A 57,671-nucleotide genomic window follows, 5' to 3' on the forward strand; every position below is an offset into this window, starting at 1 on the left:
ACGGTAAAAACTATGTTACGACGAATTGTAATTTAGTTGGTATGGTAGAAAGAACTTCTACTTCCAATATGACTGGAACAGTTACAGCAAAAGTTTGGTTGGCTAATCCAGAATCAACTTATGTTGCAAGGAGGTATGAAATTACGCCAAGTACTAATCCAACTACTGCTACAGGAAAAGTGACTTTGTATTTTACTCAAGCGGAATTTGATGCTTACAATGCAACCAATTCTGTAAAACTTCCAACTTCGCCAAGTGATGCAGCCGGAAAAGCAAATGTTTTAATTGATAAGTTTGCTGGAACAAGTTCAGATAATTCTGGAAGCACTTCTTCATACAGCAACGGATTTGTAACCTTAACACCAAGCGTTGAAAACATTAAATGGAATGCTACTTACCAATATTGGGAAGTAACAATTGACACTGTTGGATTTAGTGGATTCTTTGTTAGAACAAGTTCTTCATCTCTTGCAAGCGCAAATGTGAAGCAGGATCAAGTTGCGATTTATCCAAATCCAGTTAAAGATGTTTTAAATATTGATCTTAAAACCAACCAGGGAGAAGTGAAAATTTTCGACTTATCTGGAAAGGTTATTAAAACGGCTTCTGTAAATAAGTCAGGTTCAGTTGATGTTTCTAAATTTTCAAAAGGTCTTTACATTGTAGAAATTACAATAAATGGAACTTCTAAAGTGACTAAAAAAATCATCAAAGAATAAATCCCTCATTTAACTTTATATGAAAGTGGCAGTCGAAAGATTGCCACTTTTTTTATCTTTGTTCAAAATATCACCTTGATGCTACCGAAAAAATTCCTTTTATTTTTTGTCACTACTTTACTGATTCTTACTTTAAGTTCATTTAAAAGTACGTCACCAGCTGATGTTCATCCCTATCATGTGGGTTCGGTAGAATTCAATTATAATTCGAAATCAAAAACCTTTGAAATTACAGGGAAATTTTTTCTGGATGATTTGGAAAACGCACTTAAAGAAAAATATGGTAAGCCAGTTCATTTTAATGATGCCAAATATAATGCTCAAATCGATGAGTTTCTAAAGCAGTATTGCAACGACTATTTAAAATTAAAAGCTGACAATAAAACTTTAAAAATCAATTATATTGGTTTTGAAGAAGACAGTGAATCGGTGAATATTTTCCTGGAATCGGAACCTGTTAATGCACCTAAAAAAGTAGAAACAGCGGTGAGTTTCCTGTATAATTTTTTTGATGATCAAATGAATATCATCCACATCATTGTTAATGGTAAACGCCAGAGCGAAAGATTAAATTATCCCAATCGATACTTGTATAAAGTATTTTAAAATCGGGAATTTACTATTTTTGAGTATTCTAAAAGTTCTGGAAAGAAAACATCAAAATGCTTTTGCAGTTGAGGTTTATTATTCATAAAAACTTCAAAAACAGGCAAATCCTTATCTAAATATTTGGCTTTATTCAAAACGTTTTGGATGGAATATTGAATTCCCCAGTCTTCCTTATAATTGTACAGCCAGTTATCTTTTTCCATTCCATTTACCATTCTTAAAAGTCTTTCAGGTAGAAAATCTTCATATTTCCGCAACACTTGATAAACTTTTTCAGCATGATCTTTCAATACCTTATCTGACAAAGAATTGGCCAGAAAATAATCCATTGAAACATCGACAAAAGCTCCCGAATACAATCTGACTAACGGACTGAATATTTTCTTAGCTTCCCTAAGCTCTGGATGAGCGTCGGTAAAAGTATCAATTTCCCGGTGCAAAGTAATTCCCTGCTGCATTCCTTCGGGATAAGAAAAGCGATCTCGGTTTGGAATGACATCTTCCAGAAACTGACCAACGATTTGTTCTTCAGAAAAAGCAAGAAAAGAATGGGCGAGATAATTCATAAACGAATATAGAAATTCTTAAATAAAGTAAGTTCATCAAATTAAGATTTAATCATTATTTAATCCAAAAGTAAAATCCTTCAAATAAGATAATTTGAAGGATTAATAGGTATTTATTACAAGTTATTTGACCAAGAACTTTTTAGTTCCGATCAAAACATTACCATTCCCGTAAACACTTAGAATATAGGAACCAGCTGACAAACCTTTAAGATTAATCACTTTTTGGTCACTTTTCAAAATTAATTGTCCGACGAGATTGGTAATTCTAAAACTATATTTCCCATCTTTTTTAATTTGAATTTTCAACTCCTCTTTTGCCGGAACAGGGAACAGAGAGAAATCTTCAATCTTAGCCAGTTTATTTTCTGTGGTAGCAAGAGTACTTGTTGGCATAAACTCTGAGACGACGCAGGCGAAACGTGCAAAACCAAAAGCCTCATCCGACGGGTTTGTTTCACCAATTGCAATTCCGGTCGGTTCTGTATTATAATCCAGATCTGGATTTGACCATCTGTTGATTCTTGTACAGCTGAAACCTTTCGAAGAACATTCATCATTATAAGCCATAATCGTTCTCCACCTTTGAGAAGCAGTGCTTGCCGCACCCAACGTGATCGCGGATTTATTAGTATAACCGTGTTGATGTTCACATGGATTCACATTTTGATTGACGTGCCAATCATGATTCAAACCCATATTATGTCCCATCTCGTGCGCTAAAGTATAATTTGAAACCACGCAATTGTATAACCCAACTGAATACGCAGCCGCGGCAGAATAATTGGTAGGATTAAGATTTAGATATCCAAGACCACAAGTGTTGGTAGGAGTACTGGTAACTAATGCACAAAGGTCAGCGCCATAAGAGGTTCTTAAGCCAGCGACCTCATCCAGAAAGGTGTCGTTTTCTGTCCGGAATCTGGAGAGATCTGTAGATATATTCCCTGATTCGACGTAAGGGATTTCTTCTGAATAAACCAGATTGATGGTTACATTTGAAACTCCAGAATTCTGAAGAGCCGTATTGAAATTAGTAATTGCAGTTGTTATAAACGATTTACTCTGGGCCACTCCGCCCCAAGCGGTTCTTGCCTGCGGCGTAAAAACAACCATCACATCAATAGTCGTAGCAGGACAAACAGCCGTACTCGCTAAACAAATATTATCGTTGACTTTCCCTGCGAGTGCAGATTTATTGATCAGCGCATCTTCTTGAGCATCTTTGTTGATTAGCGTTCCTTCATTCACTATTGAAATTGCAAAAGTCTGTGCATCGGTCTGGTGAAAAATTATTTTCTGTCCTTCACTGGACAGATACATTCCGGTGACAATACCATCAACTTTAGACAACACCAATTCTGCGTCGGGTTGATTTTGTATCTGATAAACAAATGACTCACTCTTATTGGCGTAAAGAAATTCTTTTTGAAATTTCGCTTCAATGACTTTTCCTTCGGGAAGTTCAATCTGGAGATCACCTTTCAAATTGAATGGAATCTGCTGATAATACTTCGTAGAAATATAAGTATCAGCGAGACCTTTACTTATTTTCTGCTTTGCTGTAAGCTTATTCTCACTGATGACATTTCGGAAAATTCGATCTTGCGCAAACAATAGGGTAGCACAAAATAATACTAAAAAAGTAAAATTAGTCTTCATGATGATATAAGTTTTTATGGTTAGTTGCTTACAAATGTAAAATATTAGCACCAATAAATATTGGGTTATTACACTGAAAATAAACTCATTAAAACTTTATATCTTTAAAACAAACATTCATGAAAATCCTCGATCTTACTTACTTCCACGATTACAATTCCGTATTTCTTCTTTGGAATTTTGTTGAGGTTCGACACAAATATTTTTTCGTATCCCAATTTCTCCGCTTCCGAAATTCTTTGCTCAATTTGCGGAATCGGACGAATTTCTCCACTCAGCCCAATTTCTCCCGCGAAACAGAAATGTTCAGAAATTGCAATATCCTCATTAGAAGAAAGAATGGAAGCTACAACGGCTAAATCTAAAGCTGGATCTCCAGTTTTTATTCCACCTGTAATATTTAAAAACACATCTTTCGCGCCTAATTGAAAGCCAGCTCTTTTTTCTAAAACTGCTAAAAGCATATTAAGTCTTTTCGAATCAAAACCGGTGCAGCTCCTTTGCGGTGTTCCATAAACTGCAGAACTTACCAGCGCTTGAATTTCGATCAACATCGGTCGATTTCCTTCTAAAGTTACGGCTACAGAATTCCCGGAAAGTTCTTCAAACTTCTTGGTGATCAGTATTTCTGAAGGATTTTTTATCTCTTTCAAGCCCTGAGAAACCATTTCGTAAATCCCGATTTCTGCGGTAGATCCAAAACGGTTTTTACTCGCTCTTAGTAATCGGAACAAATGATTTCGGTCACCGTCAAAATTCAAAACAACGTCGACCATGTGCTCCAAAACTTTCGGACCAGCGATCTGGCCGTCTTTTGTAATATGTCCAACTAAAAAAGTCGGTGTATTGGTTTCTTTAGAAAATTTAATGATCTCGTTCGAACATTCCCGAATTTGAGAAACCGTTCCCGGCGAACTTTCAATTGTTTGACTTTGAAGCGTTTGAATTGAGTCGATGATCATAAAATCGGGCTTCAGTTTTTTCGCTTCATGCAGGATTTTTTCTACTGAAGTTTCCGTAAAAAGAAAACAGTTTGGATTTTGAAGTTCCGTCAGTCGATCTGCCCGCATTTTGATCTGCGACGCACTTTCCTCGCCGGAAACATAAAGAATTTTCTTCTTCATCTTCAGCGCCAGTTGCAGCAATAAGGTCGATTTCCCAATTCCAGGTTCACCGCCAATTAAAGTGACAGAACCCAAAACAATTCCGCCACCGAGAACCCGGTTCAATTCTTCGGAAGGACTTATGATTCGAGGTTCTTCAAAAGTCTCCACTTCAATGATATTAATGATATGCTGTTTTGATCGATCCGTGAAATTTTTGGTCGTAGACTTCTCTACAATCTCTTCCACCAAAGTATTCCATTCGCCACAATTCTTACACTGCCCAAGCCATTGCGGATAGTTTGTGCCACAATTCTGACAGATATATGCTGTTTTCACTTTTGCCATGTTGCGAATTTAAAAACTTCCACTGAAATACAACGGAAGTTTTAAGTAATGATGAAGTAATTTTATTTTTGACTCAAATTTTGTTTAGATATCAACATGCTGGACAGAGATGCCACGATCAGTTTGTCTTGTGGACTTAGTGAATTTTTAATCCAAACCTTTCCGTTTCCAAGAACAGACACGGCGCCAATAGATTCGCCATTTCGGAACAGTTCATATCCGAAGGTTTTACTGTCGTCGGTGAAGAATTTATTTTCTGAAAGTTGCTTTGTGCCTTTTATTTCGATACTATTTCCCTGCTCATCCATGGCGATGCCATTGTCCGTTTCCGATTTTAGAGAACTATTTGAGTTGTCGTTTTCCACAAGAACCTCCCACGTGGCACTACCATCTTTAGGAATAATTACACCGAAGTAACCATTCCAGAAATTATTTGCATAATTTTCTAACCCTTTGAAGAGTTTAAACATATTGTTGTCGAAGTTACTGGACCCGACAATATCGGCTGAAGAAGCATTTAAACCAAATTGAGTAAATTCAATCGGCTGCTTCGCTTTTTCATGTCTAATTCCCAAGACGGTCAATTCTGTTCTATTAGTCCAGCCCCTTTTAATGGGCGATGTATAGAAATTACCAAAAGAAATCTTCTGATTAATTAAAGTCCGGCATTTCCTTTTACATCCATCACAGAAGAATTTTGCCGAAGATTTTCGGAAACTGCAATGTTGGAGGTTGAACAGGAAGTAATCGCAGCAAAAGCGAAGAAGAAAGTAATTGATTTGAGTTTCATATATAAGATGTTTTTTGCATTCGATTATTTTCTATTATTAAAGTTAAAAAAATTCTTAATATTTCTTAAAAACTTTAAAACCAACAAATTACCGAAGTGAAAAGTATTTTATAACACCGTTCAGAGTTGATCGTTTTGCGCTCTCACAGTCTACATTTCTTTTTGTAATGGAATCTTTGTTCTTTACCTCCTACAAATTATTACACCTTTATTTGCCCCGACTTTCAAAAGTAATTCCGGTATCCGTTACATCTTCTCTTTTATAAAAGAAAAGTCATAATTCCATTGTGGTTAAAATTAAAGGTCGTTTTTAGCATCCTTACTTTTAAAAAGAATTATTAGATTTGTTAAACTTCAATTATGAAAAAAATATACTCTTTTCTCTTCGCACTTCTTTTCATTTCAATTTCTGCTCAGGATTTACAGAAAATTGCCAAAGAAATCACAGACGAGGGAATCACTTTATATAGAAGTGAAATGGCATCTTGGTATGGGACAGATATTTTTCTTGAAAACTATGTTGAGAAAGAAAATATAGCCGGTTACTTTTCTTATATCGATGGTGGTGTACCAAAATGCGTGTTTTTCTCCAAAGAACATCAAATTATTGGAACGGTTGCGTTCCCAACCAATTACGAACTGAAAGATGCAAAATTAGATTTAACACAAAGGGCTTTTACAACAATCGAAAAAGATTATTTTGATCTTCGTCAAAAAACACTTGAAAGAGTACAGAGCGATCCAATTTTTAACCAATACGAAAATACCAACTTTAACATCATTCCGGTTATTACTCAGAAAGAGAAGAAAGTTTATATTATCACAGGCACCAACGTTAACAATTTGGTTCTTATTGGGAATGATTATTTATTAAATTTTAATAAAAAGAATGAAATTACTAAAGTTCAGCCACTACACAAGTCGCTAATTGCACAAAAAATTGTCGATGAAGAAGTTGGTAAAACAGTTTCTGCAATGCATTCTCACATCCTGGAAGATTGGCCGTTTATCACGCCAACTGACATTTGCACTTTAATGCTTTACCAAAAATTTACCGATTGGGAAAACTACACGGTAGTATCGAAGAAATACACCAGTTTGTGGAATACAAAAAGTAATTTCCTGGTAATTATGAAGACAGATGTGATAAGAAAAATCAATGAGGATCAAAAGAAAAGACACCCGTAACTATATCGACAAGAATCGACTGAATAAAAATCGTGCTCAACTTACTTACCGCAACTTCCTTTCATTCATCATATAACTCATAGCCTTTATTGCAACGACATCCCTCGTCTTAGGGACAAGAAAAGAAGATATAGTGAAAAGCATATCGTCTAAGGACGAGACTGTCTCCTAAAAAATTTTAGTTCTCCTTTATTTGCCTCGTCTTTCAAAATCCATTAACTTTGCACAAACCTAAACTAATGAGTAAAAAGAACACGAAATACATCTTCGTAACCGGTGGTGTAACTTCTTCTTTAGGCAAAGGAATTGTCTCAGCGTCACTTGGCTTACTGCTAAAATCGAGAGGATTCAATGTCACCATCCAAAAACTTGACCCTTATATCAATATCGACCCGGGAACGCTAAATCCTTATGAACACGGCGAATGCTATGTCACTGACGATGGTGCAGAAACCGATTTAGACCTGGGCCATTATGAAAGATTTCTGGATTCTAAAACTTCTCAAAATAATAACGTAACGACCGGTAAAATTTACCAAACCGTTATTGAAAAAGAAAGAAAAGGAGATTTCTTGGGAAAAACCGTTCAGGTTATTCCGCATATTACCAATGAAATTAAGCGTCGGATTAAAATGCTGGCGAAACAAAACTACGATATCATCATCACCGAAATTGGTGGAACCGTTGGCGATATTGAATCGCTTCCTTATATAGAGAGTGTTCGCCAGTTGAAATGGGAATTGGGTGAACATAATTCGATGGTGATTCACTTGACTTTGTTGCCGTATTTGGCTTCCAGTGGTGAATTAAAAACCAAACCTTCTCAACATTCCGTTCGTCAGTTGATGGAATCTGGTATTCAAGCTGATGTTTTGGTGTGTAGAACGGAACACATTATTCCGAAAGAACAACGCATGAAATTGGCTCAATTCTGTAATGTCGCTTTAGAAAACGTGATTGAATGTAAAGATTTGGAAACTATTTACGAAGTTCCGCTTTACTTACAAAAACAGGATTTTGATGATGTGGTTTTAAAAGAACTGAATCTGAAATCTGACAAACAAGCGGATTTAAAAGATTGGAAAACATTCCTTAAAAAATATAAGAATCCAAAAAAATCTGTTGAGATCGCTTTGGTTGGAAAATACGTTTCATTGCAGGATTCTTACAAATCAATCGTAGAATCATTTATTCACGCCGGAGCCGATTTAGAAACTGAAGTAAAAGTAAGATGGGTTTATAGCGGTGAACTCGAAGAAAGTAATATCGCAGAGACCTTTGAAGGAATCGACGGAATGCTGATCGCTCCAGGATTTGGAGACCGTGGAATTGAAGGTAAAATTGAAGCCGCAAAATATGCGCGTGAAAATAATATTCCGCTCTTAGGAATTTGTTTGGGAATGCAAATTATGACCATTGAATTTGCCAGAAACGTGCTTGGCTACAAGAAAGCCAACTCTATGGAATTCGACACTTCTACACCAGAACCTGTAATTTCTTTAATGGAAGATCAGAAAAATGTGGTTGAAAAAGGCGGAACCATGAGATTAGGTGCCTGGAAATGTTCTTTAAAAAACGGTTCGAAACTTCAGGAAATCTACGGAACTAAAAATATTTCAGAAAGACACCGTCACCGTTATGAATTTAATTCTGAATACAAAGATGAGTTCGAGAAAAACGGCTTAGTACCAACTGGATTTAATCCTGAAACTGAATTGGTAGAAACGTTGGAATTAAAAGACCACCCTTTTTATATCGGAGTTCAATATCATCCCGAATATAAGAGTACCGTTGCCTCGCCCCATCCTTTGTTTAAGGCTTTGATAAAAGCAGCAACCAAGAAATAAAAAGAAAGAGATAAAAGACAAAATGTTTTTTATCTCTTTTGTTTTTAAATGAGTACTCAAAAAATTCTTCATTGCCAAAAATTTCAGTATTTTTGCACCCAAAATTAAAAGGGAAAAGAATGCAGGATTTCGAACCTTCAATTTTAAATTTCAAATAAATTAAAATGCAGCAAAATAACGGTTTAGATAAAAATCAATTGATCATTTTCGCACTGTTTTCAATGATTATTATGGGAGCGATGTTTTATTTTCAAAATAAACAGCAGACCGAACAGCAATTAAAGGAAGCGCAAAATCCAACAAAGGTTACTCAAGCGGCACCAGTGACTAAACCGGCAATTGCAACCAATCTAAACGATAGCGTAAAAGCAACCTCAATTCAGCAAGTAGAATTAAAGAATAAAGAATTAACGGTAGCGATTTCCACTTTGGGTGGACAACTTTCTACGGTTGAATTAAACGAGTATAAAGCGTACAATAAAAAAAGCGACGTCAACGACAAGAAACTTTTGCTTTTTGACAAAAATAATTCATCCTACGGTTTCCAGTTTAAAGATAAAAGCGGGAAAACTTTCAACACGAAAGATTTAGTTTTTGCCCCAAGTCAAAGCGGCAATACGGTAACCATGCAAGCCAATGTAAATGGTGCGGTGATTCAGTTTATTTATACTTTACTAGATAAGTACACGGTTGACTTCAATGTAAAAACGCAAGGCTTAGGACAACTTGTTGCTGACTCTAAAGCAGATTTCATTTGGGATTTCAGTGCAAGACAAATGGAAAAAGGACGCTCTCAAGAACAAACTCATACGGAGTTCAATTATACGTTTGATAATTACAGCAGTTTTGATTACGATGGCAGAACAGAAATGGACGAGCCTGAAGAAACCCTCAACTGGTTAGCGATCAAACAGCAATTTTTCTCCATGGTGATTGAGCCACAACAAGGCTTCAAAAAATCTCACGGTTCACAGGACACGATCGATGAAGGAGAATTTGTGAAAAAATTCAATTTCAATGGGCAGGTTGATTTAGCGGGAGGAGAAATGAATCAAAACTTCAAATGGTATTTTATGCCATTAGATTTACCTTTATTGAAATCTTATGACAAGAACTTCGATGAATTACTTCCTTTAGGATGGTCGTTTATTGGAACTTTGAACAGATGGTTCTTTATCCCAATGTATAATTTAATTTCAGGTTGGGGAATCGCAGCAGGTTGGGTGATCTTCTTAATGACGATTATCGTAAAAATTATTTTATCGCCGGTGATGTTTAAGCAGCACAAATTAAGTGCGATGATGAAAGTGATCCGTCCGGAAATTGATGCTGTAAACGAGAAATACAAAAAAGCCGATGCCATGAAAAAACAGCAGGAAACGATGGCTGTTTATCGAAAGGCAGGCGTAAACCAGATGGCGGGTTGTTTACCCGGATTAATACAGGTCCCGATTTTCTACGCCTTGTTCCGCTTCTTCCCTAACATGATCGATCTTCGCGGAAAGAGCTTTTGGTTTGCGAAAGATCTAACTGCCTATGACGATGTAATCAAATTACCTTTCAGTATTCCATTATTAGGAGACCATTTGAGTATTTTCGCAATTGCGTGTACGGTAGTGATCTTGATCTATACGGTGATGACAGCCGGAAACATCCAGCAACCAACGCAAGAAGGAATGCCGAACATGAAAGTAATTATGTACATCTTTCCGATTACGTTCTTATTTTTCTTGAATACCTCCGCATCAGGTTTATCATGGTATTATTTCGTATCGAATGCGATTAACATTTTAATTATTCTGGTTATTAAATACTGGATATTGGATGAGAAGAAAATCCACGCTCAAATTCAGGAAAACAAAATCAAAGGACCAAAGCCTGAAGGTAAATTCCAAAAAAGAATGCGCGAAATGATGGAGAAAGCTCAGGAGCAACAAAAAGCACAGCAACAGCAAGGAGGTAAGAAAAAATAAATACTCCTTATTATATATAAAGAAAAACGGACGATCATCTCTTCCGTTTTTTTTATTGCTCATTTCTCACTGACCAATGGATACCTAATCATATTTGAGTCGAAAGGACTGTCGGTGGTGAATCGTGGGGCCATGTTTAATTAAAGCTTCACGATGCTGTTTCGTTGCGTAGCCCATATTTTTGTTCCATCCATATTCTGGGAATTCCTCATGCAATTCAATCATTAATTGATCGCGATAATTCTTGGCTAAAATAGAAGCACAAGCAATGGAAAGAATTTTAGAATCGCCTTTTACAATACACTGATGCGGAATAAATTCGTACGGGTGAAAACGGTTTCCATCTATTAAAAGCAGCTCTGGACGAATTTTTAGCTGATCCAATGACAAGTGCATGGCGTGAATACTTGCATTTAGGATGTTATTTTCGTCAATGAAGGAGGGTGAAAGTTCCGAAATTGCAAAATCTTTCACATTATCTTTGATATATTGATCTAGAGCCTGGCGCGTTTTAAATGTTAATTTTTTGGAGTCATTAACCAAATTTTGGTTAAAATTTTCGTCGATAATAACGGCTGCAGCTACCACGGGTCCACACAAACAACCTCTGCCAACCTCATCACAACCTGCTTCTATATATTTACCCGAGACGGTTTTAAGTAATTTCATTAATAACATCTAAACGTTAAAATTACAAAATTTTTAAGAATTATTTAACAAATTGTTTGGTTGTTTTACAAATTATTTGCACTTTTGTTGTAATGAAAAAATTTAATTTGATATGAAGAAACTAACAACAAGCGTTTTAGCGGTAGTTTTGACTGCGTCATTTGCGATGGTAAATGCACAGAAAAAAGACACTATTAAAACGCAAGATATCGAAGGCGTCGTAGTAACGGCTTTAGGTATCAAAAGAGAAAAAAAATCGCTAGGTTATGCTTCTCAGGAGGTTAAATCTGATGTATTATCAGAAGGAACCACTAACACAGGAAACATTGCATCTCAACTTTCTGGTAAAGTAGCCGGTCTTAGTGTTACTACTACCAGCAACTTTGGAGGTTCAGCGAGTATGGTTATTAGAGGGGTAAAAGGAATTGGTGGAAGTAGCCCATTAGTTGTAATTGACGGTACTCCTGTTGACAATGCAACCACTTATGGATTTGGAAAAGATTTCGGTAATGCATTAGCTGACATCAACCAAGAAGACATCGCTTCAATCAACGTACTGAAAGGTGCAGCTGCATCTGCATTGTATGGTGAAAGAGGTTTAAATGGTGTTGTTCTAATCACCACTAAAAACGGTAGAGGAACAGACGACGGTTCTTGGGGTGTAAGCTGGACATCAGGTGTTTCAGCAGGCTTCATTGACAAAAGTACTTTCTTAACTTACCAGGATAAGTATGGTGCTGGTTACGATCAGGATTTCTATACTGAAGCTCCAAACGCTGATGGTAATTACTATGCTAACTTTGCAGAAGATGCTTCTTGGGGTCCTAAGTTTGATCCAAGTTTATTAGTTTACCAATGGGATTCATTAGATCCAACTTCTCCTAACTACGGAAAAGCAACTCCATGGGTCGCAGCTAAAAATGGTCCAATCAAATTTTTCGAAACACCATTTACTTATAGTAATACGGTAACTTTAGAGAAAGGTAGCAAAGGTCAGAACATCATGTTCTCTTATGACAACATGACTTCAACTGGATTGATGCCGAACTCTAAAATGTCTAAAAACACTTTCACTTTGAAAGCGAATTATGACTTTACTCCGAAATTACACGGTTCATTCTTTACTACTTTAAATCTTCAGGATACTAAAGGTAGAGCGATTACTGGATACAGTGATAATATCGTAACCAACTTCAGACAGTGGTGGCAAACTAACGTAGATGTTCTTTCATTGAGAGACGCTTACATGAGAAATGCGGCTAATCCAACTGCGGCTAACAACTACGGTAACGTTACTTGGAATCCTTACGATTCTGGTAATCTTCGTCCAATCTTCTGGAATAACCCTTATTTCCAAGCATATGAGAGTTATCCAACGGATAAAAGAAACAGATCTTTCAGTATTGCGAGTTTGACTTATGACATTACTAAAAACATCAACGTGATGGGTAAAGTAAGTTATGACAGATCAAATTTAACTATTGGTGATAGATTGGCAGTAGGTTCACTAGCAGCAACTTTTGGTGCAGCAGGAAACGATACTGAATCAGGATACGGAAGACAAGATATCTCTAAATCAGAAACCAATTACGATGTACTTGCCAGTTACAAATTCGACATTACTGATAATGTAAACGTAAGTGGTGTTGTAGGAGGTACTGTGAGAAGAAATACTTACAACTCTCTTTATGCTACAACTGAAGGAGGATTAGTATTAAGAAATATTTATAGTTTATCAAACAGTGCTGCACCAGCTTTAGCACCAGCTGAAGTTGATTGGACTACTCAGACTAACTCCGGATATGCTTCAGCTTCATTCGATATCTACAAAATCTTATATATTGATGGAACGTATAGAGTTGATCAAAGTTCAACTTTACCTGCAGGAGACAATGTATACGGATACGGTTCTGTAACCGGTGCCTTAATTCTTTCTGAGTTGGTTAAAACGGACTGGTTAAAATTCTGGAAAGTAAGAGCGAATTATGCAGAAGTTGGAGGAACAGCTGATCCTTATCAAACCTCTTATGCTTATGGTGCTGCTGGTTTCTTTGGAAATGTGGGTTTATCATCTACTCAGACTCGTCAACCAAACGCAAATTTACTTCCACAAAGAGCAAAAGAAGTTGAAGTAGGTACAGAAGGTAGTTTATTCAACAACAGATTTACATTTGACGTTGCTTACTACAAAACTAAAACCTTTAATCAGTTAATTACATTGCCTATTTCATCTGGTTCTGGTTTAAGCTCTGCTTCAATCAACGCTGGTCAAATTGACAACTGGGGTTATGAAGTTCAATTAGGATTCGTACCGGTAAAAACAAGCAATTTTACTTGGAACTTAGATGCTAACTGGTCTCAAAATAGAAATGAGGTAGTTGAATTACTTCACAATGAAGTAACCGATGTATCAAACGTATTACTAGCTTCTTATCAAGGTGGTGTATCTCTTAATGCAAGAGAAGGACAAGCTTGGGGAACATTAGTAGGTTCTGATTACGTTTACTTAAACGGCGAAAAGGTTATTAATGCCAGTACAGGTTATTACTTACGTCAAGGAAACCAAGTGATCGGTAATGTTACACCAGACTGGTTAGCAGGTATTAGAAACAGTTTGAACTATAAAGGTTTATCAATGAGTTTCTTGATCGATATCAGACATGGTGGTGACGTATTCTCTACGGATATGTATTACGGTCTTGCTACAGGTTTACCTGAAGAAACTGCTGTTGGAGATATCAGAGAAGTTGGCGTTGTTTGGCCAGGGGTTAATCCTAATGGACAAGTAAATACTACGAACACTAGTAATCCTAGTGCATTTGGTTCATTAGATGGATATTCAAGAATGCCTAACAGTAGATTCGTTTATGACGGTTCTTATGTTAAATTAAGAGAGGCTTCTATCGGCTATAGTTTACCTCAGACTTTCTTAGCAGGAACTTTCATTAGAGACGCGAAAATCTCCTTAGTAGGAAGAAACTTGTGGATCATTAGCAAAAACTTACCGTACGCAGATCCAGAAAACATGGTCGGCGGTGGTAATAGAGCATATGGATGGTCTATTGGATCTCTACCAACAACAAGAGACATCGGATTAAATGTAACATTAAAATTCTAAGATTACAACAATGAAAAAAATACTTAATAAATTAATTATCGGTGCCTTGGCTGCAGTCAGTCTTACCTCTTGTCAGAGAGATTTGCTTTCTCTGAATGAGGATCCAAAGCACCCGACAGTATTGCCTTCATCTACGCTTTTAGCGATGGGGCAACAGCAATTCTTCTACTCTACTTTTACAGGAAGTGTAAATTTTAATAATTACAGATTCTTTGTTCAACAATGGGCAGAAACAACGTATACAGATGAGACAAATTATGATTTGGTTACCCGTAACCAACCTCGTAATCACTGGAACAGAATGTACGTCAACTCATTAAATAATTATGAGACCGCTAAAAAGAATCTTCCAGCTGAAGCAGTAGGTTCTGAAGCAGAAAGAAAAAATAAGAATGCTACATTAGAAATTTCTCAGATCGTAGTTTGGGAAAACCTAGTAGACACTTACGGAAACATTCCTTATTCTGAAGCTTTAAAAGCAGGTGAAGGTAGTTTTGCACCAAAATATGATGATGCAAAAGCGGTCTACACAAGTCTTTTATCAAGAATTACTGCCGTAGTTGCAGCAATTGATGAAGGTGCAGAAGGTTACGGTTCAGGTGACTTAGTGTACGGCGGAGATATGACAAAATGGAAACATTTAGCAAACTCTGTCAAACTAAGATTAGCACTTAACTTAGCAGATACCGATGCTGCAACTTCAAAAGCAGCAGCAGAAGCAGCTGTTGCGAGTGGTGTGATCATGTCTAACGACGAAGCTTACTCTTTGAAATTTGCAGGTGGAACTTATAATAACCCAATTTTTGACGATCTAGTAGCTTCAGGAAGAAATGACTTTGTTCCAACAGAATTGATCATTAACAAAATGAAAGCAAGCGCTGATCCAAGGATTGACGTATGGTTTACCAAAGTTGATGGCGAATATGTAGGTGGAGTTTTTGGAGCTTTAAATCCATTTAATGGAAAATCTCACATGAGTGATTTCTTCTTAGCTAATAATGCTCCAGCTAACTTACTAAGTTACGAGGAAGTATTATTTATGAAAGCTGAAGCTGCTGCAAGAGGTTATACCGTAGGTGGAACTGCTGCAACTTTCTATGCTGCTGCAATCAATGCTTCTATGGCGTTAAACAATGTTAGTCCTGCAGACGCTGCTACTTATTTAGCTGCTCGTCCATATGACGCTGCAAACTGGAAAAAATCAATTGGTGAAGAAGCATACATTGCTATGTTTAACAAACCATTTGCTGCTTGGTTATTCGCAAGAAGACTAGACAACCCAGTATTTGTTAACCCACCAAACTCTAAGCTTGATGGTGTACCAGTAAGAATGCCATATTCTGATCAAGAATACGTTCTTAATAAAGCTAATGTAACTGCTGCTGCAAGTGCAATCGGCGGAGACAAAGCAACTACTAAATTATTCTGGGACGTAAATTAATATTTATTCAACAGATTTCTTTAAACCACTCCTCGGAGTGGTTTTTTTATTTCCGTATATTTGTACTTCAAAATAAACCCATGAACATTAAAGAGATCATCCAAGATAAATTAGCAGAAATCATAAAGACTGTTTTTCAAGTTGACAATGTCAATGACAGAAATAACGTCACCTTAGATGTTCAGCAAAACAAAACTGAATATGAAGGTGATTTTACGATTGTCACTTTTCCACTTGTTAAATTATTGAAGAAAAGTCCGGATGCAATTGCGGTGGAATTAGGTGATGCTTTTTCAACTCAAGCTGATTTTGTTGAAAGCTATAATGTGGTAAAAGGATTTCTTAATTTAAAAATTAAAAATAATTTTTTCTTAGATAATTTCAATTCAGTCCAGGAAAACTTTGACAAGAAAGAAGACAAACACCAAACAGTAATGGTTGAATATTCTTCACCGAATACCAATAAGCCATTACACCTTGGCCATATCCGTAACAATCTTTTGGGATATTCTGTTGCGCAGATTTTAAAAGAAGATGGTTACAATGTGATTAAAACCCAGATCATCAACGATCGTGGAATCCACATCTGTAAATCGATGCTTGCCTGGGAAAAATCTGGAAAAAATGAAACTCCACAATCTACAAATCTAAAAGGTGACAAACTGGTTGGAAACTACTACGTTGCTTTCGACAAAGAGTACAAAAAAGAAATCGCAGAATTAGTTGAACAAGGATACGAAGAAGAAGTTGCAAAAAAACAGGCTCCTATTATTTTAGAAGCGCAAAAAATGTTGCTCGACTGGGAGAAAGGTGACGAAACAGTGAAAAGTCTTTGGGCAGAAATGAATTCGTGGGTTTATGCAGGATTTGATCAGACTTACAAAAGACTGGGTGTTGATTTCGATCAGGTTCAATATGAAAGTAATACTTATCTGCTAGGAAAAGATTTAATTCAGGAAGGCTTAACTAAAGGGGTCTTGTACAAGAAAGAAGACGGTTCTGTTTGGTGCGATCTTTCTGAGGAAGGCTTGGATCATAAACTATTGTTGCGTGGCGATGGAACTTCGGTTTATATGACGCAGGATCTAGGAACTGCCGTGGAACGTTTCAAAGAAACTTCGATTCAGAAATTAATTTATACTGTTGGAAACGAACAGGATTATCATTTCGATGTGTTATTCAAAATTCTTAAAAAGCTTGGTTATACCTGGGCTGAAAATCTCTTCCATCTTTCTTACGGAATGGTCGAACTCCCTGCTGGTAAAATGAAGTCCCGTGAAGGAACTGTTGTAGATGCCGATGATTTGATGCAGGAAATGTATGAAACTGCAAAAGAAAAAGCACAGGAATTGGGTAAACTAGAAACCCTTTCTGACGAAGACAAAGAAAAATCTTACGAAACAGTTGGTTTAGGCGCCTTGAAATATTTCATGCTCAAAGTTGATCCTAAGAAAAAAATGATGTTTAATCCAGCCGAAAGTATAGACTTTGCCGGAAATACGGGACCATTTATTCAATACACTTATGCCAGAATTCAGTCTTTGTTGGCGAAAGCGAATTACCAGAAAACAACGGTTTCAGATTACGAACTGAATATTTCAGAAAAAGAACTGGTGATGAACCTTTCCAATTTTAAAGAAGTGATTTCCAGAGCCGCCGAAACATTATCTCCAGCGCTCGTGGCCAATTATGTTTATGAAGTGGTCAAATCGTATAACTCCTTCTATCAGAACAATCCAATCCTTAATCAGGATAATGAAAACGCAAAGAACTTTCGTTTGGAATTATCAGAACTTACCGGGAAAACTATTAAAAAAGGCTTAGAACTTCTAGGAATCGGAACGGTAAATAGAATGTAATATTTGGGCGTGCCCCTTTGTACCACACCCTAAATCCCTCTCCCGTGGAGAGGGACTTTTCCATTCCATCTTCGGCATTCGGGTCTCAACTTTTTAAAATGATATTTCAAAATGATAATCGACTTTTCTACCGACCAACAACCAATTCCAACTACTGAATTTGAATTACGAGTTATTTCTTTCATGGAAGAATGGTTTGCTGATTCAAAAACGGTAAAAGTTCAAACTTCAGGCTCTACAGGAACACCTAAAGTTTTTGACATAGAAAAAGAAAGAATGCAATATTCCGCAAATAAGACGTGCGATATACTGCGATTGCAGGAAGGCGACTCTGCCCTACTCTGTCTTCCGGTTGATTATATCTCGGGAAAAATGATGGTCGTTCGCGCCATTGAAAGAAAGTTAAAATTAGTTGTAAACACTCCTTCAGCAAAACCACTATCAGATTTAAATGAAGAAATTGATTTTTGTGCAATGTCTCCACTTCAAGTTGAAAATTCTCTGGACAAAATTCATTTAATTAAAAATATTATTATTGGAGGTGCTGCAGTTTCAGAATCACTAAAGATAAAAATCTCACAAACACTCAGAAGCTCAGAAACTCAATCATCTATTTTTGAGACTTACGGAATGTCAGAAACCCTTTCTCACATCGCTTTGAAACAAATCTATCCTAGCTCGGAAGATTATTTTAAAGTTTTAAATGGAGTCGAGATCTCTTTAGATGACCGAGGTTGCTTACAAATTTTCGCTCCAAACTTGAATCCCGAACTTCTTAAAACGAACGATCTAGTTGAAATTAATGATAGTAGAGAATTTAGATTCCTAGGGAGAATTGACAATGTCATTAATTCTGCCGGGTTGAAAATTTATCCAGAACGGTTGGAAAGTCTGGTAAAAAAAGAAATACCGAATGAAGTCGTATTTGTAGGAGCTGCAGATGAAATATTAGGCCAGAGACTAGTTCTTGCAATCGAAGGTGAACAGAATAAAAAGATCACTCAGCAATTAGAAAAAATCATTTATCCATCAAAAAATCATCATCCAAAAGAAATTATTTTCATCGAAAAATTTCCCCGGATTCCCAATGGAAAGATTGATCGTCGAGAATTGACTCAAGTAGCTTTTAATACTTTAAAAAAATAGTTTAAACCTATATTACTCTTTCCGCTGAGCATATAGTTCATTGTCTTTATTCTTTTATCTTTGTTCTTTCCTCCTATATCATGAAAGACTTTACTAAAGAACTTACTTATAAAACTTCCCGCAGCAGTGGCGCTGGCGGACAAAACGTCAATAAGGTCGAAACATCAGTTACCGTAATGTGGAACGTTGCCGAAAGTGAATGTTTTTCCATTGAAGGAAAAGAGATGATATTTACGAAACTCAAAAACCGCATCAACGCTGAAGGAATTTTACAATTCACGGTTTCAGAAAGCCGAACGCAACTACAAAATAAAAAAATTGCGACGGATAAAATTTTAGAAATGGTTGAAAAATCGTTGTTCATCCCCAAATCCCGAAAAGCCACGAAGCCTTCCCGTTCCAAAATCGAAAAAAGAATCAAGGCCAAAAAGCAACTTTCTGAAAAAAAAGAAAACAGGAGAAATAAATTCTGATATATTTGTTAAAAAATTATATGAAGAACAAATTTCTACTCTTTGCCTTGGCAGCTTTGCCTCTAACTGTGTTCGCTCAAAAAAAGATCTCTATTATTCCAAGTGTTGGCTATGGATTTAGAACTGCAAGTTTACCTTCTAACATCACCCAACAGGAAGAATCTTATCTTAAAGGTTTAAAATCAGGTATTAACTTCGACATCGGTGCCTATTATCAACTCAATAATGTGATAGGTTTAGGAGTAAAATACAACATCTACTCCGCATATTCTTCCGGCAGTTTTAGTGGTTTTACCCCTGATGGCGATCCTGTATCCATTTCTCTTTCTACAGATGATACCATTACTTTTGTAGGACCTGCTTTTCTTTACTCTAATTTTAATGAGAATACAAAACACAAATTATATTATGATATGGCGATCGGAGTCATCAGTTATAAAAGTAAGACTGATAATGTTTTGTTTTCAGGGTCAAATCTTGGCTTAGCTGCAACGATTGGTTATATGTATGAAATATCTCCAAGTATTTTCATCGGCCCACAGGTGGGTTACACTGGCGGAACTTTGGTAAAAGCAAAACTAAACGGTCAACAGTTTGATTTGCCGGAAGACCAGAAAGAAGCGCTACACAGACTGACTGTAAGTGCAGGAGTCACCATTCGTTTGTAAAATTGATTATCTTTGCTAAAATCAAAAAATTATGAGTAAACCGATTACGGAATTTATCGAAAAATATTACCTGCATTTTAATTCTGCAGCTTTGGTAGATGCTTCAAAAGGATATGTTGCCCATTTAAAAGATGGCGGAAAAATGATGATTACCCTAGCTGGAGCAATGTCTACAGCGGAGATTGGGAAAATTTTAGCTGAAATGATTCGCGAAGATAAAGTGCATATTATTTCATGTACCGGAGCGAATTTGGAAGAGGATCTAATGAATTTAGTTGCGCATTCTCATTACAAACGTGTACCAAACTACCGTGATTTGACTCCACAAGAAGAGTGGGATTTAATGGAGAAAGGCTTGAATCGTGTTACTGACACGTGTATTCCAGAAGAGGAAGCGTTCCGCAGATTACAGGAACATATTGTGAAAATATGGAAAGATGCGGAAGCCGCTGGCGAACGATTTTTCCCGCATGAATATATGTACAAAATGATTCTATCAGGAGTTTTGGAGCAGTATTACGAGATTCCAAGAGAGAACTCGTGGATGATCGCCGCGGCTGAGAAAAACTTACCGATCGTGGTACCAGGTTGGGAAGATTCTACCATGGGAAATATCTTCTCAAGCTACTGTATGAAAGGAGAATTAAAACCTTCGACTGTAAAATCCGGGATTGAATATATGATGTATTTGGCAGATTGGTACCCGAAAAATTCAGGTGGAAAAGGTGTTGGTTTCTTCCAAGTTGGAGGTGGAATCGCTGGTGATTTCCCAATTTGCGTGGTTCCAATGTTGTACCAGGATATGGAAATGACGGATACGCCATTTTGGTCATATTTCTGTCAGATCTCGGATTCCACAACATCTTACGGATCTTATTCTGGAGCAGTTCCGAACGAGAAAATCACTTGGGGAAAACTGGACATTAATACACCGAAGTATATCGTTGAAAGTGATGCGACAATTTGTGCACCGTTGATGTTCTCTTATATCTTGGAGAATTCATAATTAGATAAGAGATAATAGAAAAAAGATAATAGACTTTAGAGTCTGATCAAACATAACCCTTTCGGTCTTTAAGATTGAAAGGGTTTTTTAATTTATAATAGGAAATTGTCTTGTCCCCAACCCTAAAGGGCGGAAAATTTCTTTCAAAAGTTCATCAAAAAACTCTCTTTAGGGTTGGGGAATTTTTTTTTGAATCAAAAAGTCATTTAAATTGATCACATAACTGTTTTTTTTTGAAGCGATCAATTCACCACCTAAAAAGACTAATTTTATCGCTTGCTAGAATTCACTACCATCTATTTTTTTAACGATACTTTACAATAAATACAAAATGAAATTATTTACACCGATTGCTCTATTTCTAACAATCATCACCTCTAATATTAAAGCACAAGATACGCGACCGGACAAACTTTACAGTTCTAGTGGGTTTGGTCTCTCCATACCTATTGGTAAAACATCTTACTATTTTGCGCCAAAGTTTTCAACAACTTTAGGCTTAAATATTGGATTGGGAAATGGCGGATTATTTCTGTACCCAAAATTAAGTTTACATGCTTATCAATTTAACCAAATTGTCGCCGATGAAGGTTATACTTACAAGGTGCAAAAAGGAAGATCGACAACTTATTTGTTAAACGTAGCATTAGGTTACCGTAAAATTGTAGATAAATGGGCTTTTTACGGCTTTGCTGGCGGTGGCGGTGGTTTTATTTTAACTCCACAAGCAAGCGTAAACGCTGCAACTTTAGAGGTGACCATGAAAAACAAAAGTAATGCTATGGCGATTGCAGAAGCAGGTGGCGGTATTGAATACAATCTTGGCGCTGTCAATTTATTTGCAGAAATAAGTTATATGCACGGCTTTAGAGATATTGAGAATGAGAAATTTAATTCGGTCCCGATTTCAGTTGGTATAAAACCAAATTTGAGTAAATTATTCAAAAAACGTTAGTCTCTATCATTGTCATTTTTTTAAATACAAGACCCTTTCAATAGAAGGGTCTTTTTTTTTGGAGCAACAAGGTTTTGAATTTTTTGGAAAAGTGGTCGCGCTGTCCGCTGTACCTGTCTGCCGACAGGCAGTTCTTTTTTGTTTTAGAAAATATAGTAAAGACAGAAAAGCAGGAAAAAACAAAAAAGGATGCCGCTTCCATCCCGGCTAGAATTACTTTTTAGTTTTTTTTAAATCTTTAGGAAAATAGGATTTCCTAATCCAAAGAATTGATCACCACATAATAGCGATAAGCCAATATTGCCTTTTGAAATTTATTCATTTTCAAAGGATCCTGTCCACCAAGTTTTGGAAAAACCTTTTTGTTGAATTTATTAAGAATGATAAAGAACTGCTTTTTCATATATTTTTATATTTGTAAATTCCGATTTACAAAATTAGCACTAAATTGACGAAGTGAACGAACTATTCAAAAAACAAGTCTTTGAAATCATCATTATGATTCCCGAAGGAAGAGTGACGAGTTATGGTGCGATTGCAAAAGCAGTTGGCTACCCGAATCATGCAAGACATGTTGGAAACGCCTTGCGAAATTATGATGAGGATTTCCCAGCACATCGGGTTTGTAATTCGTCAGGAAGAATTACGGCAAGTTGTCAACGTGATTTTGTGGGAAAATTAAAATTAGAAGGTGTAAAAGTGAAAGACGGAAAAATTCAGAATTTTAAAAATATATTTTGGAATCCTTTGGAAGAATTATGATGATCCCAGCCACGAAGTGGCACCTTAATAAAAAATCAGATGAAATCTTCTGAATCATATTCATTCAAAAAATTTAGAATTCACTACAAAAAAAAACCTTGTCAGGATTTGAAATCCTGACAAGGTTAGAGAATTAAGAAAGAATAAACTCTTTGTTCTTTTCTCTTCTAATTACTTACTCAACTGCTGGTAACTTCTCTGAATGAAATCAGTCAGATCTTTACCTTTCAACAAATTCTGAGACAATTTTGCTAAGTCTAAAGCATGTTTAATTTTTGAATTCTTATCTTCTGCATTTTCATCTTTTAAGATATCTGCAGCTAATTCGCTGTTTGAATTCACAACCAGATTATACATTTCCGGGAAACCGCTCATTCCAAACATTCCGCCTCCGCCGGTTGCCTGCATGTCTTTCATTCTGCGCATAAATTCCGGTTGAGTGATCATAAATGGAGCTTCAGAACTTTCCAGATCTTCTACCTGAACAGAGAATTTTTTGTCGTTTACGGCTTCTTCGATATTTTTCTTTAAAGATTCTTTTTCCTCTTCATTCAATTTAGAAATCGCCGTGTCTTCTTTTTTAATCAGGTTATTGACGTGATCGGCATCAACTCTGGCAAAAGAAACCTTGTCTTTCGACTGCTCTAATTTCTGAATCAAATGCGGCACAATTGGAGAATCTAAAAGTAGAACTTCATAACCTTTATCTTTCGCAGACTGAATGTAACTATGCTGTTCATCGGCATTTGTTGTATAAAGAATCACGAAATTTCCGTCTTTATCAGTTTGCATCGGTTTTACTTTCTCTTCCAATTCAGACCATAAATAATATTTTCCGTCGGTTGTTGGATATAATGCAAACTTGTCAGACTTATCAAAGAATTTATCTTCCGAAATCATTCCGTATTCGATAACGATTTTAATGTCGTTCCATTTTTGCTCGTAATCTTCCCGGTTTTCATTAAATAAAGCAACCATCTTATCGGCTACTTTTTTGGTGATGTATGAAGAGATTTTCTTCACCGCACCATCAGCTTGTAAATACGAACGCGAAACGTTCAATGGAATATCTGGAGAATCAATTACACCGCGCAACAGCATTAAAAAATCTGGCACAATTCCTTTTACCTCATCGGTTACATAAACCTGGTTTTGGTACAACTGAATTTTATCTTTCTCGATATTTAAACCGTTGGTCAACTTTGGAAAATAGAGAATTCCAGTCAAGTTAAACGGATAATCTACGTTCAGGTGAATATTAAACAAAGGTTCCTCAAATTGCATCGGATACAATTCATGGTAGAATTCTTTGTAATCTGAATCAGAAAGTTCGCTCGGAGCTTTGGTCCAAGCCGGAGTTGGATTATTGATGATATTATCTACTTCTACCGTTTCTGCTTTTGCGTCTTCTGCAGCATCTTCTGCTAAAGGCAAAGTTTCAGTTTTCATTCCAAATTTAATTGGAACAGGCATGAATTTATTGTACTTCAAAAGCAATTCACGAATTCTGGATTCTTCCAAAAACTCGGTAGAATCTTCTGCGATATGAAGAACAATCTCAGTTCCTCTGTCCGTTTTGTCAGTGGTTTCTTCCAAAGTATATTGTGGACTTCCATCACAAACCCAACGAACTGCCGGTTCATCTTTATAAGATTTTGTAACGATTTCTACTTTTTCAGCCACCATAAAGGCCGAGTAAAATCCAAGACCGAAATGACCGATGATCCCGGAATCTTTAGCCGAATCTTTGTATTTTTCTAAAAATTCTTCCGCTCCAGAAAAGGCAACCTGATTGATGTATTTTTCAACTTCTTGACCCGTCATCCCAATTCCCTGGTCGATGATGGTCAAAGTTTTTGCGTCTTTATCTACTTTAACTTCAATTTTCGGCTGTCCGTAATCCGTTTTAATTTCACCAATGCTCGTCAAATGCTTCAATTTCAAAGTTGCATCCGTTGCATTAGAAATCAGTTCACGTAAAAATATCTCGTGATCGCTGTACAAAAACTTTTTAATTAAGGGAAAAATATTTTCCACCGATACATTAATATTTCCTTTTGTCATGTTAATTGATTTTTAAATTATGCAGTTGAGTTCTCAAAAAAAACACCAATCTGAACAAAGTGACACATTGTCAATTTTTGGGCAATCCCCTCGCCGAAGCTTTCCCCACCGCTAGGGTCGGGCTATCCACTGCAACTCCTCAAGCCTTTGCAAATGCCAACGCTTTCTGCGGGGTTTCCGTTTCTATCCCTATTGCAGTGTGGGATTTTAAAATAAGAAAGGTTTTCAAAAGAAGATCAATTCATTTTCCAAAAAGAATCCCTTCTCCAACAAAACCCTAAAAGCAAACTTCATCTAAAAGAGCAGAACAAGTTTTGGCTAAAGCCAATACACAATCCCCTTAAAAGGCAGGCTAAAGTCCGCCCCTATTGATGGGAAGGATTTTGAAACAAACTCTCCCATTTTCCACACCTCAACTATTCACAAAAAAAGACAGCAAAAAATGCTGTCTTTAATTTTTAGAAAATTGGATCATAAAAATCTAACTTTAAGTCGGACATCTATGATTTGTCATCTGTAATAAACCAAACTAATTATCTTTTTTATTCTTAATCTCTTCTCTGATCTTCGCTTCCAGTTCGTCAGCAAGTTCAGGATTGTCTTTCAACATATCTCTAACTGCATCACGACCTTGACCCAATTTCGTTTCTGCATAACTGAACCAAGAACCACTTTTCTTAACGATTCCCATGTCCACAGCTGCATCCAGGATCTCACCGGTTTTAGAAATACCTTCACCGTACATAATATCGAATTCAGCAAGTTTAAACGGAGGTGCGACTTTATTTTTCACGATCTTCACTTTCACACGACTTCCTACCGCTTCGTCGCCTGTTTTAATCGGTGCACTTGCTTTTCTGATATCAATCCTTACGGAAGCGTAAAACTTTAAGGCATTCCCACCTGTAGTTGTTTCAGGGTTTCCGAACATTACTCCGATTTTCTCTCTTAACTGGTTAATGAAGATTACAGTACATTTCGTTTTAGAGATCGTTCCTGTTAATTTTCTTAATGCTTGCGACATCAATCTTGCATGAAGTCCCATTTTTGAATCACCCATTTCACCTTCGATCTCCGCTTTCGGAGTCAAAGCTGCAACGGAGTCAATCACAACGATATCCACTGCTCCAGAACGGATCAAATTATCTGCGATCTCTAACGCTTGCTCCCCATTATCCGGCTGAGAAATGATCAGATCATCTAAACTAATTCCTAATTTTCTGGCATAACCTCTATCAAATGCATGTTCAGCATCGATAAATGCTGCAATTCCACCCGCTTTTTGCGCTTCTGCAATGGCGTGCAAAGTTAAAGTCGTTTTTCCTGAAGATTCCGGGCCATAAATTTCAATAACTCTTCCTCTTGGGTAACCGCCAACTCCTAAAGCTAAATCTAATCCTAATGAACCCGACGGAATCACTTCAATAGAAGTATCCGCAGATGCATCTCCTAAAGTCATTACGGTTCCTTTCCCGTAGGTTTTATCTAGTTTCTCAAGCACCAAAGCCAGTGCTTTTTTCTTATCTTCGATACTACTCATTTGTAAATATTTATTTCCTCAAAAATACGGAAATTATATCAAAGGAAAAACACGAAAAAACAGCAAAAACACTTTTTTAAAATAATTTTTGCAAAATAATTGTTTGATAAGAAAAATTTTTCTAGATTTGCACCACCAAAATAAAGACAGACCCATGGTGTAATTGGTAACACACCGGTTTTTGGTACCGACATTCGGGGTTCGAGTCCCTGTGGGTCTACAAATTAAGGTTAAACGTGCTGATTATCAGTGCGTTTTTTTTATGCCTTGCCAACAACTTGCCAACATCTCAAATAATTTCATATTTGAACTCTTTCTAAGACGTAAAGTACAACACTATCAATTCAGTGTTAAACACTTGTTTAATGCAATCCCACGAAGATTTCAATACCTCATCACCATACCTAATCCCTGTTGGAATGGTCACAATTTCAGTTTGACAAAATTATCTATATATAAGGCACTGGCGATTTTTCTGTCAGAACCCTATATATGAATAACGACAATACAATTTTTGTTTTGAAAGTTAAGTAGCGTCGTCTGAAGAAATGTCTATCAAATCAATTTCCTTCATCAAACGATCGGTTTCAAAAAGCGCCACAATGATCTTTTGATAGTGCGAAATATCTTCGAATTCCAACGTTCTAGATTTGCGGTCTTTGAGCCATTTCTGTGCGGGTTGGTAACCTCCGATATAGAAGCTCCAAGCTATCTCCGGTACGTTGTCAAAATACTGGGTTTCATTGATGAATACTTTACCTTTTAGATACTTTGGCTTATCTACTACGTTATCGCCATCAATAGGATATTGGGTAATGTAATTTTCAACTTTCGGATTTTCTAATAAGTGAATGGTACGTATTTCACTCCCAAGTTTTACCAGTTTCCAAAACGTTGCTACATCAGTTGGATAGGGAACACGGGGAAAGTCTATCTTTAAAAATTCTTTAAATGTCTCCCGATAGGTTGGTGAATGTAAAACAGCATAAATGTAATCTAAAAGATCAATTGGAGCAAAAGTATCCTCTATGGTTTCTTTTTCATTAGTAAAATTTAAAGCCAATTTCTTTTCAATTTCTTTTACGATTTCTGAATTAAGGTTGGGTATTCTTTGTGTTTTTTGACTTAGGCTTAATTGACCGTTTTCTGGGTAGAGATAAAGTGGGAAAACATAAGTTTGTCCACTAAGATAATTTCTATCGGTTACTGAATTTGTGCAAAAACAGTGATGATAATCTTTGTCGGTAAAACGTTTTTTAAGAACTAATGATAAATTGCTTTTATTATTAAGGAAATTTGACATCACTTTATCTGAATGTCTTCTCAGTAATAATTTATCGTAATAAACATACCTGCTAAAGAAAGGCTTATGACTGTATTTTTCAAATTTATCATCGGCAACTTTATTGAATAATTTCTTAACAGACTCTAAATGAAATTTTGGCTGGTCTTGTAAATTGTATTTTAACCTTATCTCATCAATAGATATTTCTTCATTAATAAAATTATTAAGTCTCGTTTCTAACTCATTTTTTTCATCCGCAATTATAAAGTGATCTCTTCCTGTCTCAACACCTGAGTTGTTGATCATATATAAGTTGTCAAGAGAGAAACCGAAATTATATAATTCAGAATTATCAAAGTTTTTCTTTTCGAAAAAATAGTATTTTTTGTCGATTTCAAGTTCTTCCCAATCAACAGATTTTATATTATTTTCTGATAGATAATCATATTTAAAATCTCTTAATCCATTTAACTCTTTTACGAATAATCTTCCTAATTCATCCTTTTGTTTAGTATTGTTCTTTACTAAAAGCATAATTGAAGTACCTACACGAATATCAAATACATTTTCGTTGGGGCTTCCATCAATACATTTTTCGTACATTTTACCATGTAAATTTAAAATGTAAATCTTGTCAAAATATTCTAACAGTTTGATTCGCATTCCTTTGAATGCTGTAACGTTTAAATATGTATTTTTAGTAATTAGTCCAACTGTCCCGTATCCCGTCTGTTCAATTCTACTATGACAGTATCTTATAAATTTTGCATAATCATCACTTAATAATTGGATGTTTCTCTCGTCTTTTACATCTAATCTATACAGCTCCATTAGATTATCAATATATTTTGACTGATTATATGAAGATACTGAATATGGTGGATTTCCAATTACACACATCACAGGAGTATCCCTTTTAATATGATTAGCTTCGTTTGCTTCAGTACTGAGCCAACTCGCAAATAATGTTCCAGTATCAGGATGACTCTCTTCCAAACTGTTCGTAAGGTAAATACGTAGCCTTTCATTAGAATTTCCTCTAAATCCAGTTTCCTTTAGTAATAAATCCAGTTTCAAATGTGCCATTGCATAACTCGCCATCAGCAATTCAAAACCATTTAAACGAGGCAACAAATGAGTTTCTACATAATTACTCCAAACTCCTTGTTGTCCTTCAAATTTCTTGTATATATGTTTCACGGCTTCTGCAAGAAAAGTTCCTGTTCCCGTTGCAGGATCGAGAATCTGAACTTGATGAACTTCCTGTTCCACCTTCTTACCGAACAAATCTCTTTTGATTTTAATTTTACTCGTGTCCGCTAAACCTTGCGGTAAATTAAATTCTGTTTTAAGAATATCGTCTACGGCTCTAACAATGAAATTCACTACAGGTTGTGGCGTATACCAAACACCGGTCAAGTATAAGCGTAGTGCGGGTTTGCGAAGACGGGATTTTCATTTTATCTAAAATTTTATTACGTGATGAAATGTTCAATTTAGCAATAAATCCCGCATTACGCTTATACAATGTTACCCACTGGCTTTCTTCCTTTAATACGTCATCAAATACTGATTTTGTCATAATATTTTTTCTTTAACCAAAATGAAACTCGAACTAAAAAGATAAGAACTGGAACTTCAACTAATGGTCCAACTACACCCGCAAAAGCCTGTCCGGAATTTAGTCCAAATACTGCTATAGCAACAGCAATCGCCAATTCAAAGTTATTTCCTGCTGCCGTAAATGAGACGGCTGCATTTTCCTTATAGGAAGCTCCCAGTGCTTTAGTAAAGAAAAAACTGATGACAAACATTAAACTAAAATACAAAATTAAAGGAACTGCAATAATTAAAACGTCCATTGGAATTTCAACAATTAACTCTCCTTTGAGCGAGAACATAATGATAATGGTAAATAATAACGCAATTAGCGTTATTGGTGAAATGGCAGGTATAAACTTTTCTGTGTACCACTTATCTCCTTTTAACCTTACCAAAATCACTCTACTTAAAATTCCCATTAAAAAGGGTAGTCCCAAATAGATTGCTACACTTTCTGCCACCGTACCAATTGAGATATCGACAATAGCTCCTTCAAATCCGAAATATGGTGGAAGCACCGTTATAAAAATCCAAGCATAGAAACTATAGGCAAAAACTTGGAAAATACTATTTAAAGCGACCAAACCTGCTCCATATTCGCTATCTCCTTCAGCAAGGTCGTTCCAAACCAAAACCATTGCGATACAGCGAGCCAATCCAATTAAAATAACGCCTACCATATATTCTGGATAATCACGTAAAAAAGTAATTGCCAAAACAAACATTAAAACAGGGGCAATTATCCAATTTAGAAAAAGTGAAATGGAAAGAATTTTAGTGTTTCTAAAAACTTTTGGCAAAAGAGCATAATTCACTTTAGCCAAAGGTGGATACATCATTAAGATTAATCCTATGGCTATGGGAATGTTAGTAGTGCCTCGACTCATTGAATCAATAATGCTTGGAAAAGATGGGAAGAAATATCCGATTCCCACGCCTAATAGCATAGCAATGAAAATCCATAGCGTTAAATAATTATTGAGAAAACTTATTTTTTTCATATACTTCTTGTATTCAATTATTTAAAATGTCTTTTTGCTGCTCAATTACTCCGTTTATATTGCACGATAACTTTACCGTATTGTAGATTGTGCCAAATTTTTCAATATTCTTTTTTAGCAATGGGATATTTAAATTTTCATCAGAACTGTAAATAGTTAGTCTGTAATCTATGTTATCCATTTTCAAAGGTTTTTCCATTCGTTTAGCTGACACATTTACTGTGGCTTTTGAATAAGTAAACTTCATCATAGCAGAAAATCGCTCAATATTTTTTAGCATACACGAAGCAAAAGCTCCTAAAAAAAGCTCGGCAGGATTAGGTAAAGTTTCAGCAGATTTTGAAGTTGTTCCAAAAGCTATGTCATTTTGCTTTATTTGAATAGCAGCGTCTTTATTTGAAATTGATGATGCCCTAATTTGGTATTCCATAATTATATCTATTTTATATTAGTCGTTTTGAAAATAGTTAAGAAGCTTTTATCTGAGAGAAAACGTAAAACAGTTCTGTTGCAATTTGCAGACTTCTTTCATTATACTTTTCTGCCTGTTGTGGTGTATTGTCAAATGCTTTTGGGTCTTCAAAAGTTATAGGAATTCGTTTTTCTGCTCCGCTAACAAATGGACAGGCTTCGTTTGCTGAATCGCAAGTCATAATTGCAGCAAATTCAGATTTCGGGTTAAAATCATCATCCAATCTTTTTGAAAATCCGATTATTGGATGCTGGTTGTCCGCATATTTAATGTTGTAAACAGGGTTCTCGTTTTTTGAAATAGTTTTAATTTGAAAACCCGAATTTTGCAAAGTTTCTGCAACCATTGGGAAAAGTGCTGTAGCCTCTGTACCGCCAGAATAACAAAACACATTTTTGATATTGAAATGATAAGCCAAAGTTTGTGCCCAAACCTGTGATAAATGACTTCTTCGTGAATTGTGAGTACAGATAAAGTTGATTCTAATTTCTTGATGGCTTGAAACTTTAGACTGAATAAATTCCGTTAATGGTTGTAAAATTGCTTTACGTTCAGTTGAAATTGTTTGAGGATTTAAGGCCTTGATTACTTGTTCAATTTCTGAAAACATTGTTGATTTTGTTATTGACATTTTCTTAATGTTAAATTATTATTTTAGCAACAGCCACTGCCTGGTGTACAAGAAGAGACATTATTAAATTCAGATAATTTAACTTTTGGTTTTTCACTTGGTATGCCGCATTTATCTTTCGCCAAACAATCGGTTTGTTTATTAGTCAACAAAAAGTTTTTACCGTCAAAATCAAGTCCGAATTTCCCAATCGTATTACCTTGATATTCCACTTCGATATCTAAATCTTCAATTCCTAAAATGCGTTCGGATAATTCAATGATGCTTAATAGTTTTTCTGGATGCAATCTGTGATCATAGTCATTGGCGTTCCAAAGTTGGAAGTTCACTACCTTCTCGTTTCTCACAGTTCCGCCACAATCAATGAAGTGTTTTGTAACTTTTCCAACTTCTGTTACGTGAAAGTGGTTGGGTACTAATTCCCCATTTGGTAATTGGAAAGCGATCTTATCCAGTTTATTCAATTTGTTTTTAATTTCTGATAACTTCATTTCTCTATATTTATTTGTTTATTGCGATTTAACGATTGATATAATGAAAAAATAATTAGCAACAATCTGCTTTAGGAATGTCCTGATCTAAAAATTGATGCATTAACATTTTCATTTTAGTCCAGTTTTCACTGTCTATACAATAGCAGACTTTGACACCTTCGACTGTTCCTTTAATAAGGCCTAAATTCCTTAATTCTTTTAAATGTTGGGATATAGTAGGTTGAGCAAGACCAATTTCTTCGGATAAATCTCCGCAATAGCAAGCATCTATTTTAAACAACTGCTGTAAAATAGCGACTCTAGCAGGATGGCTGAAAACCTTAGCGAATAAAGCGATTTCTTTTTGCTGATCTGTGTACATATTTTATATTCAATTCATTGTTTAATTGCAATATTACGATTAATATTTGAATTAGCAATTCCTTTTTAAAGTTTTGATAGACATTGATAATCTTTTATTGGAAATGGTTTTTGGGGAAAGAAAACATTTTTGTTGTAATGGTAATTTTTTTAGCTTGTGGGTAACTCTAGCTTTACGAAGTTTGGGATCGTACTCACTCAAAAAGGTTTCATAAAAATGAATAATGGGGTCTTCCATCTTAGTGGCTTTTCCATAATTTTTAAGAATTTCCTCCACGTTACAGGCGAGAAAAATTTCTGCTAAACTATCTACCACCCACTTGATTCTATCGTCAATATCAGGACCTGCAATATAGCCGAACAATTTTCTTAAAAACGGATTTGATTTTGGAATGAGTTCCGCTGCTTCTTGTCTACTAAAGGTTGGAAGCGATGCATCATGTAATCTTGCTGCAAACATACCATACGCAATAGTCTGTGCATAAACGTCCGCAAAACCTTCTGGCGTGATGTCATGAATGAGAATTTCACGGAACGCCAACATTTGATCTTTCAGTGTACTATCTTCTTGCTTGCTTTCATCACTCATTAACGCTTTGCCTATGATATCAGATAATAATCTTGCCTTTCCTGCCATCATCTCGGCAAGTTTTTTACTGCTCTTTATAGTCTGCCCAACGTGGGTTGAAAAGTCCTTGATTAGATTTTCGAACGTAGCAAAATTTTCGGGTAAGGGTCTTATGCCATTAATGGTGATTTCCCCAATAGAAACTTTAGTAACGAATTCACCTTCCCGATACAAGTGGAAATCAATGTAATCTGTGAAAATAAGATTGTTTAGGGATGCCTTGTATCTGTCAAACTGCTCTTTGTTTCCTGTTTTTTTAAAACCAGAAAGATCAGAATCTCCAATATCTTTTGCTTCGATAAAACCAACAGGAATTTCAGACTTTGTTAGAATATAATCGGGCGCACCACAACTTTGACGTTTCGGCTCATTGGTTACACGAACAGCTGGAACAAGACTTTCCAATAGTTGTTGTAAGTCGCCCCGAAAGGTGTGTTCGGTAGCATTTCCAAGTTTGTACCGTTGGTTGATTTGATCGAGATAATGAGAGATAGTCATTTGCAGTAGTAAATAAATTCGTTAATCATTGCACTTTCTCAAATATATAGAAATTAGAGCAGTCTATAGGCAATTTTGTTAAGCTAAATTAGTAACAACAATAATCTAACAAGATATAATATCTCTATTAGACAGTTTTCAATTTGATACAAATTATAGCAATGAAAATTTTAATCTTGATACAATTCCTATCTATCTTTGAGAAATGAAATTACATGCCATCATCAGAGAAACTGTTAAAATGAAGCAGGACGATCTTCCACAATCTGTCATAGTTGAGTTCGTGGGTGATAAAGAAAAGCAGCACTTTGAAATATTGTTCAATGATTTTGACCCGTATCGGGAAGGGATAAGGAAGTGGGATACTTGGGAATTAACGATCAAGTGGAAGAGTGAAATTTTCACAGACCCTAAGACAGAAGTGAAATCATACTTTACCTATTTGACGTGTTCAAAAGCCACACCTATCCATCAAATGCAGGTATAATAGATAGACCTTTATCTTTGGTACCTAAGTAATACAGTTATACATTTCATGGTACAATTGTTGATTTTTCACGAAACTAAATAATTAACTATGTGTAATCGTGTTGATAATTACGGACTTTCAATTTCAGCAGTTTCAAATGATCTACATGCAGAGATTGTTGAGGGCAATTATTATTACGCTGAAGAAATCAATGCGTTTCAAAGACCAGCAATTCCCGTTGTTTTAGACCATAATGGTCGCAAGATCACGCATGGCACTTGGGGGATTAATCAGGAAATCCCTAAAGACAAACCTGCAAAAGGAATCAATCTCACTGCGGAAAAATCTCATACCTTTTACAAGAAAGTTGAAAACAATCGATGCATCGTTCCTGTGACAGGATTTTATGATTGGATGCATGTTCATGATGCCGGAAAGAAAACACCGATAAAAGTAAAGCATCGGATGCATTGGAAAAATTCTGATCACTTTTTCATTGCTGCATATTATGATGTATGGGAAAATAAAGAAATCGGTTTTGGCTTGGTAACTACAGTTGCTAATTCCTTAATGTCCTTGGTTCACAATTCAAAATTAAGAATGCCTCTTTGTCTTGATGCAAAAATGGCAGAAAAATTCCTGAATGATGAACCTATTGAAGAATTTACATTTCCCACCTACGATCCAATGTTAGTTGGTGTAAACTTGGAACCAAACAAAATACCGCTAACTTTATTTTAACTGATACAGACTAAATGATTTATCATATCGCCTATTGGCAAGAAAAACTTTTCCATCATTTGAAAAGCTTACATTATAGGCATCTAGGTAACCAAAACTTTTTGATTCATATGTTTTATAATCCAGTATGAAGATTCCAGCTTTACGCCAGTAAAGGACTTTATTCGGATAGCCTGGTATTAAAGTCAAAGGTCGAGCATATTCGCCATATTCTTCTGTGGTATCTATAATATCTTTCTCTTCTCCTGTTTTTATGTCCACTAGTTTTATAAGAGTTTTAAGACCGTAGGCGTCCCCAACTCCAGTTATTAGCGTGCTTTCGTCAGGAGTAATGACCATATTATAACCTTCCCTACCATCCTTAAAACGAGTCATTTTTCCCGACTTAGGATTGCCTATGTCTGTAATCTTAAATGTATTGGAACCTGACATACAGTATAAAACCGAACTATTTTCACTGAAGTTAGCATTAACCTGTAGAGGGTGTCCTACATTAGCTATTTTAGCAAGACTGGAGATATTTATAAGATCCCCATCAACATATGCTATTTCAGAGTTTGGGGCAATTGTAATATCTTTCCTACCTCTAAGGTCGTCACTTGAGTTTATTATTTCAAGAGATTCGGGATCACACAGGTATAATTTATTTTTACCACCAACTAATATATATTTCCCATCTGGCGTTGTTGCAACTAAAAATAAATCTTCTTCTTTTATCTTAATTTCTTTCACAGGAAATTCAGAATTGATACTCCATTTGAAAAGTATATCATTTCCAGAAGCATAAATGAATTTTCCATCCGAAGAAAATGCAGGTGGAGACAAGGTAATATTATTCTTTGTCGTAAAACTTTTCACAAACTTCATTGAGGGTTGAGAAAATATTTGTACTGAAAGCAAGCTAAGCATGCAGATAAGAAACTTGCTGATTGAAATTTGTTTCGTCATGATTATTAATTTTATTAAAGATAGTTTTGTAGTAAACATATTAATTTAATTCTTATTTAGCAATAAAAATCAAAGAATTTTACATACTAACTAACATCTGATTGATATTTCTGCATTCTTATAACTGACACCAAAATGAACTACCATTACAGTTTCGGACAATTACTGCAATTAGCAATTCCTCACCGCTACTGATCGAAAAAAATTAATTTCTTTGGGGAAATAAAAAATTCAGACACTCTTTGAAGGTAAGATTGTAAATAGATATCGATAGCCCCAAAAAAAAATCAACTAAACCAAACCTTTCAAACACCCCGCCCCCTCAAATTCGATTTGGAATTTTTCTGAATTGAAAGTCGATTCTATAGGTAGAACAATAAACCATTGATTTACAACAAGAGCTAGAGTTACGGACCTCGCAATTCAACTTCATCAGTATTACTTGATTGTACAGATTCCACGTTTATCAGTAACGGGGGGATATTATTAAAAACATTTTTTCCTTTATTTATATATGTTTCATGTGTGGAATTTGTACAATTCTGCAATTCTACAATCTTATCAATTATTTTGCATTTGATGAGGTGATGTAGATTGTCTTCCTTATCTAAATTTTCATAGTATTTTTCCCTTTTTATTCGGAATTGATGGCGATACTTATCCGTTAAAGCTTTCTGCCAATATTCTGGAGTATTAACCTCATCTTTCTGTTCTAGATTTATAATCAATACGTTTTCCCACTCATCTAAAATGGATTGAAATAATGCGCTATAAACTTGCGGTTTTAAAAGGTCAGCTACAGAGTTAATTCCTAACTTTCTTACGTTTTTACTCTGCTTGCTCTTAACTTCAAATCGAAAAATATTTCGATCAATTCCATATTCGGGCGTTTCTAAAAACTGTATGCCTTTAGCGTATGCCTTTAATCGCTTATAGGGTGTTGTATTTGATATTTTAAAATATTGCTGTTTGGTATCAGGAACTATAAAAGGCTTTCGCTGGGTGTACAAAATCCCATCTATTAAATTTTCTATTTTTAAGCCCGTATTTAGGTTTAATCCATATTCTAAACTTGTTACCTTAAAATCTTGCATTTCACTTTCTAAAACACCAATCTTTAAAAAAGTTTCTTTGATAGTTTTAATAGCATCTGAAGGCGTAAATTTGTTCCCATTGTGCAAGTCATTATTGAATATGTAATGCGGACTAAAACAAACTTCTACATTTCTATAACCTATTAATTCACCTCCAAAAATCACTTTGCGAAACTCAAACCTAAACCTGCCTGAACCATTGCTAAAACAGATGTAATTTTTATTTTGTGGTCGATGAGGTTGTAGATGTTTTTCAGCATAGGAAAGTAACCCACGAACGTAAGTTTGATCTTCAGAAATTGCCTTTATGAAATCTACTGGCATGTTGGATTTAAAATATTATCTTTGTTTTAGACAATAGCGTAAGCCATTGGAAGGTTTGAACGCCTAAAGGGAATGCACTATTGCGTTCCCTTTTTTGTTCTAAAATTGGTATATGATTAGGTTAATTAGTTCGTTGAGTTCAGCCATTTTTCCACGCTCTACACTCACGTCTTTCCATACTCGCACCTCAATCATAGAGGAAGAAGGTTTATAATGAACTACTAAAATTATTTCAGTACCTCTGAAGGGTACAGACACAGCGTAGAAATGGAAGTGATCAGTAGTGCACAATAAACATTGCACCCATTTCCCACCCTCTTTAATACTTAAAAAATTTTGCTCCCGTTTCTTTACAACCCTTAATGTTTCAGGATAATTTGCAGTCTCATTTAGTGTGTATTCGGTGAATGTTTTACCCGCCTTTCCTTTGGAATAGGTTAATTTGGCGGTAATTGGAATGTCCATAGCTGCAAGTATTAATCATTAATAATCATTGCGTTTTCTATATCATCCATGCGATAATATACCCTTGACCCTAACTTATACGACGTCAAAATACCCCTACGCTTCCATTCATGAATCGTTGGCTTAGAAACACCAAACCGCTCACATACTTCCTGTGCAGAAATATATTTTTTTGGTTGGTTATCGTTAAAGGTTTTGGTTAAATCTGAGAGAAGTTCAGATTTTAATCTTCCGACGATTTCGGAAATTAGTGCGGTCGGTTCTATTCCGACGAAAGTAATTTGTTCCATTTGTAATATTGTTTTAATTCAACAATACAAAGGGACTAATGGGAATTTGATGGGAATCAATTATTTTCCCATTTCTTACTTTATTAAATGATTTTAGATAAATCGATATTGAAATTACCTAATTTTTTATTTGCCAATTGTAAATTCTTAGGATTTTTATATGGGCTATTTTTATCACTATCATTTTTCTTTTCTCTTACCATTACGCCTAAGTTTTTTGCAATCGTTGTCGCTGGAATCCCAGTAAATGCAGATAGTATAACTGCAGTTTGTTTATCATTCATAGGATCGTGCTGCAAGTCTTGAATATGTTTTATAATACCTAATTTTTCTAAAATAATCATTGTTTCTAGTGGCTTTGTATCTGAGAAATCATGTTCCGACTCATCATTATTTTGAATAAGTTCAGTAGATAACATCTTCTTATCAAACATTTCCTGTAAAACCAATGCTATTGCGTCTTGCGTTGCATTTATATTGCCCAATAATTCTTCATGCTCTGAATCCAGTTCTCGAAGAATATCTCCTTGAAATACATCAAAAAAAATATTTGCTCCTGTTTTTTTCTTGCATTGATGTAGAAATGTAGATAGAGACATCTGATCTGCAAAAAGCATATAATCAATCTGATATTCCTTTCTAAATTGTTGTGGCGAATAATAAGTGGGTATTTCCATGTTAAATTTAAGATTTGTACGTTGACCGCAAAGGTGCGGAAATGAGTCGTGGAAAATTAGGGAATTTTGAAATCATTATCAAATCTACAGTGTTTGACAATAGGTTTTTGATGCACTACGCTTCTTTTTTCATTTCTAATTTCTTTATCTTATCGGCTTCAATAATATCCCAATAGTCGAACATTTGGTCTGACAACTCACTTTCTCCCTTTCCTATGTATTTCAAAAATTCGGCTTCGGTCTTGTGCCCAGTTACTGCCATTATAACAGGAGTATGAATTTTTCCGTAATGCATACTTGCAAATTGTCTTCTGCCGATGTGCGACGAAAGCAACTTGTGAATTGGATACATTCCTGACACATACATCTTTTCTATGTCATCATAAACAAGTCCAAAATCTAATCTGTTCAGACCCGCACGCTTGGCAATTTCTTTTAGATACTTTGAGAAAAAGGTTTTGTTACTTTCCAAATTGGATGAATAAAGAGGAGGAAACTTTCCGTCATACTTTTTTAGAATTTTTTGAACTTGATTATTTAGTGGTATTTTAGCATAAACTTTGACTTTCTGTTGTGTTAAATCAACGTATTCCCGACCTTTAGAATCTGTTATAATCATCGAATTATTCATTCTGAACAAGTCGCTTCCACGTTGTCCAACATTCACAGCTACGATGAACCAATCGCGAGTGATCTCCCAACGTTCATTTATAAAATTTAATTCTATAATCTTTTCAAGTTCTTCAGTAGTTAAAATAACTGTCGGAGTTTCAACTGTAAATCCTTTAATTTTATCAAGTGTCGGATGTGTTGCAATGTCAATTGTTACAGCATCTTTAACAATGGTTTTAGAGTACTTTAAATACTTACCGACTGTATTATCATTCAATCTCTCTACATCTCTCAAATAACTTACAAACTCATTGCCCATTATTACTCCATAATCAGAAACTCTAATGTTTTTATTCAATGTCTTTATGAAAGACTTCATTTTTTCAATAACAGTTATCTGTTTCCGTTTGGTTCGTTCACTGATCGGATTGTTTTTATACGTCCGAAACGGCAGTAAGTTTTTTTGGTAATAGTTTAGATAATTTTCTAAGCAATCGAGTTCAACGACATGCCTGCCACCATTGTAAAATGCCTTAATGCTACCTTTTAAAGATTCCAATGTCAGTTCTGTTAACTCAAATCTTTTCAAATCTTCACTTACAAAAGTTTTAATCTTCTCCAACTGAACAGAAAGCTTGTCTAAAGTTTCCTTTTCATCTTTTGAAATAGAAAGTTTTTTTGTGTTCCGCACTGCTCCTTTTACTAAATTATTAGGGTTTGAAATTGTTTCATTTATTGACGTGCGGAATCTAATGCCACGACCTCCAGAAATGGAAATGTAAATTTTCGCATTAGTGTTTTTTGAAGCGACAGAAAAAGAAATAGTAAGCATGATTGTAAGGTTTTTGAACATTGCAAATATACACAATGGTTGGCAAACTTTGCCAACATCTAACAACTTTACTTTAAATCTATTTTACCTCATCTTAATAGGAATTAACCCATCTTATCATAAATTGTTGATAATCAAATACTAATAAATTCAAACAGAACTTCTAAAATTAAATGGAGTGAAGACAATTAAACCGTTGCACTCCCTGTGGGTCTACAAAATTAAGGTTAAACGCTCTGAGAAATCAGAGCGTTTTTTGTTGTTAATTATCTGATAATGAAACTTCTGTTATTTAAGAAAGTTTCAAGAAATTTCAAAACGAGATCATCATAAAAAAAACCTTCCCACAAAAAAAATTTACGGGACGGTTTCTCAATTATTTAAAAAGTCAAATCGTTTATTCTTTAGTAAAAGTAAAAGTTTGTCCGCCCTGATTAAGAGTGAAACTCTTTTTATCTTTTGCGAAATCTAATTCGATTCCGGCCATTTCAAAACTGAATTTATTATCACCTTCGTAATCCAATGGAAATGCGCTTTGCCCTGTCGCCTGTGCGGTTAATTTATTATTATCTGTTTTTAGAACAATTTTCACAGGGATTTGTTGGCTCGAAAAACTACCTTCATAATCACTTAAAGTAACTTTCTCCAGCTCATTATTCATTTTAAAAAGATTATCAGTTTTATTTGCATCAGGGACACTTCCTTTTGGATCTAACTGAATCGAAACAATTTCTTTCTTCGTAGGAACTTCAAAGGGCCATTCTGAATTTCGTTTCCAAATCTCAACGGGAAGTTTTACATGCTGCGTCGTTCCATCTTTAAACTTAATATCCATATTTACCGGCATTGGTAATTGTCCGATGTTTTCAATTTTAATGATCACTCCTTTTGCAAAGTCTCCGTTTACATATTTTGCACTTTTTACCGCTTGATCAATTTTCCACTTATTTAAAAACCAACCTCTCCAAAACCAGTTCAACTCTTCACCAGAAACATTTTCCATGGTTCTGAAAAAATCATCAGGAGTTGGGTGTTTAAAAGCCCACCTTTTGATATACTCGCGAAGCGCTTTATCGAAGCGCTCTTCACCCAAGATATTTTCACGCAACATTTGGAGACCTGCACTTGGTTTGTAATAGCCCAGATATCCTAAATTTCTTTCTTTTAAATTATCTGGAGCAGTCAATATTGGCTCCATGTTATCACTATAAAAAGCAGGCGACATCGATTGAAGTGGTTTCGGCTGGTAATATTCTCCATTATTAAACTCTCTTTCTGAAACTGAATTGATGAATGTATTTAAACCTTCGTCCATCCAGGCATATAATCTTTCGTTGGATCCGACAATCATTGGAAACCAGTTATGACCAAACTCGTGATCCGTAACACCTCAAAGATCTTCTCCTTTTGAATCCATGTGACAGAAAACGATTCCCGGATATTCCATTCCACCTTCGTTACCGGCAACATTTACTGCCGTTGGATACGTGTATTCATACCACCTTTTTGAGTAATGCTCGATTGATGTTTTTGTATATTCAGTCGATCTTCCCCAAGCAGCATTTCCATCACTTTCTACCGGATAAGCTGAGATTGCTAGTGATTTTTTTCCACTTGGTAAATTAATTTTCGCAGCATCAAGAATAAATGCGGACGAAGATGCCCAAGCAAAATCTCTAGTATTTTCAATTTTAAATTTCCACGTTTTAGTTGAAGTTGAAGATTTCGCACTTGCATTTGCTTCAGCGGCAGACCTAATAATTACCGTTTTATCGCTATTTCTAGACTGATCCCATTTCTTATTTTGGTCATTGCTATAAACTTCTTTTGGGTTTAATAATTCGCCGGAAGCAACAACGTATTGATTTGCGGGAACGGTTAGATTCGCCGTAATAGTTCCGTACTCTAAATAGAATTCTCCTGCACCCAAATAAGGCAAGGTATTCCAGCCCATGATATCATCATAAACACACATTCTCGGAAACCATTGAGCAATGGTGAAAATCTTTCCATTTTTAGTCGCTTCAACTCCCATTCTGTCAGAACCGTAATTGGGTGAGACGAAGGAATAATGAACAACAAATTTGATAACGCCACCTTTCGCTTTTAAATCCTGCGGAAGATCGATCTGCATTCTCGTATCTGAAATCGTGTAAGTAGGATTTACTTTTACTTTTTTTCCATTTGCAGAAAGAATCTCAATCGATTTAATGGTATAACCACCATCAAAATCTTGTCCGTGGGCACCATTTCGACTTCCTGCCATTGGAACAACTGAATTTCCACGTGAATCTTTTTTAAATAAATTTTGATCCAGTTGCAACCACAGAAAACTTAAATCATCATAACTATTATTGGTGTAAATAATTTCTGCCGACCCTGAAATCTCATTCTTGGCTTCATTCAAAGTAGCATTCAAAACATAATCAGCGCTATTTTGCCAATAATTGTGACCAGGTTGCCCGCTCGCTGAACGGGTTTCCGTCGCATTATTCTGATAGAAATACGGCTTAAAAGCTTCGGTATAACTATACTTCGGTGCATCATTTTGAGCGAATGAATTCACAGAAACCACAATAGCCAAGGCTACCATCGGTTTTAAAAATTTAAAATTCATGAGGAGATTTTAGATATAAGTATTAAAAAACCTCAATATTGTTACAAATATTGAGGTCATATATTTTAAAATTAAAGTTAGTTAGACTTTTTCGCTTTAATCATTTGCTCTAACATGTCCCACATTTCCTGCGGAATTTCTTCGAGCATATTAAATTCGCCAGCTCCTTGAAGCCATTCTCCACCATCGATGGTAACAACTTCTCCATTCATGTAAGCAGAATAATCTGAAACTAAATACGCCGCCAAATTCGCTAATTCCTGATGTTCGCCAACTCTTCTTAGTGGAACCTTTTTACGCATATCGAACTTTTCGGCCAGATCTCCTGGTAATAAGCGTTCCCAAGCTCCTTTAGTGGGAAATGGTCCTGGTGCAATGGCATTGAAACGAATTCCATATTTCGCCCATTCTACAGCTAAACTTCTGGTCATTGCGAGAACTCCAGCTTTTGCACAGGCAGAAGGAACGACATAAGCAGAACCTGTCCAGGCGTAAGTGGTGACAATATTTAAAACCGTTCCGGGAACTTTATTATCGATCCAATATTTTCCGATAGAAAGGGTACAGTTTTTTGTGCCTTTTAAAACGATGTCTAAAATAGAATCAAATGCAGAATGCGTTAATCTTTCGGTAGGTGAAATAAAATTTCCGGCAGCATTATTCAATAAAATATCAATTTGCCCAAATTCTTTGATTGCCGCTTCTTTCATGGCTTCAACCTCATCCCAATTTCTCACGTCGCAAGAAACACATAAAACTTTTCCGCCCGTTTCCTCTTCTAATTCTTTTGCAGTTGCTTGGAGTTTTTCTAAATTTCTGGAAGTGATGACGACTTTCGCACCAAGTTGCAGAAAATATTTCGTCATGGCTTTTCCTAATCCACTTCCACCACCGGTTACGATGGCTACTTTATCTTTTAATGCATCTTCTTTGAGCATTGGTTGGGTGTACAAATTCATACTTTTAATTTTGATTTAAATTTAAGATTATTTTATCGTCTTAAAAAATTTAATAAAATGTAATGAATATTAAATTGACGTGGTGAAATTCTTTCATCGACAGAATGACAGCGCTTCTCATTACTAAAAAAAATTTGAAAATAATCGCATCTGCGCCCCGACTTGAACGGAGCTCTTTTTCTGACGAGGAACGAGGAAGAAAAAAGCGGGAGTGGAAGGCGGAAAATTGGCGCCCAAAAAAAAACATAAAAAAAACTGCCCCAATTCTGGAGCAGTTTTAAGTATCAATTATTTTTGGAATTTAGTAACCGAAAAGTTCTTCTAAAGAAATTTTCTTCACCTCGCCCAATTTTTCTAAATCCTTCATCGGAACTCTTTTTTCTGAGGCAACGATCGCATAAGTGTAAGGTTTTCCAGATAAATTAGCATCGTGGAACGCTTTCAAATCCTGCATTTTCACATTATCTACAGAACTGTAAATCGATTTTCGCGGATCTTCAGACAAACCTAATTCTTTCGCCGCCAAATAGTTGAAAATAATTTTATCCTCCGTAATTCTTTCGGTTTGAATATCTTTTTTAACCTGCGTTTTTGCCAAGTTTAAATTTTCTGATAAATCCGGCATTTTAGTCAAAAGCTCTTTCATTGCAGTAGTTGCGTCATTGAATTTATCGGCCTGACTTCCAACGTAACTCATCATATAATATTCTTGATCTTTTTTCTGTGGCTGAACATAAACTCCGTACGTAGAGTACGCTAAAGCCTTACTCTCACGGATGGTTTGGAATACGATCGAACCCATTCCGCCGCCAAAATAATTATTGAAAACTTTTACAACAGTATTTTCTTTCGGATTATAAGTTTCCGTATTTCTAATCCACCGCGTTTCGGCTTGAACCATGTCGTAATCGGTGAACAAAACTTTATTTTTAGTTTGAGGAATCTGTTTGAAAACTTTTTCTGGCGTCGCTACTGCAAATTTCGCCGGAACCGGATGCATGGTTTTCAATTTACTGTTTAGATCTTTCATTGATGCGAGACCGTAATAGATCACAGTTTGTTCGTAATTATTGAGGTTTTTAATTCTATCAACCAATTCTTTAGAAGTTGTTGCTTCTAATTCTGCATTGCTCAAAACATTATTGAATTTATTTTTCTCACCATACAAAGCATAGCTTGTTAAACCTTGAAGAATTGCGCCTTTATTAGCTTTTACATCTTTTCTGGCTTTTGCTAATCTTTCTTTCAAACTTTTCAGAGCGGCATCATCTGCTTTTACATTTTGAATTAAATCTTCGTACAACTTTATAGCAACATCAAAATTTTCCTGTAAACCTTCGATGGAAACCGTGGTATATTCTTCGCCGGAAGAGATGGTGAAATTACACGCGATTTTATAAAATGCTTTTGAAATTTCTTCAGAAGACATTTTATCTGTTCCTAAAAACTGTAGATATTGCGAAGCTAAAGGTTGCTTCAAATCATTTAAGGAACCTATTTTATAACGGTATTTCAAACGGAAAATCTGATTTTCGGTATTTGGAACGTAAAGAACTTCTGCTTTACCTAACTTCGATTTCTGAATATCTTTATTGTAATCCAAAAACACAGGAGTTGAAGGATTATTTGGCATATTTCCAACCATTTTTACAAAGTCAGATTGTTTGTCTGCGTTGGTTTCAACCGGCGTGATCTGCGGTTTTTCAATTTTTTGAGAAGCAGGCGATTCTCCTTTTTTCTTTAAGATGGCCACATAATTTTCACCTAAATATTTGTTGGCAAAAGTAACGATATCGGCTTTAGAAATCATGGATAAATCATTAACATAAGCAACTTGATCTCTCCAGTTTAATTCAGAAGTGAACGCATCCATCAGCGATCCAGCTCGATCACCGTACGTTTCTGATTCGTAGATCTTGTCCTTTTTGATATTGTTAATAATGGAAGTAATTAAATCCTGATCAAAGTTTCCTTTTTTCAAATTATCGATTTCACCAAGAACCAAAGTTTTCACTTCTTCTAAACTCTGACCGTTCGTTGGGGCCGCACTGATGTACAAAACGCCATAGTCAATTAAGGTAAAAGTTTCTGCGGAGGCGCGTAATAGTTTTTGTTTTTTCACCAAGTTCAGATCCATTAAACCTGCTTTTCCGTTTGTTAGAACTTGTCCAACTAAATCTGCAATTAAAACATCTTTATCTTTATTTCCAGGTAAACGGTAACCGATGGTTAAATTTTCTGCATCTGGACCTGTAATTTCCTTGATGATTGGTGCTGAAATCGGAGTTTCCGGCTTAAAGGTATATTTCGCAACCGGTTTGTTTTGCATGTAAGAAAAAGCTTTGTCAACTTGAGCAATTACTACATCAGGATCAAAGTCTCCCGATAAAATGACGCCCATATTATTGGGAACATAATAGTTGTGGAAATATTTTCGGATCTCTACCAAGGAAGGATTTTTTAAATCTTCAATGGTTCCAATCGTAGTTTGCTGTCCGTAATTGTGATTTTTAAATAATTCTGAAAATAAAGTTTCGAAAACTTTACTTCCATCACTGTCTAAACTTCTGTTTTTCTCTTCGTAAACCGCTTCTAATTCCGTGTGGAAAATTCTTAAAATAGGATTTCTAAATCTTTCTCCCTGAACGGCTAAATATTTATTCAAAGAACTGCTCGGAACATCATCGGTGTAAACAGTTTGCTCAAAACTTGTAAAAGCATTGGTCCCTTGAGCTCCCATGGAAGCCATCATTTTATCATACTCATTGGCAATGGCGAACTTACTTGCAACTCCAGAAACGGAATCTATTTTTTTGTAAATCACTTTTCGCTGTGCCTCATCTTTGGTCTTATTATACTTTTCATATAATGCATCAATCTTGTCTAATTCTGGTTTTTCTTTTGCCCAATCCAAAGAACCATATTTGTCCGTTCCTTTGAAAACCAGGTGTTCCAGATAATGTGCTAAACCGGTATTTGTTCGAGGATCGGTTTTGCTTCCCGCCTTCACGGCAACATAAGCCTGAATTCTGGGATCTTTTTTGGTCGGACTTAAAATAACAGTCAAACCATTTTTCAAGGTGTAAAATCTTGCGCTCATCGGATCGTTTGTTACGTATTTGTACGTATATCCGTTTCCAGAGGCTTCTTTCCACTCGTATTTATCCTGTGCAACAGTGTGCAAAGAAAAAAGCAACATAAAAATTGCTAAGAAGAGTTTTTTGAACATAATTATTTATTTAAAGTATTAGACGAATATTTTTTCAAATTGTTTCAAAACCTTTAATTATTTTTAGATGAGAGCATTCCTTTTACTAAAAACCATTGCGCCAAAATGTAAGTTGTCATCACCAACAAATTGAGAATCATCAAAGGCTGCAAGAACAGATATACGGAAAGCAGCGTATCTGAAATTAGAAATAAAAGCGCTCCAATAATCAAGTTTCTGTTGTGCGTTTTAATAGCGTTGTACATCATCGTAGCAATTACAACAGCATAAATAATTACTGGAATTTTCATTTCTTTTAAATAAGGAAAAAGAAAAAAGAGTAAAATTGAGGCATAGAGACTAAGAATAATCGGCCAAAATTCCGAAATATCTTTTTGTAGTTTTTTCTTAAAAGAAATAATATAAAATAGATGAGCCAATAAAAAGCTGCCTAATCCAGGCAGAAAACCCCATTTAAAGAGAAGAAATAAATCCCCGAAAAAACTAAGTACCAATCCCGCCAAAAAAAATGGAGTAAGCTCAATTTTCTCCGATTTTGCTCCTGAGATATAAATTAAGATCAAAACAGGAAGTAAAATAGGCTTGGTAAAAAATCGCAATTCTGTTTGATTACTGAAAATCAAAAACAAGTCAATAACGAAAATGATGATTAAGATAATCTGTAAAAGTTTTGATCTCATTAATTCAACTTTTTTAGACTCGTAATTTATAGGAAAATGAAAATATAATTTAAGCTTACGCTAATCGGTCAAAAAGCAATCTTTCACCATGCTTTTCTTCGGAAACTTTTCCACCTGAAAAAGCCAGGAAACCATTAACGAAAGTATGCGTGATTTTAGAATGAAACTCCATTCCTTCCAACGGGCTCCAACCACATTTGTATAAAATATTTTCTTTGGAAACCGTGTAACCATCATTTAAATCAACCAAAACCAAATCTGCTTTAAATCCTTCTTTAATAAATCCACGCTTTTCGATTTCAAAAAGAATGGCCGGATTATGACACATTTTCTGAACGATTTTCTCTAAAGAAATCTTACCATTTTTAAAATTCTCCAACATCACATTTAAAGCATGTTGAACTAAAGGTCCGCCAGAAGGAGCTTTTAAATAGGTTTGAGATTTTTCCTCCAAAGTGTGCGGCGCGTGATCAGTCGCTATAATATCAATTCGATCGTCCAACAAAGCTTCCCACAATCCGTCTTTATCTTTTTGAGTTTTTACGGCAGGATTCCACTTGATGAAATTACCTTTGGTTTCGTAATCTTCATTGGTGAAAGTAAGATGATGCACACAAACTTCAGCCGTTATTTTTTTATCTTTTAACTGAATATCATTTCTAAAAAGCTCAGTTTCTTTTGCGGTGGAAAGATGGAAAATATGTAATCTCGCTCCAGTTTTTTTTGCCAGCTCCACCGCTTTTGAAGAAGAAATATAACACGCTTCTTCGCTTCTAATTAAATGATGTTGGTTTACAGGAATCTCTTCATCGTATTTTTCTTTCGCTAATTCTGTATTTTTTCTGATGGTCGCTTCGTCTTCACAATGAACAGCAATCAGCATTTTTGTGCTGCTGAAAATCTTTTCTAAAGTTTCGGGATTATCAACCAACATATTTCCAGTTGAAGAACCGAGGAACAATTTTATTCCAGCGACATTTCGGGGATTGGTTTTTAAAACCTCTTCCAAATTATCATTGGTTCCACCCATCATAAAAGAGTAGTTGGCAAACGATTTTTCTGCTGCAATTTTATATTTTTCTTCTAATAATTCCTGAGTCACTGCATTCGGAACGGTATTCGGCTGTTCCATAAAACTGGTAATTCCGCCAGCAATTGCAGCTCTTGATTCACTTTCAATATCACCTTTCCAGGTCAAACCCGGTTCTCGAAAATGAACTTGATCATCAATGATTCCTGGCAGAAGATATTTTCCAGTAGCATCAATAATCTGATCAACATTTTCTTCAGCTAAATTCTCTCCGATTTTTGATATTAGATCATTTTCGATAAGAAGATCACTTTCAAAAATTTGATTTTCATTGACAATTTTGGCGTTTTTAATTAGAATTTTCATTGTATAAGAAAGTAGATTTAAAGATTATTGGGGTGAGATTCACTTTGGAAATCAGTTTCCCAAATTTAATATTTAAAAATGGTTTAGAAATGCTTCCCACTTTATTTCAAAAATAAAAAAATTAATACTTTCATTAAAGCCACAATTTAACAAATGTTTCTTCAACAGAATTAAATTCGTGAATTCGTGGTGAAAAAAATAAAGAGTTCAGGTTACGCCAAAATTTTAAATTTTCCCCGCTCGAATCTATTTAATTATATTTGCAGAAATTCAGAAATTTTGTATAAAAAATTATTGGGACAAACTGCGATCTATGGATTAAGCACCGTCGTAATTCGGTTATTTCCATTTATCATCAGTCCGTTTGTTACGAATGCGTTTGGTCCACAATCGCTGGCTCCATTTATCGATTTTTATTCGGTTGCCGGAATCATCATCGTTTTACTTTCTCACGGAATGGAAACTACTTTTTTCCGTTTTGCAGAAAAAGAAGAAGATACCAAGAAATTAATTTCTACTGCGACCATTAGTGTCATTGCTGCGTCTCTGATTTTTATGTTATTCGCTTTTATTTTCCGGCAGAATTTAGCAGTTGCCTTCAAAACGCCTGACCAAATCAATCTTCTCACGATGATGCTTTTTGTTCTCGGTTTGGATGGACTTTCAACTATGCCTTTTGTCATTTTAAGGAAAACTGGACGGCCGAAAAAGTTCGCTTTAATTAAAATTATTAACGGAGTTATCAACTTCCTTTTGGTTCTTTTCTTCATCGTTATTCTGCCTCGATTAGGAGAAAACGGATTTTTGGGAATTCGTTACAATAAAGAATTTGGAATTGGATATGTGTTTGTCGCCAACTTGGTTGCAAGTGCGGTAACATTTATATTACTTGCTCAGGAAATAAAATCAGTACGAATCGCTGCTTTTGATTCAAAACTTTGGAGAAAAATGATGGCGTATTCCTGGCCAATTACCATTGCAGGTTTGGCTGGAGTTATTAATGAAACAATGGATCGCCAGTTCTTAAAATATCTTTTACCCGATGGAATAAACACTGAACAAATGGCGATCTATGGTGCAGTTTGTAAAATCGTAACGTTTCTTACTTTGTTTCGTCAAGCCTATCTTTTGGGAATTGAACCTTTCTTTTTCTCGCATGCAAAGAAAGAAAATTCGGGTCAGGCATATGCCAAATTGATGGATATGTTCGTGATCGTCAACTGCATTATTTTATTAGCATTATGTGCCAATTTGAATTGGCTGGCTGAACTTTATCTTTCAAATCCTGCTTACAACGAAGGAATCCCGATTGTGCCGATTGTTTTAATCGCGGCGGTTTTCTTAGGGATTTATCTGAATATGTCTGTTTGGTATAAACTTTCTGACAAGACTATTTTTGGCGCGTACATCTCCGTTTTAGGTGCAGCAGTTACCATCGCTGTTAATGTTTATTTTATTCCATCTTACGGATATTGGGCTTCTACCTGGGGAACATTTTTAAGTTATTTTTCAATGATGACCGTTTCTTATTTTCTCGGTCAATATTTTTATCCCGTTCCGTATCACATGAAAAAGATCATAGGATACTTGAGTGTAAGCATTCTGTTTTCTTTGGTTTCGTATTATGTTCTTGATGGAAATCTACTCATTGGAAACGCATTATTAATTGTGTTTTTAGCCATCGTTTTGTATTTTGAAAAAGACACTTTAAAAAAATTAAGAAAAGCTTAGATATGAAAATAAAAGTCATCAATAAATCGCAACATCCTTTACCCAAATACCAGACTGCACTTTCTGCCGGAATGGATTTATATGCTAACCTTAAAGAAGCGATTACTTTAAAATCACTGGAAAGAAAATTAATTCCAACCGGATTATTTTTGGAGCTGCCAGAAGGTTTTGAAGCTCAGGTAAGGCCAAGAAGTGGATTAGCCATAAAAAATGGAATCTCTGTTCTCAATGCGCCTGGAACAATCGACGCAGATTACCGCGGAGAAATTGGGGTTATTTTAGTAAATTTGTCGACCGAGGATTTTAGCATCAATAACGGTGACCGAATTGCCCAAATGGTGATCGCAAAATACGAAACTGCAGAATGGCAAGAAGTTGCTGAAATCAATGAAACCGAGCGTGGAGTCGGGGGATTCGGAAGTACTCAATTATAAATAAAAATACATCTCATTATTAAAATTGATTGAGTTCAATAGATGAGTAAAATTAAAAATAAATTATGAAGATAATAGTTCCAATGGCCGGACGTGGCTCCAGATTAAGACCGCATACTTTAACAGTTCCAAAACCTTTAATCCCAATTGCAGGTAAACCGATCGTTCAACGTTTGGTAGAAGACATTACCAAAGTAGCTGGTGAAAAAATCGACGAAATCGCATTTATTATTGGAGATTTCGGAGCTGAAGTTGAAGCCTCTTTAATTCAGATCGCTGAAAGTTTAGGTGCAAAAGGAACCGTTTATACGCAGGACGAACCACTTGGAACAGCACATGCAATTAAATGTGCCGAAAAATCCATGCAGGGAAATGTAGTTGTAGCTTTTGCGGATACCTTATTTAAAGCAGACTTTATTTTAGATAAAAATTCCGATGGTGTAATTTGGGTGAAAAAAGTAGATGATCCTTCTGCCTTTGGAGTTGTAAAATTAGACGATTATGGTTTCATAACCGATTTCGTAGAAAAGCCGAAAGACTTTGTTTCAGATTTAGCCATTATTGGAATCTACTATTTCAATTCTGCTGAAAAACTAATGGAAGAGATCAACTATATCATGGATAATGATATTAAAGAAGGTGGTGAATTTCAATTAACGACCGCCTTAGAAAACCTACGTCAAAAAGGAGCGAAATTCTCTTTAGGTAAAGTAGATGACTGGATGGATTGCGGAAATAAAAATGCAACAGTTGATACGAACGGAAAAGTATTAGAATATGAGAGAGAAAACGTTGCACAATATCCAGCTTCTGCAAAAATTGAAAACTGCTTAATCATTCCACCATGTTTTATTGGCGAAAATGTAGAAATATCAAATTCAAAAATTGGACCTAGAGTTTCGTTAGGAAACAATACCAAGGTGATTAATTCAAATATTGATAATTCATTAATTCAGGAAAACACCACCATTGATCACGGAAATTTAAGCAATTCTATGATCGGTAATTCTGCTGAATATTACGGAGTTGCCAGAGAAATTTCTTTGGGAGACTTTTCTGTTTTGGATTTTCTGTCGAAAGGTGCAAGTCATTAAGCTGAGCTAAAACAAAACCGAGCAAACCACACAAAACAATTTGTGTGGTTTGGCGTTAATATTGTAAACTTTGGTGCAAAGTTTAAATAAAAATAAATGAAAAAATATATCCTCGCAACTGGTTTAATGATATCGTTGATTTCTTGTAAAACAAGAACGGCTGTTGAAAATCCAATCAATACCAATACTCCGATTGCTTCAACCGCAAGCTTCTTTAAGAAAATTAACGAAAAGACCGATTTTCAGCAACTCAAAATCAATTCAAAAATCACAGCAGAAACAGGTAAATTTATTCCACCTTTAGATGCAACAATTTATATTGAGAAAGACAAAAAAGTCTGGATCAATATGATTGCGATTTTCCTGAATGTCGGACGAGGAGTTGCAACTCCCGAGGGAATTAAAGGTTACGAGAAATTGAACAAGACTTACATTGAGTCTGACTTCACCTACTTGAATTCATTGTTAAATGTGAATTTCATTGATTATGGAGCTTTTCAAAATCTGTTGTTAGGAAAAACTTTTATTCCGGTAAACGATAAGGATTTTAAAGTCACTAAAAATGCGCAAGGTTATCTTTTAACTTCGGTGAAAAACTTAAGCTTCAAAACCAATGGAAATGTTTCTGAATATTCTGCTGCATTGAGGTATAATGATCAAATGGAGTTGGAAAATGTCGTATTGAAAAAAATTGATGCGTCAGATGAACTGGAAGTTTCCTACGCTTTATGGGAAAATTTCGAAACTATTCGACTTCCGAAAAATGTTAAAATAATGATAAAAGGGTCAAAAAACAGCCAAATTTTATTAGAAAACACGAGATTTGATAGTTCAAAAATGGAAGTGCCGTATTCCGTTCCCACTAATTATACGAAAACTGAGATCAAATGATTAAAAGACTAAGCTTTTTAATAGGAATTTTTCTGTTCGGCTTTTTTTCTGCGCAGAAGAAGGAACAACTTCAAAAGCAGAATGCGGAACTAAAAAAACAAATTTCGAATATCAATGTCAACTTGGCGAAAACCCAGCAACAATCAAAACTTTCAGTTGCTTATTTAAATGAAGTAGAGAAAAAAATTGGACTTCGGGAAAAAGTTTACACCAATACTCAAAAAGAAAAAAGATTAATTGAGGACGAAATTTATTTACGTCAATTAGAGATTAATCGTCAAAATCGGGAGCTTGCTGTTTTAAGAAAAAATTATGCAGAAGTTCTTGTAAAAGCATATAAAAACAAAGGTTCCCAGAATAAAGTAACTTTTATTTTATCCTCCAAAAATTTAGGTGAAGCACTTAGAAGAATTCAGTATTTAAAAGATTACTCAGATTATCAGGACAAAAAAGCAGCAGAAATTTCAACTGCGGCAAAAGTTCTTCAGGAAAATATTACCTTAAAACAGAAATCTGTTAAGGATAAAGAGATGATCTTGTCAAATCAGCAGAAAGACTTGTTGACCATTGCAGCTGAGAAAAAAACAAAGCAAACCCTTTTAGAAGAATTTAAGAAAAATGAAGTTCAACTTACTTCGGAACTTAAACAAAAACAGGCTGAATCAAAACAGTTAGAAGGTCAGATTCGATCGATCATTGCGGAGGAAATTAGAATCGCTAAAGCAAAAGAAGCCGAAAACAGAAAAATAGAAGCCGAAAAAATTCGTCTTGCAAAAATTGCCGCTGAGAAAGAGAAGGCAAAAATCGAGGCAGAGAACAAAGCCAGAATGGAAGCTTTAGCTTTAGAAAAGAAGAAAGCTGATGATGAAGCGCGAAGATTAAAAGAAATCTCTGAAAGAAAAGCAGCTGAAGAAGTAGAAAGATCGAAAATTGCCGCTGCAGCTGATGCAAAAAAATCAGAAGACACCAAAAAAGCTGCTGATGCAGAAAGAGCAGAAACGCGACGAATTGCAGCAGCAAAAGATGCAGTTGAAGCAGCTGCAAATGCAAAAGCAGCTGCAGACAGAGCAGCTTCTGCCAGAGCAGCAGAAGCCACGATGGCTAAAAAAAACGATGACGAAAAGAAAGCTGCAGAAACAAAAGCAATGACCAACTTCGGCGTTGCGCCGAATCTTGGGAGTAATTTCGCTGCTAATCGCGGAAAAATGGGCATGCCAGTTTACGGTACGATTACCCATCGATTTGGAAGACAACCACATCCTGTTTTCAAGAATATCGTAGAAGAGAATAACGGCGTAAAAATTGCTGTAACCAAAGGCACTGTCGCAAAATGCATCGCTCCGGGGACTGTTTCCCGTGTGATAGCTTCTGGAGACGGTTCAAAAATGGTGATTGTAAAGCATGGTGATTATTTCACCATCTACGCAAATCTTTCAAGCACAATGGTTTCTGCGAATCAGCAAGTTTCAGCTGGAACGTCTATGGGCGTAGTTGGAGCTGATTTCGATGGTAGCTATACCTTGGATTTTCAGATTTGGAATGGCAGCAATCCTGTTGACCCTTTAGGTTGGGTGAATTAAAAAAATAATATAACTTTGTATAAAATATAGAAGATGGATACACTTACAATACTAGCAATTTCTTGGCAACATTTACTGATTGTCGGAATCATTATTTTGGTTTTCTTTGGCGGTCGAAAAATACCTGAAATGATGAGAGGTTTAGGTTCTGGAATTAAGGAATTTAAAGATGCAGTGAAAGAAGATGAAGCAAAAAAACCGGAAGAGCCAACCAGCAATTCTAGTTCTACGACCCCTTAAAAAAGACCTCGATGAATTTTACAGAAACTGCCTGGAAAGTTTTCAACCAATCAATTGATGATTATCATCTTACTGATCATGTAAAAACCCAGGTAAATAATCCTTATTCGAAAGACAGTTTGGAACATCTTTTGTATGCAAAGAACTGGATTGATACCGTTCAATGGCATTTGGAGGACATTATTCGAGATGAAAATATTGATCCAACTGAAGCTTTAAAGTTAAAAAGAACAATAGACTCTTCTAATCAGAAAAGAACTGATTTGGTAGAGTTCATCGACAGTTGGTTCCTACAAAAATATCAAAATATTTCTCCAAATACAGACGCTAAACTTAATTCGGAAACTCCTGCCTGGGCAGTGGACCGTCTTTCGATTTTAGCATTAAAAGTCTATCATATGAAACTTGAAGCTCATCGTGAGTCTGCAAGTGATGAACACAGAAAAAACTGCTCTGCAAAGCTTAACACTTTGTTAGAACAACAAAAAGATCTTTCTGAAGCAATCGATCAATTGCTTTTTGATATAGAGAACGGTAATATTAAGATGAAGGTGTATAAACAGATGAAAATGTACAATGATGAAAGTCTTAATCCGATCCTATATCAAAATGTGAAAAATGCGTAAATCGAACTTTTGCTATATTCTATTACTGCTTTTGGCGGCATCCTGTTCTGCGGAAAAAATAAATCTTTCTCCGATTGGGACGATGAGTAGTTCTAGCGAAATATATTCTTACCGCGAACGGAAAAATCTCATCGTTTATTCTTCAGAAATCAGCAATCTAATAACCTCCTTTCCTAAGTTTAAGAATGATGCTGTTAATGAGGAAGTAGGTAAACTTAAATATTATCTGAAAGATTATATCGGAGCTATGGAAGCTTACAATATGAACGGACTCAATACTTCCCAAAGAAATTTCGAAAAATCATATAAAAAGCTTCAGAAGCTTAGAAAATATTTGAACAAAGATGATGATCAAGTTCTCAACAGATATTTGGTCAGAATTAAAACCAATATGACTTTTCTCGAAAGTAATATTTCCAAAGACTCCACCGCGATCTCTCCAAAATAGCAAAATAATCCATGTTAAAAATTCAAGCTGAATCAAACGTTCCTACAGAATATGGGGAATTTCGTATGATTGCATTTTCGGAATCAGAGAGCGACTGGATGCCTCATCTTGCCGTTGTTGCTAAAAACACTGATTTTACAAAACCGGTTAATGTTCGCTTTCATTCAGAATGTATTACTGGAGAAGTTTTTCACTCTAAAAAATGTGAGTGCGGTCAACAGCTTGATGCAGCCATGAATTTCATCTACAAAAATGGTGGAATCATTGTATATCTCAGACAGGAAGGTAGAAATATTGGAATCATAAATAAATTAAAAGCTTATGCTTTGCAGGAAAAAGGTTTTGACACCGTTGAAGCTAACTTAGAATTAGGACTACCTGCTGATGATAGGAACTTCGATGTTGCGATTGAAATACTTAACATTCTGAACGTAAAAGAAGTCAATCTCTTAACTAACAATCCGCAAAAACTTAAATTCGTTACCGACAGCAACATCCGGTTAAACAAAAGAATTCCTTTGCAGATGGACTCTACAAAGGAAAGTGAAGCTTATTTAAAAACTAAAAAAGACTATTTTGGTCATCTTCTTGAAGACGATCAACCCAGTCTTTAATTCTTTACATTATAATCGCTGTTTCTAAAGCCAACTCAATCATTGGTGTTAGCGCTGTTTCTCTTTGATCAGCAGAAATTTGATCACCGGTTGGAATCACATCTGAGACCGTCAGAATAGTGGCTGCATTTTTACCTAAATACTGAGCATTCGCAAAAAGAGCAAATGCTTCCATTTCTACAGCTGAACAATTGTATTTCGAAGCAATGGTAGGAAGAGCAAGATTTTTTCTATAGAAAATATCACTGGTATGAATATTCGTTGATTTTAAATTTAATGATAAATCTTTCGCCGACTCATTGATCAATCCAAAAGCTGTTCCTTGATGGGATAATAAATCCTCTTCAATTTCCCAGGCAAATTTTGCATAAGTAGATTCGCTGGCTGCATGTTCTACGTTCAGTAGGTCATATACTTTTAACTCGTCGGTATAAGCGCCGCAAGTTCCAATTCGGATAATCGTATCAACATCGAATTCCGTAAATAATTCATAAGAATAAATTCCGATACTTGGGATTCCCATACCACTCGCGCCTACGGAAACTTCTTTCCCTTTGTAAAGACCCGTAAAGTAAAAAATATTTCGTGTTTTGCTGACCAATTTTACGTCTGTTAAAAAATGATCTGCAATGTATTTTGCTCTTAAAGGATCTCCTGGTTGTAACACCGTTTTAGCAATTTCTCCTTTTTTAGCTGCAATATGAACGCTCATTATTAAAAATTTAAGTTAGTAATTCAATTGATAAAGCTACTGAATTATCATCAATTATGAAATTAAAACCGATGCTTTAAACCTGATTTCAAACAGAAAAACCACCGCAATTGCGATGGTTTAATATTTTATAAAGATGGTTTACAATTTAGAAACCTTTTACTTTAGAATCGTCAATTTTAAAATATTTGACAACACTTTCATAATCAGAGTAATCTACATTTGCATTTTTACCACCTGTAGAAGCAGGTACTAAAACTACTCGAAACGTTTGACCATTTAAATATTGAGGAGTCGTCGAAATATCATAATTTCCGTTTGCGTAAATCATAATATCATTTCTGCTAAAATCGAAATCGTAATCTAATTCATTTCCAGCATCTAAATAAAGCGTTCTTGGAATTGACTGCCAAACAGCGGAACCATCCGAAGCAGAACCTGCTTTTCTATAAATTAACACCACATCAGTGCTAACTAAAGGAGTCGTAAAT

General features: G+C 35.5%; 53 protein-coding genes, 1 tRNA gene and 1 pseudogene (1 of these 55 running past the window's edge). 26 read left to right on the forward strand and 29 right to left on the reverse strand.

Translation table 11 applies throughout. The annotated features are described in order from the left end of the window. A partial coding sequence (locus tag ACEYOS_RS11690) for a T9SS type A sorting domain-containing protein (protein ID WP_373797583.1) occupies positions 1–719 on the forward strand: 719 nt, incomplete at its 5' end. Between the two features lie 78 nt (positions 720–797). Further along, the gene (locus tag ACEYOS_RS11695; protein WP_373739297.1) at positions 798–1,325 is read left to right on the forward strand and encodes a DUF6702 family protein; all 528 of its coding nucleotides are present in this window, start codon (positions 798–800) and stop codon (positions 1,323–1,325) included. On the opposite strand, the gene ACEYOS_RS11700 is transcribed toward ACEYOS_RS11695, so the two are convergent. The 5 genes from ACEYOS_RS11700 to ACEYOS_RS11720 all read right to left on the reverse strand — a co-directional run bounded on the left by ACEYOS_RS11700 (position 1,322) and on the right by ACEYOS_RS11720 (position 5,797). Continuing rightward, positions 1,322–1,894 (reverse strand): ACP phosphodiesterase, encoded by a 573-nt coding sequence (locus ACEYOS_RS11700; protein ID WP_373708073.1) that lies wholly within the window; start codon positions 1,892–1,894, stop codon positions 1,322–1,324. The genes ACEYOS_RS11695 and ACEYOS_RS11700 overlap by 4 nt on opposite strands. 123 nt (positions 1,895–2,017) lie before the next feature. Next, positions 2,018–3,556: a zinc-dependent metalloprotease gene (locus tag ACEYOS_RS11705; RefSeq protein WP_373708074.1), complete on the reverse strand. Its 1,539-nt coding sequence runs from the start codon at positions 3,554–3,556 to the stop codon at positions 2,018–2,020. 104 nt (positions 3,557–3,660) lie between these two features. After that, the gene (radA, locus tag ACEYOS_RS11710) at positions 3,661–5,007 is read right to left on the reverse strand and encodes a DNA repair protein RadA (protein WP_373708075.1); all 1,347 of its coding nucleotides are present in this window, start codon (positions 5,005–5,007) and stop codon (positions 3,661–3,663) included. Between the two features lie 62 nt (positions 5,008–5,069). After that, the gene (locus ACEYOS_RS11715) at positions 5,070–5,582 is read right to left on the reverse strand and encodes a hypothetical protein (protein WP_373708076.1); all 513 of its coding nucleotides are present in this window, start codon (positions 5,580–5,582) and stop codon (positions 5,070–5,072) included. An 80-nt stretch (positions 5,583–5,662) separates the two neighbouring features. Then, entirely contained in the window at positions 5,663–5,797 is a 135-nt protein-coding gene (locus tag ACEYOS_RS11720; RefSeq protein WP_373708077.1) for a hypothetical protein, read from the reverse strand. Positions 5,798–6,157: 360 nt separating this feature from the next. On the opposite strand from ACEYOS_RS11720, the gene ACEYOS_RS11725 reads away from it, so the two are divergent. The 3 genes from ACEYOS_RS11725 to yidC all read left to right on the forward strand — a co-directional run bounded on the left by ACEYOS_RS11725 (position 6,158) and on the right by yidC (position 10,805). After that, positions 6,158–6,985 (forward strand): hypothetical protein, encoded by an 828-nt coding sequence (locus tag ACEYOS_RS11725; RefSeq protein ID WP_373708078.1) that lies wholly within the window; start codon positions 6,158–6,160, stop codon positions 6,983–6,985. 239 nt (positions 6,986–7,224) lie between these two features. After that, complete coding sequence (locus ACEYOS_RS11730; RefSeq protein ID WP_373708079.1) at positions 7,225–8,832, forward strand: CTP synthase; 1,608 nt, start codon at positions 7,225–7,227, stop codon at positions 8,830–8,832. A gap of 164 nt (positions 8,833–8,996) precedes the next feature. Next, positions 8,997–10,805: a membrane protein insertase YidC gene (gene yidC / locus ACEYOS_RS11735; protein ID WP_373708080.1), complete on the forward strand. Its 1,809-nt coding sequence runs from the start codon at positions 8,997–8,999 to the stop codon at positions 10,803–10,805. An 84-nt stretch (positions 10,806–10,889) separates the two neighbouring features. Here yidC and ACEYOS_RS11740 read toward each other — a convergent pair whose 3' ends face one another. Further along, the gene (locus ACEYOS_RS11740; protein WP_373708081.1) at positions 10,890–11,474 is read right to left on the reverse strand and encodes a ribonuclease HII; all 585 of its coding nucleotides are present in this window, start codon (positions 11,472–11,474) and stop codon (positions 10,890–10,892) included. A gap of 112 nt (positions 11,475–11,586) precedes the next feature. Between ACEYOS_RS11740 and ACEYOS_RS11745 the strand changes: the two genes are divergently transcribed. The 8 genes from ACEYOS_RS11745 (at position 11,587) to ACEYOS_RS11780 (ending at position 22,140) form a co-directional block, all read left to right on the forward strand. Next, complete coding sequence (locus ACEYOS_RS11745) at positions 11,587–14,592, forward strand: SusC/RagA family TonB-linked outer membrane protein (protein ID WP_373708082.1); 3,006 nt, start codon at positions 11,587–11,589, stop codon at positions 14,590–14,592. Positions 14,593–14,602: 10 nt separating this feature from the next. After that, positions 14,603–16,033, forward strand: a complete 1,431-nt coding sequence (locus ACEYOS_RS11750; RefSeq protein ID WP_373708083.1) for a SusD/RagB family nutrient-binding outer membrane lipoprotein — start codon at positions 14,603–14,605, stop codon at positions 16,031–16,033. Between the two features lie 80 nt (positions 16,034–16,113). Next, positions 16,114–17,892, forward strand: coding sequence for an arginine--tRNA ligase (gene argS, locus ACEYOS_RS11755; protein WP_373708084.1), 1,779 nt, complete (start codon positions 16,114–16,116; stop codon positions 17,890–17,892). A gap of 111 nt (positions 17,893–18,003) precedes the next feature. Next, positions 18,004–19,038, forward strand: a complete 1,035-nt coding sequence (locus ACEYOS_RS11760; RefSeq protein WP_373708085.1) for an AMP-binding protein — start codon at positions 18,004–18,006, stop codon at positions 19,036–19,038. A gap of 80 nt (positions 19,039–19,118) precedes the next feature. Continuing rightward, on the forward strand, positions 19,119–19,511 hold the full coding sequence (gene arfB / locus ACEYOS_RS11765) for an alternative ribosome rescue aminoacyl-tRNA hydrolase ArfB (RefSeq protein WP_373708086.1): 393 nt from the start codon (positions 19,119–19,121) through the stop codon (positions 19,509–19,511). 20 nt (positions 19,512–19,531) lie between these two features. Further along, on the forward strand, positions 19,532–20,179 hold the full coding sequence (locus ACEYOS_RS11770) for a hypothetical protein (protein ID WP_373708087.1): 648 nt from the start codon (positions 19,532–19,534) through the stop codon (positions 20,177–20,179). 31 nt (positions 20,180–20,210) lie between these two features. Then, entirely contained in the window at positions 20,211–21,185 is a 975-nt protein-coding gene (locus ACEYOS_RS11775) for a deoxyhypusine synthase family protein (RefSeq protein ID WP_373708088.1), read from the forward strand. Between the two features lie 331 nt (positions 21,186–21,516). Next, the gene (locus tag ACEYOS_RS11780) at positions 21,517–22,140 is read left to right on the forward strand and encodes a hypothetical protein (RefSeq protein ID WP_373708089.1); all 624 of its coding nucleotides are present in this window, start codon (positions 21,517–21,519) and stop codon (positions 22,138–22,140) included. Positions 22,141–22,396: 256 nt separating this feature from the next. Here ACEYOS_RS11780 and ACEYOS_RS11785 read toward each other — a convergent pair whose 3' ends face one another. After that, on the reverse strand, positions 22,397–22,543 hold the full coding sequence (locus ACEYOS_RS11785; RefSeq protein WP_373708090.1) for a hypothetical protein: 147 nt from the start codon (positions 22,541–22,543) through the stop codon (positions 22,397–22,399). A gap of 53 nt (positions 22,544–22,596) precedes the next feature. Between ACEYOS_RS11785 and ACEYOS_RS11790 the strand changes: the two genes are divergently transcribed. Beyond that, positions 22,597–22,902, forward strand: coding sequence for an MGMT family protein (locus ACEYOS_RS11790; protein WP_373708091.1), 306 nt, complete (start codon positions 22,597–22,599; stop codon positions 22,900–22,902). Positions 22,903–23,073: 171 nt separating this feature from the next. On the opposite strand, the gene htpG is transcribed toward ACEYOS_RS11790, so the two are convergent. Both htpG and recA read right to left on the reverse strand, forming a co-directional pair. Beyond that, positions 23,074–24,966, reverse strand: a complete 1,893-nt coding sequence (htpG, locus tag ACEYOS_RS11795) for a molecular chaperone HtpG (protein WP_373708092.1) — start codon at positions 24,964–24,966, stop codon at positions 23,074–23,076. Between the two features lie 529 nt (positions 24,967–25,495). After that, positions 25,496–26,506, reverse strand: a complete 1,011-nt coding sequence (recA, locus tag ACEYOS_RS11800; protein ID WP_373708093.1) for a recombinase RecA — start codon at positions 26,504–26,506, stop codon at positions 25,496–25,498. 148 nt (positions 26,507–26,654) lie between these two features. Here recA and ACEYOS_RS11805 point away from each other — a divergent pair. Beyond that, positions 26,655–26,726: transfer RNA gene (locus ACEYOS_RS11805), tRNA-Gln, on the forward strand. A gap of 306 nt (positions 26,727–27,032) precedes the next feature. On the opposite strand, the gene ACEYOS_RS11810 is transcribed toward ACEYOS_RS11805, so the two are convergent. The 7 genes from ACEYOS_RS11810 to ACEYOS_RS11840 form a co-directional block, all read right to left on the reverse strand. Then, on the reverse strand, positions 27,033–29,210 hold the full coding sequence (locus ACEYOS_RS11810) for a type ISP restriction/modification enzyme (protein WP_373707428.1): 2,178 nt from the start codon (positions 29,208–29,210) through the stop codon (positions 27,033–27,035). 143 nt (positions 29,211–29,353) lie between these two features. Then, entirely contained in the window at positions 29,354–30,394 is a 1,041-nt protein-coding gene (gene arsB / locus ACEYOS_RS11815) for an ACR3 family arsenite efflux transporter (RefSeq protein ID WP_373739031.1), read from the reverse strand. Between the two features lie 13 nt (positions 30,395–30,407). Then, the gene (locus ACEYOS_RS11820; protein WP_373708863.1) at positions 30,408–30,824 is read right to left on the reverse strand and encodes an OsmC family protein; all 417 of its coding nucleotides are present in this window, start codon (positions 30,822–30,824) and stop codon (positions 30,408–30,410) included. Between the two features lie 37 nt (positions 30,825–30,861). Further along, positions 30,862–31,497: a protein-tyrosine-phosphatase gene (locus tag ACEYOS_RS11825; protein ID WP_373739030.1), complete on the reverse strand. Its 636-nt coding sequence runs from the start codon at positions 31,495–31,497 to the stop codon at positions 30,862–30,864. A gap of 23 nt (positions 31,498–31,520) precedes the next feature. Beyond that, on the reverse strand, positions 31,521–31,988 hold the full coding sequence (locus ACEYOS_RS11830; RefSeq protein WP_373708861.1) for a DUF6428 family protein: 468 nt from the start codon (positions 31,986–31,988) through the stop codon (positions 31,521–31,523). A 55-nt stretch (positions 31,989–32,043) separates the two neighbouring features. After that, the gene (locus ACEYOS_RS11835; protein ID WP_143853002.1) at positions 32,044–32,352 is read right to left on the reverse strand and encodes a helix-turn-helix transcriptional regulator; all 309 of its coding nucleotides are present in this window, start codon (positions 32,350–32,352) and stop codon (positions 32,044–32,046) included. A 51-nt stretch (positions 32,353–32,403) separates the two neighbouring features. Beyond that, positions 32,404–33,477, reverse strand: coding sequence for an adenine methyltransferase (locus tag ACEYOS_RS11840; protein WP_373708860.1), 1,074 nt, complete (start codon positions 33,475–33,477; stop codon positions 32,404–32,406). Between the two features lie 205 nt (positions 33,478–33,682). On the opposite strand from ACEYOS_RS11840, the gene ACEYOS_RS11845 reads away from it, so the two are divergent. Next, entirely contained in the window at positions 33,683–33,964 is a 282-nt protein-coding gene (locus ACEYOS_RS11845; RefSeq protein WP_373708859.1) for a hypothetical protein, read from the forward strand. Positions 33,965–34,054: 90 nt separating this feature from the next. Then, a complete protein-coding gene (locus tag ACEYOS_RS11850) occupies positions 34,055–34,687 on the forward strand; it encodes an SOS response-associated peptidase family protein (RefSeq protein WP_373708858.1) in 633 nt (210 codons plus the stop codon). Here the strand turns inward: ACEYOS_RS11850 and ACEYOS_RS11855 are convergent. The 11 genes and pseudogenes from ACEYOS_RS11855 to ACEYOS_RS11905 form a co-directional block, all read right to left on the reverse strand. After that, positions 34,679–35,635, reverse strand: a complete 957-nt coding sequence (locus ACEYOS_RS11855) for a WD40 repeat domain-containing protein (protein ID WP_373708857.1) — start codon at positions 35,633–35,635, stop codon at positions 34,679–34,681. The genes ACEYOS_RS11850 and ACEYOS_RS11855 overlap by 9 nt on opposite strands. A gap of 407 nt (positions 35,636–36,042) precedes the next feature. Further along, complete coding sequence (locus ACEYOS_RS11860) at positions 36,043–37,053, reverse strand: hypothetical protein (RefSeq protein WP_373708856.1); 1,011 nt, start codon at positions 37,051–37,053, stop codon at positions 36,043–36,045. 99 nt (positions 37,054–37,152) lie between these two features. Next, positions 37,153–37,518, reverse strand: a complete 366-nt coding sequence (locus ACEYOS_RS11865; protein WP_373708855.1) for a hypothetical protein — start codon at positions 37,516–37,518, stop codon at positions 37,153–37,155. An 11-nt stretch (positions 37,519–37,529) separates the two neighbouring features. Further along, positions 37,530–37,808, reverse strand: coding sequence for a helix-turn-helix domain-containing protein (locus ACEYOS_RS11870; protein WP_373708854.1), 279 nt, complete (start codon positions 37,806–37,808; stop codon positions 37,530–37,532). An 83-nt stretch (positions 37,809–37,891) separates the two neighbouring features. Further along, a complete protein-coding gene (locus ACEYOS_RS11875) occupies positions 37,892–38,485 on the reverse strand; it encodes a hypothetical protein (RefSeq protein WP_373708853.1) in 594 nt (197 codons plus the stop codon). A 115-nt stretch (positions 38,486–38,600) separates the two neighbouring features. Beyond that, positions 38,601–39,929: a phage integrase SAM-like domain-containing protein gene (locus tag ACEYOS_RS11880; RefSeq protein ID WP_373708852.1), complete on the reverse strand. Its 1,329-nt coding sequence runs from the start codon at positions 39,927–39,929 to the stop codon at positions 38,601–38,603. 397 nt (positions 39,930–40,326) lie between these two features. Further along, positions 40,327–42,546: pseudogene (locus ACEYOS_RS11885) on the reverse strand (M1 family metallopeptidase). 77 nt (positions 42,547–42,623) lie between these two features. Further along, entirely contained in the window at positions 42,624–43,505 is an 882-nt protein-coding gene (locus ACEYOS_RS11890; protein WP_193811552.1) for an SDR family oxidoreductase, read from the reverse strand. Between the two features lie 301 nt (positions 43,506–43,806). Then, positions 43,807–46,737, reverse strand: coding sequence for a M16 family metallopeptidase (locus ACEYOS_RS11895; protein WP_373708867.1), 2,931 nt, complete (start codon positions 46,735–46,737; stop codon positions 43,807–43,809). 50 nt (positions 46,738–46,787) lie between these two features. Further along, positions 46,788–47,414, reverse strand: a complete 627-nt coding sequence (locus tag ACEYOS_RS11900) for a lysoplasmalogenase (protein WP_373708851.1) — start codon at positions 47,412–47,414, stop codon at positions 46,788–46,790. Positions 47,415–47,469: 55 nt separating this feature from the next. Further along, the gene (locus tag ACEYOS_RS11905) at positions 47,470–48,810 is read right to left on the reverse strand and encodes a dihydroorotase (RefSeq protein ID WP_373708850.1); all 1,341 of its coding nucleotides are present in this window, start codon (positions 48,808–48,810) and stop codon (positions 47,470–47,472) included. 189 nt (positions 48,811–48,999) lie between these two features. On the opposite strand from ACEYOS_RS11905, the gene ACEYOS_RS11910 reads away from it, so the two are divergent. From ACEYOS_RS11910 to ribA, 9 genes are all read left to right on the forward strand, one after another. Beyond that, positions 49,000–50,541: a lipopolysaccharide biosynthesis protein gene (locus ACEYOS_RS11910; RefSeq protein WP_373739029.1), complete on the forward strand. Its 1,542-nt coding sequence runs from the start codon at positions 49,000–49,002 to the stop codon at positions 50,539–50,541. A gap of 2 nt (positions 50,542–50,543) precedes the next feature. After that, complete coding sequence (gene dut, locus ACEYOS_RS11915) at positions 50,544–50,975, forward strand: dUTP diphosphatase (protein WP_373708848.1); 432 nt, start codon at positions 50,544–50,546, stop codon at positions 50,973–50,975. A gap of 65 nt (positions 50,976–51,040) precedes the next feature. Then, the gene (locus ACEYOS_RS11920) at positions 51,041–52,069 is read left to right on the forward strand and encodes a sugar phosphate nucleotidyltransferase (RefSeq protein WP_373708847.1); all 1,029 of its coding nucleotides are present in this window, start codon (positions 51,041–51,043) and stop codon (positions 52,067–52,069) included. A gap of 96 nt (positions 52,070–52,165) precedes the next feature. Then, entirely contained in the window at positions 52,166–52,960 is a 795-nt protein-coding gene (locus tag ACEYOS_RS11925) for a DUF4292 domain-containing protein (protein ID WP_373708846.1), read from the forward strand. After that, a complete protein-coding gene (locus ACEYOS_RS11930) occupies positions 52,957–54,540 on the forward strand; it encodes a peptidoglycan DD-metalloendopeptidase family protein (RefSeq protein ID WP_373708845.1) in 1,584 nt (527 codons plus the stop codon). Before ACEYOS_RS11925 ends, ACEYOS_RS11930 begins: the two co-directional genes overlap by 4 nt. A 33-nt stretch (positions 54,541–54,573) precedes the next feature. Continuing rightward, complete coding sequence (locus tag ACEYOS_RS11935; RefSeq protein WP_373708844.1) at positions 54,574–54,780, forward strand: twin-arginine translocase TatA/TatE family subunit; 207 nt, start codon at positions 54,574–54,576, stop codon at positions 54,778–54,780. A gap of 11 nt (positions 54,781–54,791) precedes the next feature. Continuing rightward, positions 54,792–55,406, forward strand: a complete 615-nt coding sequence (locus tag ACEYOS_RS11940; RefSeq protein WP_373708843.1) for a DUF4254 domain-containing protein — start codon at positions 54,792–54,794, stop codon at positions 55,404–55,406. After that, the gene (locus ACEYOS_RS11945; protein ID WP_373708842.1) at positions 55,399–55,854 is read left to right on the forward strand and encodes a hypothetical protein; all 456 of its coding nucleotides are present in this window, start codon (positions 55,399–55,401) and stop codon (positions 55,852–55,854) included. The genes ACEYOS_RS11940 and ACEYOS_RS11945 overlap by 8 nt, the downstream gene beginning before the upstream one ends. Positions 55,855–55,865: 11 nt before the next feature. After that, positions 55,866–56,468, forward strand: coding sequence for a GTP cyclohydrolase II (ribA, locus tag ACEYOS_RS11950; protein ID WP_373708841.1), 603 nt, complete (start codon positions 55,866–55,868; stop codon positions 56,466–56,468). 4 nt (positions 56,469–56,472) lie between these two features. Here the strand turns inward: ribA and deoD are convergent, their stop codons facing one another. Continuing rightward, entirely contained in the window at positions 56,473–57,180 is a 708-nt protein-coding gene (deoD, locus tag ACEYOS_RS11955) for a purine-nucleoside phosphorylase (RefSeq protein WP_373708840.1), read from the reverse strand. Positions 57,181–57,328: 148 nt separating this feature from the next. Next, positions 57,329–57,671 carry the 3' portion of a hypothetical protein gene (locus ACEYOS_RS11960; protein WP_373708839.1) on the reverse strand. The gene runs 176 nt beyond the window's last position, so 343 of the gene's 519 nt are visible here — the last part of the coding sequence; its start codon lies off the right edge, out of view — the gene reads right to left on this strand; its stop codon occupies positions 57,329–57,331.

It is taken from the genome of Kaistella sp. (genome assembly GCF_041824135.1).
Taxonomy (GTDB): domain Bacteria; phylum Bacteroidota; class Bacteroidia; order Flavobacteriales; family Weeksellaceae; genus Kaistella.

Coding starts and splice junctions, on each gene's coding strand:
- ribA (WP_373708841.1), top strand. CDS start 55,866: ATGTTAAAAATTCAAGCTGAATCAAACGTTCCTACAGAATATGGGGAA.
- arfB (WP_373708086.1), top strand. CDS start 19,119: ATGAAAGACTTTACTAAAGAACTTACTTATAAAACTTCCCGCAGCAGT.
- ACEYOS_RS11900 (WP_373708851.1), bottom strand. CDS start 47,414: ATGAGATCAAAACTTTTACAGATTATCTTAATCATCATTTTCGTTATT.
- ACEYOS_RS11820 (WP_373708863.1), bottom strand. CDS start 30,824: ATGGAATACCAAATTAGGGCATCATCAATTTCAAATAAAGACGCTGCT.
- ACEYOS_RS11875 (WP_373708853.1), bottom strand. CDS start 38,485: ATGGAAATACCCACTTATTATTCGCCACAACAATTTAGAAAGGAATAT.
- dut (WP_373708848.1), top strand. CDS start 50,544: ATGAAAATAAAAGTCATCAATAAATCGCAACATCCTTTACCCAAATAC.
- deoD (WP_373708840.1), bottom strand. CDS start 57,180: ATGAGCGTTCATATTGCAGCTAAAAAAGGAGAAATTGCTAAAACGGTG.
- ACEYOS_RS11780 (WP_373708089.1), top strand. CDS start 21,517: ATGAAATTATTTACACCGATTGCTCTATTTCTAACAATCATCACCTCT.
- ACEYOS_RS11730 (WP_373708079.1), top strand. CDS start 7,225: ATGAGTAAAAAGAACACGAAATACATCTTCGTAACCGGTGGTGTAACT.
- yidC (WP_373708080.1), top strand. CDS start 8,997: ATGCAGCAAAATAACGGTTTAGATAAAAATCAATTGATCATTTTCGCA.
- ACEYOS_RS11700 (WP_373708073.1), bottom strand. CDS start 1,894: ATGAATTATCTCGCCCATTCTTTTCTTGCTTTTTCTGAAGAACAAATC.
- ACEYOS_RS11905 (WP_373708850.1), bottom strand. CDS start 48,810: ATGAAAATTCTAATTAAAAACGCCAAAATTGTCAATGAAAATCAAATT.
- ACEYOS_RS11725 (WP_373708078.1), top strand. CDS start 6,158: ATGAAAAAAATATACTCTTTTCTCTTCGCACTTCTTTTCATTTCAATT.
- ACEYOS_RS11850 (WP_373708858.1), top strand. CDS start 34,055: ATGTGTAATCGTGTTGATAATTACGGACTTTCAATTTCAGCAGTTTCA.
- ACEYOS_RS11750 (WP_373708083.1), top strand. CDS start 14,603: ATGAAAAAAATACTTAATAAATTAATTATCGGTGCCTTGGCTGCAGTC.
- ACEYOS_RS11705 (WP_373708074.1), bottom strand. CDS start 3,556: ATGAAGACTAATTTTACTTTTTTAGTATTATTTTGTGCTACCCTATTG.
- argS (WP_373708084.1), top strand. CDS start 16,114: ATGAACATTAAAGAGATCATCCAAGATAAATTAGCAGAAATCATAAAG.
- recA (WP_373708093.1), bottom strand. CDS start 26,506: ATGAGTAGTATCGAAGATAAGAAAAAAGCACTGGCTTTGGTGCTTGAG.
- ACEYOS_RS11890 (WP_193811552.1), bottom strand. CDS start 43,505: ATGAATTTGTACACCCAACCAATGCTCAAAGAAGATGCATTAAAAGAT.
- ACEYOS_RS11870 (WP_373708854.1), bottom strand. CDS start 37,808: ATGGAACAAATTACTTTCGTCGGAATAGAACCGACCGCACTAATTTCC.
- ACEYOS_RS11840 (WP_373708860.1), bottom strand. CDS start 33,477: ATGACTATCTCTCATTATCTCGATCAAATCAACCAACGGTACAAACTT.
- ACEYOS_RS11770 (WP_373708087.1), top strand. CDS start 19,532: ATGAAGAACAAATTTCTACTCTTTGCCTTGGCAGCTTTGCCTCTAACT.
- ACEYOS_RS11720 (WP_373708077.1), bottom strand. CDS start 5,797: ATGAAACTCAAATCAATTACTTTCTTCTTCGCTTTTGCTGCGATTACT.
- ACEYOS_RS11745 (WP_373708082.1), top strand. CDS start 11,587: ATGAAGAAACTAACAACAAGCGTTTTAGCGGTAGTTTTGACTGCGTCA.
- ACEYOS_RS11695 (WP_373739297.1), top strand. CDS start 798: ATGCTACCGAAAAAATTCCTTTTATTTTTTGTCACTACTTTACTGATT.
- ACEYOS_RS11945 (WP_373708842.1), top strand. CDS start 55,399: ATGCGTAAATCGAACTTTTGCTATATTCTATTACTGCTTTTGGCGGCA.
- ACEYOS_RS11925 (WP_373708846.1), top strand. CDS start 52,166: ATGAAAAAATATATCCTCGCAACTGGTTTAATGATATCGTTGATTTCT.
- ACEYOS_RS11930 (WP_373708845.1), top strand. CDS start 52,957: ATGATTAAAAGACTAAGCTTTTTAATAGGAATTTTTCTGTTCGGCTTT.
- arsB (WP_373739031.1), bottom strand. CDS start 30,394: ATGAAAAAAATAAGTTTTCTCAATAATTATTTAACGCTATGGATTTTC.
- ACEYOS_RS11940 (WP_373708843.1), top strand. CDS start 54,792: ATGAATTTTACAGAAACTGCCTGGAAAGTTTTCAACCAATCAATTGAT.
- htpG (WP_373708092.1), bottom strand. CDS start 24,966: ATGACAAAAGGAAATATTAATGTATCGGTGGAAAATATTTTTCCCTTA.
- ACEYOS_RS11880 (WP_373708852.1), bottom strand. CDS start 39,929: ATGCTTACTATTTCTTTTTCTGTCGCTTCAAAAAACACTAATGCGAAA.
- ACEYOS_RS11830 (WP_373708861.1), bottom strand. CDS start 31,988: ATGAAGTTATCAGAAATTAAAAACAAATTGAATAAACTGGATAAGATC.
- ACEYOS_RS11920 (WP_373708847.1), top strand. CDS start 51,041: ATGAAGATAATAGTTCCAATGGCCGGACGTGGCTCCAGATTAAGACCG.
- ACEYOS_RS11865 (WP_373708855.1), bottom strand. CDS start 37,518: ATGGACATTCCAATTACCGCCAAATTAACCTATTCCAAAGGAAAGGCG.
- ACEYOS_RS11760 (WP_373708085.1), top strand. CDS start 18,004: ATGATAATCGACTTTTCTACCGACCAACAACCAATTCCAACTACTGAA.
- ACEYOS_RS11835 (WP_143853002.1), bottom strand. CDS start 32,352: ATGTACACAGATCAGCAAAAAGAAATCGCTTTATTCGCTAAGGTTTTC.
- ACEYOS_RS11785 (WP_373708090.1), bottom strand. CDS start 22,543: ATGAAAAAGCAGTTCTTTATCATTCTTAATAAATTCAACAAAAAGGTT.
- ACEYOS_RS11935 (WP_373708844.1), top strand. CDS start 54,574: ATGGATACACTTACAATACTAGCAATTTCTTGGCAACATTTACTGATT.
- radA (WP_373708075.1), bottom strand. CDS start 5,007: ATGGCAAAAGTGAAAACAGCATATATCTGTCAGAATTGTGGCACAAAC.
- ACEYOS_RS11740 (WP_373708081.1), bottom strand. CDS start 11,474: ATGAAATTACTTAAAACCGTCTCGGGTAAATATATAGAAGCAGGTTGT.
- ACEYOS_RS11775 (WP_373708088.1), top strand. CDS start 20,211: ATGAGTAAACCGATTACGGAATTTATCGAAAAATATTACCTGCATTTT.
- ACEYOS_RS11825 (WP_373739030.1), bottom strand. CDS start 31,497: ATGTCAATAACAAAATCAACAATGTTTTCAGAAATTGAACAAGTAATC.
- ACEYOS_RS11855 (WP_373708857.1), bottom strand. CDS start 35,635: ATGACGAAACAAATTTCAATCAGCAAGTTTCTTATCTGCATGCTTAGC.
- ACEYOS_RS11860 (WP_373708856.1), bottom strand. CDS start 37,053: ATGCCAGTAGATTTCATAAAGGCAATTTCTGAAGATCAAACTTACGTT.
- ACEYOS_RS11845 (WP_373708859.1), top strand. CDS start 33,683: ATGAAATTACATGCCATCATCAGAGAAACTGTTAAAATGAAGCAGGAC.